37 protein-coding genes are annotated in these 45820 nt (G+C 72.7%); 20 read left to right on the forward strand and 17 right to left on the reverse strand.

The window, feature by feature from the left end; translation table 11 throughout:
* Positions 1 to 528: 528 nt before the first annotated feature.
* The gene (locus ABT127_RS36885) at positions 529 to 978 is read left to right on the forward strand and encodes a PTS sugar transporter subunit IIA (protein WP_111665561.1); all 450 of its coding nucleotides are present in this window, start codon (positions 529 to 531) and stop codon (positions 976 to 978) included.
* Positions 979 to 1053: 75 nt separating this feature from the next.
* Complete coding sequence (ptsP, locus tag ABT127_RS36890; RefSeq protein ID WP_351460164.1) at positions 1054 to 2724, forward strand: phosphoenolpyruvate--protein phosphotransferase; 1671 nt, start codon at positions 1054 to 1056, stop codon at positions 2722 to 2724.
* A gap of 81 nt (positions 2725 to 2805) precedes the next feature.
* On the opposite strand, the gene ABT127_RS36895 is transcribed toward ptsP, so the two are convergent.
* Positions 2806 to 3705: a DUF8829 domain-containing protein gene (locus ABT127_RS36895; RefSeq protein ID WP_351460167.1), complete on the reverse strand. Its 900-nt coding sequence runs from the start codon at positions 3703 to 3705 to the stop codon at positions 2806 to 2808.
* Positions 3706 to 3783: 78 nt separating this feature from the next.
* Entirely contained in the window at positions 3784 to 5757 is a 1974-nt protein-coding gene (locus ABT127_RS36900) for an acetoacetate--CoA ligase (RefSeq protein WP_351460170.1), read from the reverse strand.
* 214 nt (positions 5758 to 5971) lie between these two features.
* Between ABT127_RS36900 and ABT127_RS36905 the strand changes: the two genes are divergently transcribed.
* Positions 5972 to 8338, forward strand: coding sequence for a glycoside hydrolase family 31 protein (locus tag ABT127_RS36905; RefSeq protein ID WP_351460172.1), 2367 nt, complete (start codon positions 5972 to 5974; stop codon positions 8336 to 8338).
* A 13-nt stretch (positions 8339 to 8351) separates the two neighbouring features.
* On the opposite strand, the gene ABT127_RS36910 is transcribed toward ABT127_RS36905, so the two are convergent.
* Positions 8352 to 8888, reverse strand: a complete 537-nt coding sequence (locus tag ABT127_RS36910) for an NUDIX domain-containing protein (protein ID WP_351460174.1) — start codon at positions 8886 to 8888, stop codon at positions 8352 to 8354.
* A gap of 71 nt (positions 8889 to 8959) precedes the next feature.
* Here ABT127_RS36910 and ABT127_RS36915 point away from each other — a divergent pair, with 71 nt between their 5' ends.
* The 6 genes from ABT127_RS36915 to glpK all read left to right on the forward strand — a co-directional run bounded on the left by ABT127_RS36915 (position 8960) and on the right by glpK (position 16004).
* A complete protein-coding gene (locus tag ABT127_RS36915; RefSeq protein ID WP_351460177.1) occupies positions 8960 to 9769 on the forward strand; it encodes a M15 family metallopeptidase in 810 nt (269 codons plus the stop codon).
* Positions 9770 to 9859: 90 nt separating this feature from the next.
* Positions 9860 to 10318 carry a Zn-ribbon domain-containing OB-fold protein gene (locus ABT127_RS36920; protein ID WP_351460180.1) on the forward strand — a complete coding sequence of 153 codons (459 nt, stop codon included), beginning with the start codon at positions 9860 to 9862 and terminating at the stop codon, positions 10316 to 10318.
* Positions 10315 to 11505, forward strand: coding sequence for a lipid-transfer protein (locus tag ABT127_RS36925; RefSeq protein WP_351460183.1), 1191 nt, complete (start codon positions 10315 to 10317; stop codon positions 11503 to 11505). The genes ABT127_RS36920 and ABT127_RS36925 overlap by 4 nt, the downstream gene beginning before the upstream one ends.
* Positions 11506 to 11639: 134 nt before the next feature.
* On the forward strand, positions 11640 to 13274 hold the full coding sequence (locus ABT127_RS36930) for an EAL domain-containing protein (RefSeq protein ID WP_351460185.1): 1635 nt from the start codon (positions 11640 to 11642) through the stop codon (positions 13272 to 13274).
* Between the two features lie 372 nt (positions 13275 to 13646).
* Entirely contained in the window at positions 13647 to 14399 is a 753-nt protein-coding gene (locus ABT127_RS36935; RefSeq protein WP_351460187.1) for an MIP/aquaporin family protein, read from the forward strand.
* Positions 14400 to 14486: 87 nt separating this feature from the next.
* Positions 14487 to 16004: a glycerol kinase GlpK gene (glpK, locus tag ABT127_RS36940; RefSeq protein WP_351460190.1), complete on the forward strand. Its 1518-nt coding sequence runs from the start codon at positions 14487 to 14489 to the stop codon at positions 16002 to 16004.
* A gap of 92 nt (positions 16005 to 16096) precedes the next feature.
* Here the strand turns inward: glpK and ABT127_RS36945 are convergent, their stop codons facing one another.
* Genes ABT127_RS36945 through ABT127_RS36960 form a run of 4 tightly spaced genes read right to left on the reverse strand, consistent with a single transcriptional unit; the run spans position 16097 to position 20478 of the window.
* Entirely contained in the window at positions 16097 to 16702 is a 606-nt protein-coding gene (locus ABT127_RS36945) for a GTP-binding protein (protein ID WP_351460193.1), read from the reverse strand.
* A 36-nt stretch (positions 16703 to 16738) separates the two neighbouring features.
* The gene (locus tag ABT127_RS36950) at positions 16739 to 17143 is read right to left on the reverse strand and encodes a DUF742 domain-containing protein (RefSeq protein WP_351460196.1); all 405 of its coding nucleotides are present in this window, start codon (positions 17141 to 17143) and stop codon (positions 16739 to 16741) included.
* 9 nt (positions 17144 to 17152) lie between these two features.
* Positions 17153 to 17590, reverse strand: coding sequence for a roadblock/LC7 domain-containing protein (locus ABT127_RS36955; RefSeq protein WP_351460199.1), 438 nt, complete (start codon positions 17588 to 17590; stop codon positions 17153 to 17155).
* The gene (locus tag ABT127_RS36960) at positions 17587 to 20478 is read right to left on the reverse strand and encodes a nitrate- and nitrite sensing domain-containing protein (protein WP_351460201.1); all 2892 of its coding nucleotides are present in this window, start codon (positions 20476 to 20478) and stop codon (positions 17587 to 17589) included. The genes ABT127_RS36955 and ABT127_RS36960 overlap by 4 nt, the downstream gene beginning before the upstream one ends.
* A 365-nt stretch (positions 20479 to 20843) precedes the next feature.
* Between ABT127_RS36960 and ABT127_RS36965 the strand changes: the two genes are divergently transcribed.
* Positions 20844 to 21299, forward strand: coding sequence for a hypothetical protein (locus ABT127_RS36965; protein WP_502971841.1), 456 nt, complete (start codon positions 20844 to 20846; stop codon positions 21297 to 21299).
* A gap of 18 nt (positions 21300 to 21317) precedes the next feature.
* Here the strand turns inward: ABT127_RS36965 and ABT127_RS36970 are convergent, their stop codons facing one another.
* The 4 genes from ABT127_RS36970 to ABT127_RS36985 form a co-directional block, all read right to left on the reverse strand.
* Entirely contained in the window at positions 21318 to 25925 is a 4608-nt protein-coding gene (locus tag ABT127_RS36970) for a coiled-coil domain-containing protein (RefSeq protein WP_351460206.1), read from the reverse strand.
* A gap of 52 nt (positions 25926 to 25977) precedes the next feature.
* Entirely contained in the window at positions 25978 to 26871 is an 894-nt protein-coding gene (locus ABT127_RS36975) for a hypothetical protein (RefSeq protein WP_351460208.1), read from the reverse strand.
* A 64-nt stretch (positions 26872 to 26935) separates the two neighbouring features.
* A complete protein-coding gene (locus ABT127_RS36980) occupies positions 26936 to 28462 on the reverse strand; it encodes a hypothetical protein (RefSeq protein ID WP_351460211.1) in 1527 nt (508 codons plus the stop codon).
* Between the two features lie 69 nt (positions 28463 to 28531).
* Positions 28532 to 29230, reverse strand: coding sequence for a GntR family transcriptional regulator (locus ABT127_RS36985; protein ID WP_351460214.1), 699 nt, complete (start codon positions 29228 to 29230; stop codon positions 28532 to 28534).
* Positions 29231 to 29399: 169 nt separating this feature from the next.
* Between ABT127_RS36985 and ABT127_RS36990 the strand changes: the two genes are divergently transcribed.
* The 4 genes from ABT127_RS36990 to ABT127_RS37005 all read left to right on the forward strand — a co-directional run bounded on the left by ABT127_RS36990 (position 29400) and on the right by ABT127_RS37005 (position 33012).
* Complete coding sequence (locus ABT127_RS36990) at positions 29400 to 30716, forward strand: MFS transporter (RefSeq protein ID WP_351460217.1); 1317 nt, start codon at positions 29400 to 29402, stop codon at positions 30714 to 30716.
* Positions 30713 to 31531 (forward strand): putative hydro-lyase, encoded by an 819-nt coding sequence (locus tag ABT127_RS36995; protein ID WP_351460220.1) that lies wholly within the window; start codon positions 30713 to 30715, stop codon positions 31529 to 31531. Before ABT127_RS36990 ends, ABT127_RS36995 begins: the two co-directional genes overlap by 4 nt.
* A 75-nt stretch (positions 31532 to 31606) precedes the next feature.
* On the forward strand, positions 31607 to 32044 hold the full coding sequence (locus ABT127_RS37000; RefSeq protein WP_351460222.1) for a MerR family transcriptional regulator: 438 nt from the start codon (positions 31607 to 31609) through the stop codon (positions 32042 to 32044).
* A complete protein-coding gene (locus ABT127_RS37005; RefSeq protein WP_351460225.1) occupies positions 32041 to 33012 on the forward strand; it encodes an NAD-dependent epimerase/dehydratase family protein in 972 nt (323 codons plus the stop codon). The genes ABT127_RS37000 and ABT127_RS37005 overlap by 4 nt, the downstream gene beginning before the upstream one ends.
* Here ABT127_RS37005 and ABT127_RS37010 read toward each other — a convergent pair.
* The 5 genes from ABT127_RS37010 to ABT127_RS37030 form a co-directional block, all read right to left on the reverse strand.
* The gene (locus ABT127_RS37010) at positions 32980 to 33888 is read right to left on the reverse strand and encodes an SGNH/GDSL hydrolase family protein (RefSeq protein ID WP_351460228.1); all 909 of its coding nucleotides are present in this window, start codon (positions 33886 to 33888) and stop codon (positions 32980 to 32982) included. The genes ABT127_RS37005 and ABT127_RS37010 overlap by 33 nt on opposite strands.
* Entirely contained in the window at positions 33885 to 35048 is a 1164-nt protein-coding gene (locus ABT127_RS37015; RefSeq protein WP_351460231.1) for a glycosyltransferase, read from the reverse strand. The genes ABT127_RS37010 and ABT127_RS37015 overlap by 4 nt, the downstream gene beginning before the upstream one ends.
* Positions 35045 to 36181, reverse strand: coding sequence for a glycosyltransferase family 4 protein (locus tag ABT127_RS37020; protein WP_351460234.1), 1137 nt, complete (start codon positions 36179 to 36181; stop codon positions 35045 to 35047). The genes ABT127_RS37015 and ABT127_RS37020 overlap by 4 nt, the downstream gene beginning before the upstream one ends.
* A 151-nt stretch (positions 36182 to 36332) precedes the next feature.
* Complete coding sequence (locus tag ABT127_RS37025; protein ID WP_351460236.1) at positions 36333 to 37745, reverse strand: HEAT repeat domain-containing protein; 1413 nt, start codon at positions 37743 to 37745, stop codon at positions 36333 to 36335.
* Positions 37746 to 38024: 279 nt separating this feature from the next.
* The gene (locus ABT127_RS37030; protein ID WP_351460238.1) at positions 38025 to 38417 is read right to left on the reverse strand and encodes an ankyrin repeat domain-containing protein; all 393 of its coding nucleotides are present in this window, start codon (positions 38415 to 38417) and stop codon (positions 38025 to 38027) included.
* 289 nt (positions 38418 to 38706) lie between these two features.
* On the opposite strand from ABT127_RS37030, the gene ABT127_RS37035 reads away from it, so the two are divergent.
* Entirely contained in the window at positions 38707 to 38901 is a 195-nt protein-coding gene (locus ABT127_RS37035) for a hypothetical protein (RefSeq protein WP_018534760.1), read from the forward strand.
* 112 nt (positions 38902 to 39013) lie between these two features.
* Complete coding sequence (locus tag ABT127_RS37040) at positions 39014 to 40540, forward strand: hypothetical protein (protein WP_351460242.1); 1527 nt, start codon at positions 39014 to 39016, stop codon at positions 40538 to 40540.
* Between the two features lie 7 nt (positions 40541 to 40547).
* On the opposite strand, the gene ABT127_RS37045 is transcribed toward ABT127_RS37040, so the two are convergent.
* The gene (locus ABT127_RS37045) at positions 40548 to 42047 is read right to left on the reverse strand and encodes an SCO1417 family PLP biosynthesis transcription factor (protein WP_351460245.1); all 1500 of its coding nucleotides are present in this window, start codon (positions 42045 to 42047) and stop codon (positions 40548 to 40550) included.
* 219 nt (positions 42048 to 42266) lie between these two features.
* Between ABT127_RS37045 and yczE the strand changes: the two genes are divergently transcribed.
* The 4 genes from yczE to ABT127_RS37065 all read left to right on the forward strand — a co-directional run bounded on the left by yczE (position 42267) and on the right by ABT127_RS37065 (position 45683).
* Positions 42267 to 42875: a membrane protein YczE gene (gene yczE / locus ABT127_RS37050; protein WP_502971842.1), complete on the forward strand. Its 609-nt coding sequence runs from the start codon at positions 42267 to 42269 to the stop codon at positions 42873 to 42875.
* Positions 42872 to 43639, forward strand: a complete 768-nt coding sequence (locus tag ABT127_RS37055; protein WP_351460250.1) for a glycerophosphodiester phosphodiesterase family protein — start codon at positions 42872 to 42874, stop codon at positions 43637 to 43639. Before yczE ends, ABT127_RS37055 begins: the two co-directional genes overlap by 4 nt.
* A gap of 51 nt (positions 43640 to 43690) precedes the next feature.
* Complete coding sequence (locus ABT127_RS37060) at positions 43691 to 45052, forward strand: MFS transporter (RefSeq protein WP_351460252.1); 1362 nt, start codon at positions 43691 to 43693, stop codon at positions 45050 to 45052.
* Between the two features lie 256 nt (positions 45053 to 45308).
* The gene (locus ABT127_RS37065) at positions 45309 to 45683 is read left to right on the forward strand and encodes an RNA polymerase-binding protein RbpA (RefSeq protein ID WP_003977404.1); all 375 of its coding nucleotides are present in this window, start codon (positions 45309 to 45311) and stop codon (positions 45681 to 45683) included.
* Positions 45684 to 45820 lie beyond the last annotated feature (137 nt).

Consider the following 45820-nt stretch of genomic DNA (forward strand, 5'->3'; position numbering starts at 1 on the left):
CGGGGTATCAACATATCTGGCGTTGATTTTTGGCACGCTGTTGAGTTCTCAAGGAACGGACGCTTCCTTTGTACTCACCCTCTCGGGCTTTCCTCTGGGCGCTTCCCTTCGGTATTTTGCGTTTCCGACTCTATCAGACCGTTTCACCGGCCGATTTCCTCGGGGTCTTGCTTCGCTTTCCAGGAATTCGCTTTCGCGCTTTCCCTTCCGGCGGCCGTAACTCTAGCAGTCTTTTTTCGCCCCTCGGACCACACCCATGCACGCACAGGTCTAGACCACATGTAGGGTTCGACTCTTAGAGGCCGCAGGAGTCGGGTACTCGTTGGCACCTCGTGCTCCCAGGCGGAGGTACGACAGTACATGGGGCGCCGCGCGCGGTGCAAATCGTTTGCGGGGTGCCTCTACATCAGCCAACCGGTACCTCTCGTGCGGAACCGGGACTTTTTATGACTTACGCTTCGAAACGGTACGTCGTCCAGGACAGGCAGTGACGGCGACCATCGATCTCCACCCCCTGGGAGGCTTGCCATGACCGATGTGACGTCCCCGCTTGCAGGACGCGCCATTGGGCTCTCCGCCGTTCCTGACCCGGTCTTCTCCGGTGCGATGGTCGGACCCGGCACCGCCATCGACCCCGTGCGCGAGCCCTCCGAGGCCGTCGCTCCCGTCAACGGCATCGTCGTGTCCCTGCACCCGCACGCCTTCGTCGTCGTGGACGAAGAGGGGCACGGCGTGCTGACGCACCTGGGCATCGACACCGTGCAGCTCAACGGCGAGGGCTTCGAGCTGCTCGTCAACAAGGGGGACACCGTGACGCGCGGCCAGGCCGTGGTGCGCTGGGACCCCGCCGCCGTCGAGGCCGCGGGCAAGTCGCCGGTCTGCCCCGTCGTCGCGCTCGAGGCCACCGCCGAGTCGCTCTCCGACGTCGTCGAGTCCGGCGACCTCACGGCGGGCGCAGCACTGTTCGGCTGGAAGTAACAGTGCGCCGTCACTGACGGCCGGCAGGACAACCATCGCGGCGGCACGGCCGCCGCACTATCGGAGACGGGTGAGATGGAGACAACGCTGCGAGGCGTCGGCGTGAGCCACGGTGTGGCGATCGGCGAGGTTCGGCACATGGGGACGGCGGTGCTCGAACCGCCGGCCAAGCAGATTGCGGCGGACGAGGCGGAGCGCGAGCAGGGGCGCGCCCGCCAGGCCGTCGAAGCTGTCGCGGCCGACCTGATTGCGCGCGGCAATCTGGCCGGCGGCGAGGCACAGGCCGTGCTCGAGGCCCAGGCCATGATCGCTCAGGACCCCGAGCTGATCGCCGACGTCGACCGTCGTATCGCGGTCGGCAGCACGGCCGAGCGCGGGATCTACGACGCCTTCTCGCACTATCGCGAGCTGCTGGCCGGTGCCGGTGAGTACATGGCCGGTCGTGTGGCCGACCTCGACGACGTGCGGAACCGCATCGTCGCGCGGCTGCTCGGTGTGCCGATGCCGGGCGTCCCGGACAGCGACAAGCCGTACGTCCTCATCGCCCGGGACCTGGCGCCTGCGGACACCGCGCTGCTGGACCCCGCGCTCGTGCTCGGCTTCGTCACGGAGGAGGGCGGACCGACCAGCCACAGCGCCATCCTCGCGCGTGCGCTCGGAGTGCCCGCCATCGTCGCGCTGCCCGGTGCCGGTGAGCTTGCCGAAGGCACCGTCGTCGCCGTGGACGGAAGCACGGGCGAGATCTTCGTCGACCCGAGCGCCGAGAAGCGGGCCTCCCTCGAGGCCGCGGCCGCCGAGCGCAAGGCGGCGCTGGCGGCTTCGAGCGGTCCGGGTGCCACCTCGGACGGTCACAAGGTGCCGCTGCTCGCGAACATCGGCGGACCGGCGGACGTGCCGGCGGCCCTTGAAGCGGGTGCCGAAGGTGTCGGTCTCTTCCGCACCGAGTTCCTGTTCCTCGACGACAGCACGCACGCTCCGTCCGAGGAGAAGCAGGTCGAGGCGTACCGCAAGGTCCTCGAGGCGTTCCCCGAGGGCCGTGTCGTGGTGCGGGTGCTGGACGCCGGTGCCGACAAGCCGTTGGACTTCCTGACGCCCTCCGACGAGCCCAACCCGGCGCTGGGCGTGCGCGGTCTTCGGACGCTGCTCGACCACCCCGAGGTGCTGCGCACGCAGCTGACCGCGCTGGCGAAGGCCTCCGAGGGGCTGCCGGTCTACCTCGAGGTCATGGCGCCGATGGTGGCCGACCGTGCCGACGCCAAGGCGTTCGCCGACGCCTGCCGCGAGGCCGGGCTGCGGGCCAAGTTCGGCGCGATGGTGGAGATCCCGTCCGCCGCGCTCCGGGCCCGTTCGGTGCTGCAGGAGGTCGAGTTCCTGTCGCTGGGCACCAACGACCTCGCGCAGTACACGTTCGCCGCCGACCGTCAGGTCGGTGCCGTGTCGCGACTGCAGGACCCGTGGCAGCCCGCGCTGCTCGACCTGGTCGCGCTCTCCGCCGAGGCCGCCAAGGCCGAGGGCAAGAGCTGTGGCGTGTGCGGTGAGGCCGCGTCCGATCCGCTGCTGGCCTGTGTGCTGACCGGTCTCGGTGTCACCTCCCTGTCCATGGGTGCCGCGTCGATTCCTTACGTGCGTGCGACGCTCGGCAAGTACACGCTGGCCCAGTGCGAGCGTGCGGCGGCCGCGGCGCGTGCCGCGGACTCCGCCGACGAGGCCCGCAACGCCGCTCAGGCCGTGCTCTCCGGCGAGTAGGCGAGGAGGCAGGCGTCGGTCTGTCTCTTCTCGAAGGGCGCTCCACCTGTGGTGGGGCGCCCTTCGCGCTGTCCTGCCCGGTCAGTGCAGGTGCCTGCCCTCGGGGCCGGTGGTTGCCACCTCCGGCGCGGAGCAGTAGTCGACGTCGGGCTCGGGTGCCAGCACGTCTCCCGAGTAGGCGTCGATGCAGTAGGCGTCGAAGACCTGTGCCGCCGTGAGGGTGCGCAGGCTCTCCTCCTTCACCTGCCAGCCGTACACCTGGTCCCGCTCCCCCGTCCTGCTGGTGCGCAGGACGAGGGCGCAGGCGCTGCCGGTGGCGAGGGCGAGGGCGAGCACGGTGGTCAGCTCCATGGCCGCGGTCTCGTCCAGCTTGATGGTGTCGGAAGTGTCGGCATCCACGTGGAGCACCGCTTGGAGCGGCTCTCGGCCCGTGGAGGCGCTGCACACCAGGTGGTGGATGCCCTCGCCGATCGTGTCGAGCACGCGGGCGACCAGGTAGGAGGCCCGGGCGAAGGCGATCCTGCCGATGTCCTGGTGACAGACCGCGCAGGGGCCCAGGCGGGCGAGGACGGAGGAGGCGTAGGTCCACGTCGCCTGGCGGACCGCCGCCTCGACGAGGTCGGGGACGAGATCGGCCAGTGGCTGTCCCTCGTACGGGAGGGCCGGCCCGATCGAGGCGAGCTCCGCGGTGAATCGGCCGCGGCTCGTGGCGGTGTCCGGTTCCAGGCCGGTCTCCGCGCAGAACTCCGCGTACTCGTCGGGGTCGAAGAGCGCGACGCTGGTGTGGCTGCCGGACGCGGCAAGGGATTTGAGCAGTCCTTCCACCTGCCGCAGATATGTCCGGTGGTCCTCGAAGGTGAAGCTGCGGTAGCGCCGCATCGCCGTGAAGTCCTGCTCGTCCGCCAGCAGACCGATGGTTCCGGCCACCTCGCGGCGCAGGATGTGCCGCGAAGCGGTGGTCGGGCCGTGTGTGTGCGCCATGATTCCCCCTGAGCGTGCTCGATCAATGCTCACTCAGAGTAATCGTGGCCACTGACAACGGCCCGGGCCCGGCGGTGCTCAGGCGCGCTTGCGGGCGATGTCCTCGTAGAACGTGAGCAGGTCGAGGTTGTCGATGGAGCCCGGGTTCACCGCCTTGTCCAGGGGGGTGCCCTGGAGGAGGCGCTTGACCGGTACCTCGATGCGCTTGCCGGTGAGGGTGTGGGGGACGCCGGGTGCTTCGATGATCTCGTCGGGGACGTGGCGGGGCGAGAGCTGTTCGCGGATGGCCTGCTTGATGCGGGAGCGGAGGTCGTCGTCGAGGACCGCGCCGGGCACGAGGTGCACGAAGAGGGGCATCCAGTAGCCGCCGTCGGGTTGTTCCAGGCCGATGACGAGGGACTCGCGGATCTCGGGGAGCCGCTCCACGACCTCGTAGATGTCGGCCGATCCCATTCGGACGCCCTGCCGGTTGAGGGTGGAGTCGGAGCGTCCGTGGATGACGACGGAGCCGCGTGAGGTGAGGGTGATCCAGTCTCCGTGGCGCCAGACGCCGGGATAGGTGTCGAAGTAGCTGTCGTGGTAGCGGCTGCCGTCGGGGTCGTTCCAGAAGCGGATCGGCATGGACGGCATGGGGTTGGTGACGACGAGCTCGCCGACCTCGTCGATGAGGGGGTTGCCCTGGGGGTCCCATGCCTGGAGGTCCGTGCCGAGGGCGGGGGCCTGGAGTTCGCCGATGTGGACGGGGAGGGTGGCGACGGCTCCGGCGAAGCAGGAGCAGACATCGGTTCCGCCGCTGACCGACGCGATCCAGAGGTCGTCGCGGACCTCGTCGTGGAGCCAGCGGAAGCCGTCCGGCGGGAGGGGCGAGCCGGTGGTCGCCACGCAGGTGACGCGGGACAGGTCGTGGTCGCGCGCAGGGTGTACGCCGGCTTTGCGGCAGGCCATGACGTAGGCGGCGGAGGTGCCGAAGAGGGTCGCTCCGGTGCGTTCCGCGATCGCCCACTGGGCGTCCGTCGCGGGGTGACCGGGGCTGCCGTCGTAGGTGACGATCGTGGTGCCGGTGAGCAGTCCGGACACGAGGAAGTTCCACATCATCCAGCCCGTGGACGTGTACCAGAAGAACCGGTCGTCGGGGCCGAGGTCGCAGTGGAGTCCGAGCTGCTTGAGGTGCTCGACGAGGATGCCGCCCTGCGACTGGACGATGGCCTTCGGCAGGCCGGTCGTGCCCGAGGAGTACAGCACCCACAGGGGATGGTCGAACGGGACGGAGGTGAAGACGGGTGCCACGTCGCCGGAGGTGAGGGCGGCCCATTCGAGAGCGTCCTCGGGGGCCTCGGTGCCGAGCAGGGGGATGTGCACCACCGCGCGCAGGGAGGGCAGTTCCGAGCGGAGTTCGGCGACGGTGTCGCGCCGGTCGTGTTCCTTGCCGCCGTAGCGGTAGCCGTCGACGGTGAACAGGACGACGGGTTCGACCTGCTGGAAGCGGTCCAGGACGCTGCGGGCGCCGAAGTCGGGCGCGCAGGAGGTCCAGACGGCGCCGACGGCCGCGGTGGCGAGCAGGGCGACCACCGCCTCGGGGATGTTGGGGAGGTAGCCGCTGACGCGGTCGCCGGGGCGGACGCCGAGGGTGCGGAGTTCCGCTGCCAGCGAGCCGACCTGGCGGCGCAGCTCCGTCCAGGTGACGGGGCGGGGTTCCTGCGTCTCGTCGACGTGGAGGATGGCGGGGGTGTCCGCACGGGCGGGGTCCTCCGCCGCGCGCAGGGCGTGTTCGGCGTAGTTGAGGGTGGCGCCGGGGAACCATTCGGCGCCCGGCATGGAGCGGTTGCCGAGCACGCGCGCGTAGGGGTGGGTGAAGCGCACGTCGAACCAGTCGGTGACGGCTTTCCAGAATGTTTCGAGTTCGGTCACCGACCAGCGGTGCAGTGCCTCGTAGCCGCCGTCGGCGGGGGCTCCGTACCGGTCGGCCGCCCAGGCCTGGAATCGGGTGATCTGCGCGTCGGCGATCTGTTCCCGATCGGGCTGCCAGAGCGGCGTGGGGTTCGCAGTGTCCATGGGGCGGCTCCCGGAAGTACGCGGCGTGAGCGTTCTTGGCGCGCACGGGCTGGGGTGTGCGCGTGACGCGGCTGACAGGGACGATGCCACGTGATCGACTTCGGCACCAGGGCGTCCCCCACATAGTCCGCGTCGCGAAGATGTGTCTGCACCACCGGTGAACGGAAGTTGAACGCGGCACCCGCGCGTGGCGGGCAGTGGCAGGGTGAGCAGCATGAACGGTCGTGACCTGGTGCGCTCGGTGAAGGCGGTCTCTCAGGTGGGTGCCGCCCAGGGGCTTCGGGCGGTGCGGGCCTCGTGGCGGCATCGCAGAGCGGACTCGGCGGGGCTGCCGCAGCAGGGGCCCGCGCGGGCTCGGGTACCGGGGAGCCTGGCCGGGGTGGACCCGGCCCCCGGTGGCGGCCGGGTGCGTTTCGCCCGCTCCGAGCTGCGGATCCTGGTGACGGTGAACGGTGCGGTCTTCTGGGGGTGGGACGGCGCCGATCCGGAGCCCTCGTACGCGCTGGCGGGGGTGTGTCCGGAGCCGGACGCCCGGGTGACGCTGGAGCCGGACAAGGACGGCGGTTGGCGGGTGGTCGCCGAGCGGGCGACCGTGACGGTGTCCCGGCATGGCACGATCGAGCTGTGCACGCCGGGCGGCGTGCTGCTGCGCCGGGAGCTGCCGCCGCGCTGGTGGGAGCCGGAGGGTGGTGGCGAGGCGCGCTGGGCGCAGCGGGCGGAGGTCGCCGCGGACGCGCGGTTCTTCGGTCTCGGCGGCCGTCCTTCGGGGCCGCGGCTGCGGGAGGGCACGTACCGGATGTGGAACACCGCTCCGCCCGGTGCGTTCGGGGCGGCGGACGATCCGCTGTCCATCACCATGCCGGTGCAGATGGTGGTCGCCGACGCGGGCACGCACCTGGTGTTCCACGACACGACGTGGGACGGCACGGTCGCCCTTCGCGAGGGGCGCGAGGGTGACGGGTCGGGGCACGACAGCGTCGGGTCCTGCGAGCTGCGGATGCGGGGCGGTCCGCTGCGGTGCTGGGCCCTGGTGGGCACGCCGTCGCGTGTGGTGCGGGGGTGGACGCAGCTGACCGGCGGCGCGGTGGTACCGCCGTCCTGGGCGCTGGGCCATCAGCACGCCGTCCGCGGCTCCGGTGACGGGGCCGGGACCGAGCGGGAGGTGCGCCGTGTGGTGGCCGGATACCAGGAGCGCGGGTTGCCCCTGGACGCGGTGCATCTGGACGTCGATCACCACAGGGCGCGGCGGGGTCCTGGGCTTCCCGGTGACCCGCCCGGTTCTTTGCGTCGGCTGGCGGACGCGTTGCGCGCCGACGGGGTGCGTCTGGTGTCCGTCGTCGAACCCGGCGTCGGTCCGGAGCGCGGCGACGCGGTCTACGACGGGGGGCGTGCGATCGACGCCTTCGTGCGCGACCCGGCGGGCAGAGCGGTGCGGGGGGTCGTTCACGGCGGTGAATCGGTGTACCCGGATTTCACCGCGGAGCGGGTGCGGAAGTGGTGGGGCGGGCTGTACGAGGCGCGTCTCGCCCAGGGTTCCTCGGGGTTCATGCACGACGTGAGCGAGCCGCTGTCGTTCGCCGGGCTCGGCGACCGTTCGCTGCCGCTGTCGGCCCGGCACGATCTCGACGGCCGCGGGGCCGACCATCGCGAGGTGCACAACGTGTACGGGTTGTGCATGGCGCGGGCGGGCTACGAAGGGCTGCGTGAACTGCAGCCGCAGGAGCGGCCCTTCCTGTGCTCGCGTTCGGGCTGGGCCGGGATGCAGCGCTACGGAGGAAGCTGGTCCGGTGGTGTCGCGACCGGCTGGCCCGGTCTGCGGGCCTCGCTGTCGCTGGTGGTGGGGCTCGGTCTGTGCGGGGTGCCTTACGCGGGAGCGGATGTGGGCGGATCGGAGGGTGAGCCGTCGCCCGAGCTGTTCCTGCGCTGGTTCCAGCTCGGCGCCTATCTGCCGCTCTTCCGCACCCATTCGGCGCTGCGCGGGGGCCGGCGCGAACCGTGGAGGTTCGGCGACGACGTGCTCGGCCACGCGCGCGTGGCCCTGGACGAGCGTCGGCGCCTGCTGCCCTACTTCATGACGCTCGCTCACTTCGCCCGGCGTACGGGTACGCCGTATGTGCGTCCTTTGTGGTGGGCGGCGCCCGAGGACCGGGCGTTGCGCGACTGTGAGGACGCCTTCCTGTTGGGTGACTCCCTGCTGGTCGCTCCGGTGTGGGAGCCCGGGGTCAGGAGCAGGGAGGTGCTTCTGCCGCGGGGGCGGTGGTACGACACGGTGACCGGCGAGGCGTTCGAGGGGCCGGGGCGGGTGACGGTGAGTGCCCCGCTCGCGCGGATTCCTGTTCTCGCGCGCGCGGGCGCTGTGGTTCCGGTGCGTGCCGGGGACGGGGGCATCGCGCTGGATGTCTGGGCTCCTGCGCCGGGGCGCACGGGCGGTGGTTACGTCGCCGTGGAGGCCGGGGACGGCCCGGAGGAGCCGGAGATCGAGCGCTACCGGGTGCACCGCAGCGGGGACCGGGTCGTCGTCGAGGCCGACGGCGAGGACGGTGGGCGGCCCCCGCATCCGGTGCGGGTGCGGGGCCTGTGACGCGCTGTGCGGGTTACATGTAGCGGCCTTCGAACCAGGCACGGACCGCCACCGTGTGCAGGGGGAAGGCGAGTTCGGCGGGGCGGCGCAGCAGGTGCCAGCCGTCGGTCTCGTCGGTGGGGGCGCTCGTCGGCAGCTGGGCCGCGGGGCGTTCCGGCAGCACGCCGAAGAGGAGGAGGTGGCCGTCCGGGGCGCTCATGGCGTCCGCGAGTCGTACGTCGCGGGTCGCCGTGTCGATGCCGGTCTCTTCCCTCAGTTCCCGGACGACGGCCTGGCGCCAGTCCTCCCGGTCGTCGACGAAGCCGCCGGGCAGCGCGACCTCGCCGCGCGCGGGCGCGATGGTGCGGGTGATCACGACGAGGGCGGTGCCCGTCGTGTCGTACACGGGCTGCAGGGCGATCGCCACGGGCAGCGGGTTGCGATAGGCGACGGAGTGGCAGGCGGGGCAGGTGCGCGGCCAGCCGCGTACGTCGGTCCCGTAGGCGGCCCCGCAGCTCGAACAGTGCGAATTCGGGACGGGGTTGGCCGTGGAGTGGGTTGATGCGGACACGGCGCGGACTGTATCCGATCTTCGGGGTCCGGTCTTCCCCCGCGGGCCCCTCGCCTGATAGACGCAGGGCCATGACTCGAACTGCCGCCGCTCTGCGGAGACTCGCTGTCCTCACGGCCGCCGCGCTGCTCGGTACGGCCGCCGCCCCGTCGGCCGCCCGGGCGACTCCCGATCCCAAGGCGCCCGAGGAGTTCGTGGCGCTCGCCGACGTCGATCCCACGATCGTCCAGGAGATCCGCTACTTCACTGCGCACAACTTCGTGGGTGAGCCGGTCGACGGCTACAAGAAGCCGATGTGCATCCTGACGAGACCGGCCGCCAAGGCGCTCCACAAGGCGCAGACCGGGCTGCTGAAGCAGGGCTACTCCCTGAAGGTCTACGACTGCTACCGGCCGCAGCGGGCCGTCGATCACTTCGTGCGGTGGGCCAAGGACCTCGACGACCAGAAGATGAAGGCGGAGTTCTACCCGCAGGTGGACAAGACGCGGCTGTTCGCCGACGGGTACATCGCCGAGAAGTCCGGCCACAGTCGCGGCTCCACGGTCGATCTGACGGTCGTGAGGCTGCCGGTGCGACCCACACGTCCATATCTGCCGGGTGAGCCGCTCAAGGCCTGTTACGGGCCGCAGAAGGAGCGCTTCCCCGACAACTCCGTGGACATGGGGACGGGGTTCGACTGCTTCGACACCCTGGCCCACACCGACGATCCCCGCGTCCAGGGTGTTCAGCGGACCCATCGGGACCTGCTGCGCGGCGCGCTCTCGGACCAGGGGTTCGTCAACCTGCCGGAGGAGTGGTGGCACTTCACCTACAAGCCCGAGCTGTTCCCGGACACGTACTTCGACTTCCCCGTCTCACGGAGGTCCCTGACCGGGCACTGAGGCGCACGCGGTTCCGCGGGACCCCTGACGGCGGGCGGTTGCCCGTGGCACACTTCTGACGTTCCGTCAGATTCGGTGTCGGGAGGGTTCGTGACGCGTACGCGCACACCGGTCGTGGCCGGTTGGTTCACCGGTGAGGGTGAGGACTTCCGCCTGTTGGGGACGCGCTGCTCGGCCTGCGCGTCCGTGTTCTTCCCGCGGGAGGACGGGGCCTGCCGCAATCCCGGCTGCACGGGCGGCGATCTGGTCGAGGTACCGCTGTCCCGGCGCGGGCGGATCTGGTCGTACACCGACGCGCGCTACCGGCCCCCGGAGCCGTACGTCTCGGACCGGGAACTTCCCTGGGAGCCCTACACGTTGATCGCTGTGGAGCTGGCCGCTGAGCGATTGGTGGTGCTCGGGCAGGGGGTTCCCGGGGTGTCCGTGGCCGATCTGGAGATCGGCATGGAGGTGGAGGTCGTTCCGGGGCTGCTCAGCGAGGACGGGAACGAGGCGAGCGGTACGGCCTGGACGACATGGCACTGGCGGCCGACGGGGGTGACGGCATGACGGGGGACGTGGCGGTGCTCGGCGCGGGCATGCACCCGTGGGGCAAATGGGGACGCAGTTTCGTCGAGTACGGGACGGCCGCGGCCCGGTCCGCGCTCGCGGACGCGGGGGTCGGCTGGCGGGACGTGCAGTCGGTGGTCGGCGCCGACACCGTGCGCGGCGGGTATCCCGGGTATGTGGCGGGAGCGACGTTCGCGAAGGCCCTGGGCTGGCAGGGCGCCCGCGTGACCAGTGTCTACGCGGCGTGCGCTTCGGGGGCGCAGGCCATCGCCACGGCGCGGGCGCAGATCCTCGCGGGGCTCGCGGACGTCGTGCTCGTCGTCGGCGCCGATGCCGCGCCCAAGGGCTTCTTCCGGCCTGCCGGAGGCGATCGACCGGACGATCCCGACTGGCTGCGGTTCCGCGTGCTCGGCGCCACCAATCCGACGTACTTCGGTCTGTACGCGCGCCGGCGGATGGCCGAGCACGGGGACACCCTGGAGGACTTCGCCCAGGTCAAGGTGAAGAACGCGGCCTGCGGAGCGCTCAATCCGCACGCCCGCTACCGCAAGACGGTGTCGGCCGAGGAGGTGGCCGCCTCCGCCGTCGTCGCCGATCCGCTGCGGCTCCTGGACATCTGCGCCACGTCGGACGGCGGCGCGTCGCTGGTGCTGTCCAGCATGGAGTTCGCGCGACGGCACGGAGCCACCGACCCCGTGCGGATCCGAGCGGTGTCGACGGTGACACCCACGTATCCGAACACGGTGCTCGATCTGCCGGACATCGCCACGGACTCGGCCGCGGGAGCCGAGCCCGACGGCTCCTCCTTCCGGTCCTCCATAGCCCACGCGGCCTACGAGGAGGCCGGAGTCGGCCCCGATGAGCTGTCGCTCGCCGAGGTCTACGACCTGTCCACCGCCCTGGAGTTGCAGTGGTACGAGGACCTGGGGCTGTGCGCCGAAGGAGCGGCGGCGAAGCTGCTGCGCGAGGGGGCGACGGCGCCCGGCGGACGCATACCCGTGAACGTCAGCGGGGGGCTCGCGTCCTTCGGTGAGGCGGTCCCGGCTCAGGCCATCGCCCAGGTGTGCGAGCTGACCTGGCAGTTGCGGGGCACGGCCGGGGCCCGGCAGGTGGCCGGAGCCCGGGTCGGCATCACGGCCAACCAAGGGCTCTTCGGGCACGGTTCGTCGGTCGTCGCGGTGCGTTGACCGACAGGTCCGGCCAGCAGCCTTGATCGCTGCCTTGATCAGCGGGTTCGCACGCTGTGTGATCGCCTCGGAATGCTGCGTGAACAGCGTGTGAACTGGGCCTGGAGGTGCACCGGGGGCACCATCATGCTGCCGTGCGCTCCTGGACGGACAGTCTTCGCTTCGCCTTCCAGCCCGTGGTCAATCTGGCCACGGGGACCGTGGCAGCGCTGGAGATACTGGCACGTCCGGAGCACGGCGACGTGCTGGCCCGGGCCCGGCGCGAGCCCGAACTCGACGGCCGGCTCGCCGCGTTGGCGGTCGGCGACGCCGCCCGCAAGGAGACGCTGCTGCCGCTGCACGTGAACGTGTTCGCGGGCACGCTCGCCGACCTCGGCGGGCTCTCGGCGCTGCGGGACACGGTGCGGGCGGTGGGGCGGCTGCCGTGGGAGGTCACCGTCGACGTGGGGCCGCCGTTCACGCACGTACCGCACCGGGCGCTTCTGGAGGGGGTCGCCGCGCTGCGGGACGACGGGTTCCGGATCTGTGCGGACGGGGTCGGTGACGGCGATCTGCCGTTGCGGCTGCTCGACGACCTGGCGCCCGATCTGGTCAAGCTGGACGCCTCGCTGCTGACGCGTACGGCGTCGGTGCGGGCGATGCGGACCCTGTGCGAGGAGTCGGGGGCACTGCTCGCCGTCGAGGGAGTGGAGTCGCAGGCGCAGTGCGTCGCGGCCCGGGACGCCGGGGCGCAGCTCGCGCAGGGGGATCTGTTCGCGCCGCCGTCACGGCTGCCGACATCGGATGTCCATCTGCCCGGGCTGCCGTCCGCGACCGGGGTGCCGAGACCGGCCGGGCCGTCGGTGCGGGAGTTCGTACGGCCCGCCGCGCTGCTGCCGCAGGGCGCCTCGGCGGAGCAGGTGCGCACGCTGCTGACCGGGGCACCGGAGGTCTCGGGCGTGCTGCTCGTGGACTCGGCCGGGGTGCCCGTGCGGTCGGTGCAGCGGGACCGGTTCCTGCTGTCGCTGTCCGCGCGCTACGGGCACGCCCTCTACGCGGACCGGCCCGCGGCGCGTCTCGGTGACCCGCCGCGCACCGTGGGCATCGCGGCGACCGCCTGGGAGGTGCTGGACGTCGTCGCGGACGGCGAGCGCAGCCGCACCGCCGACGATGTCGCCGTGGTCGACGGCGAAGGGCGGTGCGTGGGCGTCGTGCGCCTCGCCGACCTCGTACGGGCCCTCGCGGAGAGCCGGGTGGAGGAGGCTGCCGGTCTCAATCCGCTCACCCGGCTGCCCGGTTCGGACGCGGTCACCGGCGAGGTCGACCGCCGGCTCGCGCAGGGCCGGGGCTTCGCCCTGACCTGGCTGGACATCGACGGGTTCAAACAGGTCAATGACGGGGCGGGGTTCGCCGCGGGGGACGAGCTGATCCGCGCGGTGGGCCGGGCGCTGGCGCGTACCGAGTCGGAGGCCGTGCGCGTCGGACACATCGGAGGCGACGACTTCCTGGTCCTGGCCGATCCGGAGCGGCTGGACCCGCTCGCCGCCGCGCTGCTCGACGCGCCGTGGTCGGCGGGTGGCCGCGCGGTGACGCTGTCGCTCGCCACGCTGGTGTGCCCGCCCGGCAGCGTGCCCGACCACCGCGGGGCGGCGGCCTCGCTGGCACCGCTCAAGCGGGCCGCCAAGGCGCTGCGCGGGGCGAGTTGGGTGTGCGGGCAGGCGGGCCGTGCGGGCTACGTGGTGCGGCGCGGGAGAGCGGCGGACGGAAACGCCGTGGTGCCGTCGCTCTAGGGCGGCGTACCGGCGCGAGGCCCTTCGCGCACGTCATGGCCGTGCCGCCGAACGCCGTTCGGCAGCAGGCGTTCGCGGAGTGTCCGGCCCCGGTCAACCGGTGCGGTCGGCGACCTTGACGCTCCAGTACGGCCGGTGAACACTTCCGGGTGTCAGTCGGCATCGCCGCATGACGGCCCACCTCCGATCGTGGCAGGTCAGGGCCGCTCCCCCACGCGCGGTTCCGGCTGTGCGGGCACGCTCGTCACGGACGCCGGGCAGGGCACGGGATCTCCCCTGGACTCGGCGGAAGTAGCCAGAACCAGCCAGGGGAAACGCCCCCTGCGCGGAGGACCGGGGCGCTCCGCCCCGGGCGAGGGGCTAGGAGCCGCTATGCACAGCAACGGAGACATCTTCGTCGGTGAGGTCATCGGCACCGCCATTCTGATCCTGTTCGGCGCGGGCGTCTGCGCCGCCGTCACCCTGAAACACTCCAAGGCCAGAGCCTCGGGCTGGATCGTCATCGCGTTCGGCTGGGGGTTCGGCGTGCTGGCCGGCGCGTACACGGCCGCGCCCCTGTCCGGCGGTCATCTCAATCCCGCCGTCACCCTCGGCATCGCCGTCGACACCGGCGACTGGGACCAGGTCTGGGTCTATCTGTGCGGCCAGATGGTCGGCGCGATGCTGGGCGCCGTCCTCGCGTACCTGGTGTATCTCGCGCAGTTCAACGCCAACGCGGGTTCCGCCGCCGAGGGCGCGGCGGCCGACGACGGTCCGCTGCCGACGCTCGGCATCTTCTCGACGATCCCCGAGATCCGCAATCCGGTCGCGAACCTGCTCACCGAGGTCATCGCGACGATCGCGCTGGTGCTGCCCATCCTGGCGTTCGGGCTCAGCAAGGGCCTGGGCGAGTCGGGGACGACGGTGCTGATCGTCTCGCTGCTGGTCGTCGGCATCGGCCTGTCGCTGGGCGGGCCGACGGGCTACGCCATCAACCCCGCACGTGACCTGGGTCCGCGGATCGTGCACCAGTTGCTGCCGATCCCCAACAAGGGCACGTCCGACTGGGGTTACGCCCTCGTCCCGGTCGTCGGTCCGCTGATCGGCGGCGCGCTGGCCGGGGTCATCTACAACGCAGCGTTCTGAAACGCGGCCGCGGAATCGTTCCGGCCAGGTTCCACGGCGTTCCGACTCCCGACCCACGTACGACCGTCTTCTCACGAAGGGGTAGCCATGCCCGACACTTCCGTGAAGTACGTAGCCGCGATCGATCAGGGCACCACGTCGAGCCGTTGCATCATCTTCAACCAGGACGGCGAGATCGTCGCCGTCGACCAGCGCGAGCACCGTCAGATCTTCCCGAAGCCCGGCTGGGTGGAGCACGACGCCACCGAGATCTGGTCCAAGGTCCAGGCTGTCGTGGCCGGCGCGCTCGCCAAGGCGGGTCTGCGCGCCGACCGGCTCAGCGCCCTCGGCATCACCAACCAGCGTGAGACCACGGTTCTTTGGGACCGCGCGACCGGGAAGCCGGTGCACAACGCCATCGTGTGGCAGGACACCCGGACCTCGGCGCTCTGCAACGAACTGGGCGGCTCCGACGGGCAGGACCGGTTCCGCGAGCAGACCGGTCTGCCGCTGGCGAGCTACTTCTCCGGGCCCAAGGCGGCCTGGCTGCTCGACAACGTGCCGGGGCTGCGGGCGCGCGCGGAACGCGGTGACATCGCCTTCGGGACGATCGACTCCTGGCTGATCTGGAACCTGACCGGCGGCACCGACGGCGGTGTGCACGTCACCGACGTGACCAATGCCGGACGCACCATGCTGATGAACCTGGAGACCCTGCAGTGGGACGCCTCGATCCTCTCCGCGATGCGGGTGCCCGAGGCGGTCCTTCCGGAGATCCGTTCGTCGGCCGAGGTGTACGGCACGGCGGTCGGGCAGCTGTCCGGGGTACCCGTCGCGTCCGCGCTCGGTGACCAGCAGGCCGCCGTGTTCGGACAGGCCTGCTACGACACCGGCACGGCGAAGAACACGTACGGCACGGGCAGCTTCCTGCTGCTCAACACCGGCAACCGGCCGGTCCCCTCGAAGAACGGGCTGCTCACCACCATGGGGTACAAGATCGGCTCCGAGGCGCCGGTGTACTGCCTCGAAGGGTCGATCGCGATCACCGGGGCGCTCGTCCAGTGGTTCCGCGACCAGCTCGGCATCATCAAGTCGGCCGACGAGATCGAGACGCTGGCCGCAAGCGTCGACGACAACGGCGGGGCGTACATCGTGCCCGCGTTCTCCGGTCTGTTCGCGCCGTACTGGCGTTCCGACGCGCGCGGTGTGGTCACGGGACTGACCAGGTACGTCACCAAGGGGCATCTCGCGCGGGCCGTCCTGGAGGCGACGAGCTGGCAGACCCGTGAGGTCGTCGACGCCATGTACCAGGACTCCGGGGTGCGGATCACGACCCTGAAGGTCGACGGCGGCATGACGAAGAACAATCTGCTGATGCAGCACCAGGCGGACGTGCTCGACGTGCCCGTGATCCGCCCCAAGGTGTCGGAGACGACGTGCCTGGGCGCCGCCTACGCGGCCGGGCTCGCGACGGGTGTCTGGAACGACCTGGACGAGCTGAAGGCGCACTGGCAGCGCGACGTCGAATGGACGCCGTCGATGGACGCGCAGACCAGGGACCGCGAGTACCACAACTGGCACAAGGCGGTGGAGAAGAGCCTCGGCTGGCACGAGGACGGCGTGTAGGGCCCCCGATCACGGGGTGAGCGGCACGCGCGCGCAGAGGCGAAAAACGCTTCTCCGCGCGCGTGCTGCCGCGTGACGGCTCAGGCGACGGCTCAGGTGACGGCCGGCTCGCGGCGCCGGGCGGAGACGGCCGCGGCGTGCTCGACCACCCCGATGAGCACGTTCTTCACGGAGTCCTTCTCGCGCGCGTCGCACAGCACCACGGGGACGGCCGGGTCGAGGTCCAGCGCCTCGCGCACCGTGTCGACCGGGTAACGGGCCGCGCCCTCGAAGCAGTTGACGCCGACGACGAACGGGATGTCACGCCGCTCGAAGTAGTCGATGGCGGCGAAGCAGTCCTCCAGCCGCCGGGTGTCGGCGAGGACGACGGCGCCCAGCGCGCCCGTCGCGAGCTCGTCCCACAGGAACCAGAAGCGGTCCTGGCCCGGTGTGCCGAAGAGGTACAGGACCAGGTTCTCGCGGACGGTGATCCTGCCGAAGTCCATGGCCACGGTGGTGGTGTGCTTGCCCTCGACGCCCTCGGTGTCGTCGAGCGGGCGGCCCGCTTCGCTGAGCAGCTCCTCCGTGCGCAGCGGCCGGATCTCGCTGACCGCGCCGACGAGGGTCGTCTTGCCCACGCCGAACCCGCCGGCCACCAGGATCTTGAGCGTGACGGGCTCGACGGGGGCCCTGCCGCGCTCGGAACGCCCGAAGATCATGGGTTGTCTCTCCTGACTCACTGGATGTGCTGTCGATCAGAGGGCTCTGAGGCCGTCGATCACATCGCGCAGGATGCTCTCGTCGGGCAGTTCGGCCGGTGGGACCGGCCGGGTCACATGGACCAGATCATCGTCGACGAGGTCGCCTATCAGGACGCGGACGACGCCGACGGGCAGGTCGAGCTCGGCGGCGAGCTCCGCCACCGACTGCGGGCTGTCCCGGCACAGTTCGACGATGTCCACGTGTTCGGGCGACAGCGTCTGGTCGGCGACCGGGTCGCCGCCGCGGTGCTGCGCGACGACGACCGCGATCAGGTCGAGACGGTGCTGCCCCGCACTCGCGGTACGGCCGCGCGTCATGGCGTACGGGCGCACGACGGGCCCGGCGTCGTCGTCGAACCAGTGGTGCGTCCCTTGCGTCCCCTGACCGTCTGCGCTCATGCCAACCCACTACCCTCCGGCGGGTGGATCCGTGCGCGGTGCCGTCGCCAGATGCGCGCCGACCCGCTTGACCAACAAGGTCATCTCGTAGGCCACGAGACCGACATCGGAGTCCGCGTCCGACAGGACGGCGAGACAGCTGCCGTCGCCCGCCGCGGTGACGAACAGGAAGGCGTCGTCGAGCTCGACCACCGTCTGCCGGACACCGCCCGCGTCGAAGTGCCGGCCCACTCCCTTGGCGAGGCTGTGGAAGCCGGAGGCGACGGCGGCGAGGTGCTCGCTGTCCTCGCGGGTGAGGTCCTGGGAGACCCCGGTCGGCAGTCCGTCCCCGGACAGTACGAGCGCCTTGCGGATGCTGGCCACGCGTTCCACCAGATCGTCCAGAAGCCAGTTCAGCTCACCCGAACCCCCCGGGGTGGTGTGCGCGCTGGCCTTCGGTGCGGTCATCGACCGTCCCCCTCAGATGTCGTTCCCTGTGCTGTGCCGTCGGCGCTCTCGTCGCTTGTGGCGCGCTCGTCGCCCACGGCGTTCTGGTCACTCGTGGCGGTTCCGTCCTGGGTGGCGGTTCCGTCGTGCGGGGCTGTTCCCTCGTGCGGTGCTGATCCGTCGTTCGCGGCGGTTCCGTCGTCCAAGGCGTTCTCCTCGCGGCCGCGTCGCCAGCCGCTCTGCAGCGAGGCCATCCGGCTGCGCACCTCCTCGGCGTCCCGCTCGGCGGGTTCCGCGGTGGGCGCCTCGGCCGTGCTCGCGGTCCGGTCTCCGCGCCGGTCCGGGCCGTCCTTCAGCTGCGGCGCCAGGCTCGCCTGCCGTACGCGGCGGGGCAGGCCTCCGGGGTCGGCGGAGGCGCCCGGCTGCCCGGGGTCGGCGGGCGGCGGTGTGAGGGCGGCGGGCCCGGTGGCGCGGACGCGGCGCCTGGGCAGGTCGGCCGGCGTCGCGGGCGCCACGGCGTTCCGCGCCCGGTCCGCGCCGTCCCGGTCGTGCCGTTCGCCGGCTCCCGTGTCCGTACGGTCGTCCGACCCCGGCCGGGTGTGCGTGACGGGCCTGCCGTGCGAGCTGACCAGCTTGGGCGTACGTCGGCGGGGCAGCGGCACCAGACCGCCGCCCGGGGGCCTGTCGTGGTCTGCGTCGCCGGCGCGGCGGCGGCCGAAGACGCCACCGCGCTCGGCCTCGTCGGCCTGCTGGTGCTGTTCGCCGGGGCTGCCGGCCACGGGGCGGCGGGGCCGGAAGAGGTCGCCGCGCTCGCTGTCGTCGTCGCCGAGGGCTCCGGGGAACGGCGCCAGGTCGGAGGTGGCCAGCGGCGCCTCCAGCTCCACCGGCCCGTCGAGGAGGGACGGCGGCAGTCCCGGCAGGCCGTCGGAGGCGGTCAGGCTCCGGCCGCGTCCGGCGGCCGGTGTGCGACGGACCGCCTCGGGCCGGTCCAGGCGGAACCCGGCGCCCTCGGTCTCCGTCGCCTCCGTGAGGAGGGAGTCCGGGATGAAGACGACCGCGGTGGTGCCGCCGTACGGCGACGGCTGGAGCGAGACGCGGACGTTCTGCCGCTGGGCGAGCCGGCTGACCACGAACAGGCCGAGCCGGTCGGTGTCGGAGAGTTCGAACTCGGGGGTCTCGGCCAGCCTCAGGTTGGCGTCGAGCAGCGCGTCGGCGGCCATGCCGAGGCCGCGGTCGTGGATCTCCAGGGTGAAGCCGTTGGCGACGCTCTCGCCGAGCACCTGCACGGCGGTGTGCGGCGGCGAGAACACCGTGGCGTTCTCCAGGAGTTCGGCCACCAGGTGGGTGAGGTCGGCGACGGCGGGCCCGGTCACCGCGATCCGCGGCAGCCTGCGCACCTCGATCCGCTCGTAGTCCTCCACCTCGGCGACGGCGGCGCGCACGATGTCCATCAGCTGGACCGGCTTGCGCCACTGCCGGGACGGGGCGGCGCCGGAGAGGATCACCAGGCCTTCGGCGTGCCGGCGCATGCGGGTGGTCAGGTGGTCGAGGCGGAAGAGATCGGCGAGTTCGTCGGTGTCCTCGGTCCTGCGCTCCATGGCGTCGAGGAGGGTGAGCTGCTTGTGCAGCAGTACCTGGCTGCGGCGGGCGAGGTTGACGAAGACCTCGGAGACACCGCGGCGCAGTTCGGCCTGTTTCACGGCCGCTTCGACGGCGGACCGCTGCAGCGTGTTGAGGGCCTGACCGACCTGGCCGATCTCGTCCTTGTCGTACGACAGGCGCGGTGCCTCGGTCTCCACGTCGACCGTCTCCCCCGCCGCGAGACGGCGCATCACGCTCGGAAGGCGCACACCGGACGCCTCGTGCGCCTCCAGGCGCAGGCGGCGCAGGTCACGGACGAGCCCGTGGCCGATGCGGAGCGACAGGAAGACGGAGAAGAGCAGCGCGACCAGGCCCAGTACACCGGCGATCCCGGCCCGGACGAAGACCTGGACGGCGACGGGACGGGCCCCGTCCTCGTAGTGCTCGGCGGCCTGGGTGTTGCGGCCCTTCAGGTCGTGCAGCACCTGGCCGGACGCCCTGTCCCAGCTCTCGACGGTGACGCCCTTCGGCGTGCCGGGCTCGCCTTTCACGACGGCTTCCTCGGCGTTGCGCAGCGGAGCGGTGTCGGCGCTTCGCAGGTACCGCTGGAAGCGGGAGCGTTCGTCTTCGGGAAGGAGGGCGAGGTTGGTCTCGTACAGGAGGTCGCGCTGGGCGATCAGGTCGGAGACCTGGCGGAGTTCGGCCTGGGTGAGCCGGCGGGCGACGAGCCCGGAGCCGACCAACGCGTCCTCCCGCGCGAGCAGTTCACGGGCCTGGACCACGCCGACGACCGCGCGTCCCTCGCGTTCCACACTGGCGTCGTCGAAGGAGACGATTCCCAGCAGGAAGTCGTGCGTCGGTTCGATGAGGCGGTTGTAGAACGTGAGGGCCTGGCCGCGGGTGACGGTTCCCTCGTCGACGTTGCGGCGCAGTGACTCGATGCCGTCGAAGCCCTCCACGGCGGCGTCCAGGCTCGCGCGCGCGTCGCCGTCCATCTCGCCGCGGAGATCGGCGTCGCGGGCCTTCTCCTTGATCTCGCTCATGGCCTCGTCGGAGGCGCTGCGCTTGGCCCGCAGGGCGGACTGGGCGTCCGAGGCACGGGGATCCGCGAGGTAGACGAGCGTCTGGCGGCGCTCCTCCTGGAGGACCCGCCCGGTCTCGGCCAGGGGGTAGCCGATGCCGTCGACGACCTTGCCCGCCGCGAACATCTCCAGGGCGGCGCGTCCCGTGATCACCGAGGCGAAGGCCCAGATGGCCGTCAGGGACAGCAGCGGCACCAGCAGCAGCGCCACGATCTTCCGGCGGATGGACTTCCCGCGAAAGCGCATGGCCTCCCCCAGATCGGCCCCGTGCGGTCGGTCAGGGGCACACATGTGCGTCAACAAGCGGCGCGAGCCTACTACTGACACAGGAACAACTCGAAGACCTGTCCGGATGCTGTGCGACACGTCTTTGGTGCGGTCGTCCTGAGTTGTCCGGTCATTGCATGAGATTGCGGTGCGAAATTCAATCAATCTTCACCGATCGCAATCAGCCACGCCTCAAGCGGAGTTGGCCGGAAAGGTGCACGGGAATCTTCTGCGCCTTTCAAACGTCGTACATCACAGGGCGGTACGGGGGCATGCGCAGAGAGCCGGAGACACGGCACTGGCGGCATAAAGGTGATCAAACCGGGCAGTCACTGTGCAGGCCGATGCGGGGGCATCAGGACCGGGGCCCGGGAGCGGCGGGGAGTGATGCAGTGATGAGCACGGCGGGGCAGCGTGAACTGTGGGTCGAGGAGCCGGCGAAGCGGCGCCGGATGCCGGATCCCGTGCGGACGGCGGCGGTGCGGGCGGTGCTCATCGCCTCCCTCACCCTGATCCAGGCGATGGTCGCGACGCTGTGCACGCTGGCGGATTCCTGGCTGGCCTTCCCCATGGTGCTCAGCAGCGTGGCCAGCACGGTGGTGGCGACGTGGGGTGTCCTGGACGTCTGGGTGACGCGCCAGGTGTGGAACCAGCGGCACGGAGTCGTCTCCGTCCCGGCCAGCACGGCCCGGCAGCTGCGCAGGGAGCGCCGCCAGGCCCGCCGGGCGGCACGCTCCCGCGGCCGGGGCGCGGAGACCATACGGACGCAGGGCGGGGCCGGGCAGTTGACGCACACCTGACGCCCGCCCCGCACCTCGTCAGCTCGGCTGCGGCTCCGACTGCGGTCGCTTGAACATCCGGGTGGCCGTGATCTCGCCGTGCACCGTCTCCCCTTCCGGATCCTGCTGCGGCAGGCCCGGGCGCAGGTGCTCCTCCACGCTGATGTACTTCAGTCCGGCCCTGAGGTCCGCGTCGTTGCGCAGCCGGATCACGAGGGGGAACTCGGCGAGCGCCGTCGTGTCGAACAGGCCGGTGGTGTAGAGGAGTTGCACACCCAGCGCGTCGGAGACGGCGCGCTGGAGCTCCAGGAGGTACGTGGCGTTGGCGCGGCCGATCGGATTGTCGAGGAACAGCGTGCCCGCGTGGCGGTGCTTGTCGCGGCCCCGGTCGTTCGAGCGCAGCGCGGCCATCGTGCAGTACAGGGCGATGGCGGCGGTGAGCAGCTGGCCGCCGGAGAACACGTCGCCCATCTGCCCCACGGGGACCCGCTCGGCGCGCAGTACGGCGTCCGGCTTGAGGATCTCGACGGCCACGCCCTTGGGCTGAAGCGCGGCGCTGACTCCGCGCAGCAGCAGGGACATGCCGTCGCGCCGCAGGTCGGAGTTCTTCTTGACGGCGGCCCGGGTCGCCTCGTCGATGACCTCGCCGAGCCGCTCGGTGAGCGTGGCCTGGTCGGGCTCCTCGAAGCGGATCCGCAGGAACTCCTGCCCGGACCACTCGCCGAGTCCTTCCGGCAGCCGGGACAGGCGCTGGGCGGAGCGCAGGGTGGCGAGCGACGACTCGACCAGTCCGCGCAGCCGGTCGACGATCGAGTCGCGGTTCCGCTCCAGCTGCGCCAGCTCGTCGGTCAGCACCCGCAGCCGGGGGGCGAAGGCGTCGGCCCACTTCTGCGCGTGCTCCGGCAGCGTGGCGGCCGGCAGTTCCCGGATCTGCTGCCGGGCGGGGGTGCGCACGGCCTCGTACCGTGTCGCGTTCGCATGCCGTACGAGGATGTCGCTCGCCTCGCGGACCGCGGCCTCGGCGCCGGACAGGTCGGCGGCGCAGCCGCGCAGGGAGCGCCGGGTCTCGCCGGCGGCGGTGCGGGCCTCCTCCAGGCCGCCCGGGTACGGCTCGGGCTCTTCCTGTTCGTCGGCGTCGGCGGTGTGGTCGCGCAGCAGGTCGCGCAGGAGCGCGGCCGTCTCGTCGAAGCCGCCTGCCCCGTCCTCGGCGGCCCGGTGCGCGTCGAGGAGTTCGGCGTGGGCGGCGCGGGCGGTCGCCAGCGCGTCGGTGCGCACGGCCAGTTCGGTCGTGGCGGTGCGCAGCAGCGACTGGGCCTGCTCGGTGCCGGAGGGGACCAGCTCGTCGGGCAGCTCGGTGTGCGCGGTGCCGTCCTCGGGCGCGTGCCGCTCGGCCTCGCCGCGCAGCCGTCCCAGTTGCTCGCTCGCGGTGGAGGCGCGGGTCTCCAGGAGCTGCACGTGCTCGTCGGCGCGGGCCGCGGCGGCCTGCCGGGACGGGCCGTCGGCGCCCTCGGGTGATTCGAGGAGGGTGGCGGCGCGGGTGCGCACCTTGTTGGTGAGCCGGTTCAGCTCGGCGAGCGCGGCGCTCTCGTCGCTCTCGGCACGCGCCTGCTCGGCCCGCAGGTCGGCGCCGACGCCCACCTTCTCGTACACCTGCGACGCTGCCCGGTACGCCTCGCGGAGAGCGGGCAGCGACGCCTTGGGGGCCTCTCCCTCGGGTACGTCGTCGGGAGCGCCGGCGATCTCGGCGCGCTCGGCGCGCAGCGTGCGGGCGGTGCGGTGGGCGTCGTCGGCGGAGCGCTGGGCGGCCCGCCGGTCCTCGTCGGCGGCGCGGGCCCCCTCCAGGCAGGTCTGGGCGCGGGCCTCGAACTCGACGGCCTCGTCGGCGAGTTCGCGGACCTTCGCCTGCCAGGCAGCGCGCTCGCGCAGTCGGTAGGCGAGTCCGGCGAGCGCGTCGGCGGCGCGGCGGGCCTTCTGCGCGGCTTCCTGCCGCTCGTCGCGGACCCGGGTGGCCTCGGCGGCGATCTCGTCGGCCTCGGCGCGCGCGGTGCGGGCCTCGGCGAGTTCGGCCTCGGTCTCCTCGGCGAACGCCCGGGCCTCCCGTGCGACGTCGGCCAGTTCGGTGAGGTAGCCGGCCGGGCAGCCGGAGCGCCAGGAGCCGAGCCGGGCGGCCAGCTCGCGGTCCTTGCCGAGGCGTCCGGCGAGCGTGCGGATGTCCTCGTCGCGGCGGGCGGCGCGCTCGCGCAGTGCCTGACGCTCCTCGTCGGCGGCGTGTTCGTCGTGCATCGCCGGGTTCGGCGGGACCAGGAAGACGCCCTCGTCGGAGGCGTTCTCCGCCGGGGTCGGGGCGAGGAGCGCGGCGGCGGTACCGACGGCGACGGCGGACCGCGGCAGCAGCGCGGCGCCCGCGAGCGCGTCCCTGGCCCGGACGTGGGAGTCGGGGTCGGTGATGATGACGCCGTCGACCAGCTCGGGCCGGGCGGCGAGCACGCGCGCGTGGTCGGCCGGGTCGACGGACTGGGCGAGGTAGCGCCAGCCGGGCAGCGCCGGGATGCCGTGCTCGCCGAGGAACTCGACGGTGGCGAGGACGTCGGGGCCCGGCGGCAGCAGACCGCCGTCGCCGAGGGCGCCCAGGATGCGGGAGTCGTCGGCCGCGGCGGTGCGCAGGTCGAACAGCTGCCGCTCCGCGGAGGCCACGGAGTCGTCGAGGAGGGTCTTGAGGTCGTCGGCGGCGCGGTCAAGGTCGTCGGTGGTGAGGGGCGCGTCGGCCGCCCCGGGCGATGCCTGCCCGTCCTCTCGCAACGGCCCGGTCAGCCCCAGCAGTTCGGCCAGGCGCTCCTCGGCGGCGAGGGATGCGGCGGCCCGGTCCTCGGCCCGGTGGGCGCTCTCGGCGGCGGCCGCGGCGTCGGCGGCGCGGGCCGCGGTCAGCTCGGCGCGGGCCTCGGTGGAGGCGGTCTCGCGGGCGTGCTCCGAAGCGCGGCGGGCGGCCTCGCGCGCGGTGTCCCAGGCGGCGACGGTGGTCTTCTCCGCGTCGGCGGCGGCCAGCGCGGCGCGGGCCGGGTCGGCGTCGGGCGCGCTGTCGTCGAGCCAGCCGGCCCGGACGGCCTCGGCGGTCTCCTGCTCGACCTCGCTGAGCCGCTGGCGCAGGTGGCCGAGTTCGCTGCGGGCGCGCTGGGCGTCGGTGGCGGCGGCGGTCGCGTCGCGGTGCGCGGTCTCGCCGGCCTCCTGGAGGACGGCGGAGCGCTCCTCCTCCTCGTTCGCGTGGGTCTCGGCGCGCTCGGCGGCGCCGTGCAGGGCCCGGACGAGGTCGTGGGCGGCCTTGGCGCGGGCGGCGAGCGCGGGGGCCGCGTCCCGCTCGGCCTCGCGGATGGCGACGGCGACGCGCGCGGAGCGGTCGGCCGCGGCACGGTGGCGCAGGACGGCCTCGGCGGCCTGCCAGGCGGAGTGCAGCGTACGGGCGTCGGCCAGCTCGCGCTTCTGCGCGGCGGCGGCCTTCTCGGCCCCGGTGAGCGCCAGCGAGGCGTGCCGGTAGGCGAGTTCGGCGGCGATCAGGGCGCTGCGCTCGCGTGCGGACTCCGCCTCGGTCACGGTGTGCGCGGCGGCGGTGACCTGCTGGACGAGATCACCGGCGCGGCCGCGCTCGACGGCGGCGCGGGTGGACAGGCGCCGGGCCAGGGTGCGGGTACGGCGCTCGGCCGCGGTGTGGATGTCGCGCGCGCGGGCCCGGGTGTCGGCGGCTTCCACGATCCGGGTGAGCAGGTCGACGGAGCCGGCGGTGAAGTCCCGCTCGGCCATCAGCTCGGAGCGCCGGCCCAGCTTGTTGCCGAAGCCGCTCACCAGGTCGGCGAGGCCGTCGGTGTCCCGGGTGTCGGTGACGGCGCGCAGCAGCAGGTCGGTGAAGTCGGAGTCCTTCTTGACGGCGAAGAGGCCGGCGGCCTCGCCCTCGTCCGCGTTCATCTCGCGCTGGTAGCGGAAGAGTTCGGGGTCGAGGCCCAGGTCGCCCAGGTGCTCGTTCCACCGGTCGTGGATCTCTTCCCAGTGCACTTCGAGGTGCGGGTAGGCCTTGCCGGCCTCGACGAGCGCGTCGCGGAAGCCCTTCATGGTGCGGCGGCGGCCCTGTGCGTGGGAGGCGCCCTCGACGATGGGCCGTACCGCGTTGGACTCCGCCACCGGCAGTGCGTCCAGGCTCATTCCGGGGCCGGGCCGGAAGGAGTACCAGGCCTCGGCGAACTTCCGCGGGTCGTTGGAGACCTGGCGGCCGCGCCACTCGCTGACCTTGCCGACGACGACGCACTCGCCGGTGAGGGTGTGCTGCCACTCCAGGGCGACGTGTCCGCAGTCGTCGGCGAGCAGGAACTTGCGCAGCACGCCGGAGCTGGCGCCGCCGAGGGTGTTGCGGTGGCCCGGCAGCATCACCGAGAAGATCAGCTTGAGCAGGACCGACTTGCCGCCGCCGTTCTCCAGGAAGAGCACGCCGGCCGGCGCGGGGCGGCGCGGCGGGCCGACGGGCTCGTCCTCGAAGAACTCCGCCTGGGTGGGCGCGGGGTCGGGCACGGGCGCTCCGACGCCCCGCAGGTCGAGCACGGTGTCGGCGTAGCGTGCGCCGGCAGGCCCGATGGAGTAGAGGCGAATCCGGGACAGCTCGTACATGGCGGACTCTCGTGGTAGGTGCGGAAGTTCAGAGGATGCGGCAGGTTCGCGATCAGGAGTGGAACGGCAGGCCCGCGTCGGCGACGAGGTCGCCGGCGTCCTCGTCCATCGGCGGCACGAGGCTCGCGGACCCGTCGGTGACGGCGACGACGCCCAGGTCGAGCAGTTCGGCCATGGCGGCGGTGCCCGCCATGTCGCGGACCTGGAGCTGGTAGCGGGCCGTGGTGCGGTAGGTGCCGCCGCCGTCGTCGCCCGTTCTCTGCAGGAATCCGGAGTCGGTGAGGAAGGCGACCGCCTTGGCGACGATGCCGGTGGTGGAGTTGGCCAGGCGGCGGGTGTCCTTGGTGGCGCCGGTGGAGCTGCGCCGGGCCCAGATCCGCCAGGCGGCCTCCAGGCCGGGGGTGTCGGTCGCCGGGTCGGTGTTCTCGCCCTGCTCCTCGGCGCGCTCCTCCAGCTTGTGGCAGGCCTGGCGGACGAACGCGTCCACGCCGTTGACACTCACGCGCCCGATGTAGCCGTCGTCGGAGAGGTCCTCGGGGCGCGGGAAGGCGAGCGCGGCGACGGCGAGATGGGCCAGGCCGTGCAGGAAGCGGTCGGTGGAGTCGGCGGCGGTCCGGCGGGCGTAGTCGCCCATCCGGACCGCGAACACGGAGTCCTCGGCGGCGGTCACGGCCATGCCCGCGCGCGGGGACACCTCCAGGACGACGAGCCCGAGCCCGGAGGCGACGGCGTCGGCGAGGCGGGCGAAGGCCGGGTCCTCGCGATAGCGGCGCAGCAGCTCCTGGTACTCCTGGTCACGGGAGGGCTGGAGCTTGGGCTGCAGGCCGAAGGCGACGAGCCGCGCCGCGTCGGCGGCGTCGGCCGGGGTGATCGGGGCCGCGCCCCTGGCCGGGCCCGACGCCTCGGGCTCGCCCCATTCGGCGTGCTCTTCGGGGTGCTCGGTCACGGGCGGTGCTCCTTGATCGTTCCTACGTACATCCGGTGCCCGGGAATCCGGCGCGGTCCGTGGCTCACGCGGCCTCCGTCCGGTCCGCGGCCATGCCTGCCGCGTCGAGCAGCGCGGTGCCCACGATGAGGTCGGCGCCGCCGAACTCGTCGTCGTCGAGCTCGGTGCCGTCGTCCACGGCGAACAGCAGCTTCTCCTCGCCCTGCCGGTAGGCGGTGCCGACAGCCGGGCTGGCGGCGTGCACCGCCAAGAGGGCGACCAGGTAGGGCAGTTCGGGGTCGCGGCGGCGGGCTTCGGCGAGCAGTCCGGACAGGCGGCGCGGCGCGTCGGCCGGCAGGTCGAGGAGCTGCTTGGCGCTCGCGAGCTGCGCCTCGCTGAACCGGCTGTCGTCCGGGGTCTCGATCAGGTCCGGCTCGGGCATCTCCGCGCCGAGGTGCTCCCGCTCCAGGGGCGGGGTCAGCAGTATGTCGACGAGGTCCCCGACGCGTACGGAGACGGGGGTGCGCAGTCCCGTGCCGCGCGCGAAGAAGGCGTCCGTCACCTTGCGCGCGTCCTGCACCGGGAGCGGCAGCAGCGGCGCGACGAGCTGCCCGTACAGGTCGAGGCCCGCGCGCGCGGAGGGGGCGGCGAAGGCCTGCCGGTCCTGCTCGGCGCGGAACAGCGGTCCGGCCTCCAGGAGCCGGGACTGGAGCTGGGTGTGGCGGCGGATGCAGTCCTTGACGATGTCGACGAGTTCGGCGGCGCGGCGCTTCTGCTCGGGGTCCTCGGACTCGTCGCGCGCCTTGCGGATGTTCGTCAGGATCGCGTTCTCGTGGCGGTAGCGGTCCGCCACGTGGTCCAGGGCCTCGGCGATCATGTCGGGGACGGCCCGCAGCCAGTCGACGGCGCGCACATTGCGGCGGGTGGCGTCGAGTGCCTTGCGCAGGGTCTCCGAGTACTGCACGGTCCGGTAGCGGGCCTGCTCGGCGGCGAGCTGGGCGTCGGCGAGGCGGCCGCGGCTGATCAGGACGTCGAGCTTCACCTCGGCGGCGATCTGGGCGCTGGTGACATCGGTGTCGAGGGCTCCGACGAGGACGTTCACCGCCTCGTCCGTCGTGCGGAGGTAGACGCTGCCGCCGTAGCCGGGGACTTCCTCGATCAGCTTGAAGTCGTAGTCGCGCCGTACGTAGGAGCCGTCCGTCGCGAACGTCCCGTAGACCGCGCGGAAGCCCCGGTCCACGCTGCCGACGTTGATCAGGTTCTCCAGGACCCAGCGCGCCACCCGCTCGTGCTCGACGGCCGGGCGCTGCGGGGCCTGGGCGGCGATGCGGGGCATCAGACGAGCCACTATCTGCTCGTGGTCGGCGCCCGTGTCGAAGTCCATGTTCAGGGTGACGAGGTCGATCGCGGAGAGGGCGACCTCGGCCATGCCGTACGTCGAGTACTCGCCCGCGAGGTTCGCCTTGCGCACGTCCAGGTCGTGCAGGGGCGCGGTGCAGGCGAGCGCGCGCAGCCGCCGCGCGAGCCCTTCGTCGGCGGCCGGGCCCGGTGCGGGGCGCGGCCCCGCGCTGAGCTGGGGCGGAACGGATTCCGTGGTGGCAGGCGAAGTCACGGAGCACAGACTAGGCGCTGGGTCCGACAACGGTCGAAACGACGCAGATGCCTCGGTCCCGCGAGGCCGTCACGCCTCTTCGGCCACGCGCTGTCCGTACGCCTCGACGAGCCCGTCGCGGGAGTCGTCGAGATAGTCGGCGAGCAGTGTCTCGGCCTCGTCGCGGTGCCCGTCGGAGAGGGTCCTGACGATCCGGGCGTTGCGGGCGAGGTAGGGCTCGTGGAGGCGGCGCGGGTCGTCCACGACGTGGAAGGCGAGCCGGAGTTCGGCGAGGACGCTGCGCATCAGTTCGTCGGTGCGCTCGCTGCCGGCGAGGGCGACGAGTTCGCGGTGGAAGTGGATGTTGGCCGTGGAGACGCCCTTCCAGTCCCGCGCCGCCGCGGCGCGCCGGCCGTCCTCGACGGCCGCGGCCACCCGGTCCAGGGCGAAGGGGGGTTCGCCGAGCGAGCGCACGACGGAGCACTCGATCATGCGCCGGGTCCGGTAGATGTCCTCGACGTCGTCGATGCTCAGGACCCGTACGAAGACGCCCTTGTTCAGCCGGTGTTCGAGCAGGCGCTCGTGCGTGAGCAGCCGGAACGCCTCGCGCAGGGTGTTGCGGGAGACGCCGAGCGCACCGCCGATGCTGTCCTCCGACAGGCGGGTGCCGGGCGGGAAGAAGCCCTCCGCGATCCGGGTCCTGAGGATGTCCGCGACGCGCTCGGCGGTGCTGGTGCGGCCCAGCAGCGCGCGGTCGTCGGCGAGTGCGTTCAGCTCTTCCGTGGCCACGGCCGAATTCAAGCGCAGATACAAGAACGAGACAACGTGGGTATTGAGGGATCGTTCAACGATCCTCTACCTTGGCGGTCAGGCACCGCTCCGCTGCACGCACCACCACGCACGCTCCTCCGCACGCTCATCTCCCCGTGAGTTCCCGAGTTCTCCTGCGAGGTGCTTCATGAGCACGACCCCACCGCCGCCGGGCACCGCCGTCCCCGGGACGACCGCACCGCCCTCACCGCCTGCACCGCTCCCCCACTCCGACGACGGCGCCCTCGGCTGGCTGCGGGCGCTCGGTCCGCGCGGCCGACGCGCGTTCGCGGGGGCCTTCGGCGGCTACGCCCTCGACTCCTACGACTACTTCACGCTGCCGCTGAGCATGGTCGCGCTGGCCGCGTACTTCGGGCTGAACAGCGGCCAGACCGGCCTCATCACCACGGTCACCCTGGTCGTCTCGGCCGTCGGCGGGGCCGCCGCCGGTGTGCTCGCCGACCGGTACGGGCGGGTGCGGGCCCTCATGCTCACGGTGGGCCTGTACGCCGTCTTCACCGTGGCGTGCGGATTCGCGCCCGACTACGAGACGCTGCTCGTCTTCCGCGCCCTCCAGGGCCTCGGTTTCGGCGGCGAGTGGGCGGTCGGCGCGATCCTGGTCGCCGAGTACGCCTCGGCCAGGCACCGGGGCCGCACCCTCGGCGCCGTGCAGAGCGCCTGGGCGGCGGGCTGGGGCCTGGCCGTCGTCGTCTACACCCTGGTGTTCCAGTTCCTCGACGACGATCTGGCCTGGCGCGTCATGTTCTGGACCGGGGCGCTGCCGGCCCTGCTGGTGCTCTGGGTGCGCCGCCGGGTGCAGGACGCCCCGAAAGCGACGGAGAAGCTCGAAGGCAGCGCGCGCAAAGGGTCGTTCACCGAGATCTTCCGGCCGGGCCTGCTGCGCACGACGCTCTTCGCGGTCCTGTTGTCGACCGGCGTGCAGGGCGGCTACTACACGCTCGCCACCTGGGTGCCCACCTACCTGAAGACGGACCGCGGCCTCACGGTGGTGAACACCGGCGGCTATCTGACGTTCCTCATCTCGGGTGCGTTCGTCGGGTACTTGACGGGCGGCTACCTCACCGACCGGCTCGGCCGGAAGCGCAACATCGTCCTGTTCGCGGTCCTGTCCGCGGCGAGCATCCTCGTCTACACGCACATCCCGGACGGCGCCGACACCCTTCTCCTGGTGCTGGGATTCCCGCTCGGCTTCTGCATGTCGGCCATCTTCAGCGGCTTCGGCTCGTACCTCAGCGAGCTGTACCCGACCGCCGTCCGCGGCACGGGACAGGGCTTCACGTACAACACGGGCCGGGCGGTCGGCGCCGTCTTCCCGACCCTGGTCGGCTTCCTCGCGGACAGCTGGGGCGTGGGCGGCGCGCTCGTCTTCGGCGCCATCGGATACGCCCTGGCCGTCGTGGCCCTGCTCGGACTGCCGGAGACCCGCGGGAAGGAACTGCTGTGAACCTCACCAACGACCGCACCGAGACCCTCACCGCCACCTGGACTCCCCAGCGGGCCCGCGCCCACTTCCGCGCGGGCGCGAGCGCCCCCACCGCCGGCTGGGCGCGCGGTCACACCCAGGCCAATCTGATCGCCGTACCGGCCGACTGGGCCTACGACATGCTGCTGTTCTGCCAGCGCAACCCGAAGCCGTGCCCGGTCCTGGACGTCACGGACGCGGGCGGTCGGACCACCGTCCTGGCTCCCGGCGCCGATCTGCGCACGGATCTGCCGCGCTACCGGGTGTGGGAGCACGGTGTGTTGACGGCCGAACCGACCGACGTGGTCGACCACTGGCGCGACGACCTGGTCTCCTTCCTGCTCGGCTGCAGCTTCACCTTCGAGTGGGCGCTGGCGGCGGCCGGGGTGCCGCTGCGCCACGTCGAGCAGGGCAGGAACGTGCCCATGTACGTGACCACGCGCGCGTGCCGCGGCGCGGGCCGGCTTGCCGGTCCGCTGGTCGTGTCGATGCGTCCGGTGCCGCCGCAGGCCCTGGAGGCGACGATCCGGGAGAGCTCCCTGATGCCGGCGGTGCACGGCGGCCCGGTGCACATCGGCGACCCGGGGGTCCTCGGCATCACAGACCTCGACGCACCCGATTTCGGCGACCCGGTGGACCGGGCTCCCGGCGACATCCCGGTCTTCTGGGCCTGCGGAGTGACACCGCAGGCGGCCGTGACGGCGTCCCGGCCGCCGTTCGCGATCACCCACGCGCCGGGGCACATGTTCGTCGCGGACACCCGGGACGAGCAGTACCGGATCGCGCCGCCCTACTGACCGCTGGGAACCCGCGTGAGCGCCACGGTTCGCCGCGCTTGCCTTCAAGCGCTTGAGGTGTGTTCTGCTGCGGACATGTCGAGCTACACGATTCAGGACGTATCGCGGCGCAGTGGACTGAGCGAGCCCACTCTGCGCTACTACGAGGAGGTGGGGCTGATCGGCCCGGTCGGCCGCGACGAGCGCAGCGGGCACCGCCGCTACGCCGAGGAGGACCTCGACCTCCTCCAGGCGCTGGCCTGCCTGCGCGCCGTCGGCATGAGCATCGAGGACATGCGCACCTACCAGGCCAACCGGGCGCGCGGCCGGTCGGCCGCCGCCGAGCAGCGCGATCTGCTGCTGCGCCACGCGGCCCGCGTCGAGGAGGAGATCGCCGCGCAGCGCGCCCGGCTCGGCTACCTGCGCGAGAAGGCCGCCCTGTGGGACGCGCGCGAGCGCGGCGACGGCGCGGCGGAGGCCGTGGCGACGCAGCGGTCCCTCGACGCCGCCCGGCGTCTGGAGGTGCTGCGATGAGCCCCGTTCTGGTGACCGGCGGGTCCGGCTATCTGGGTACGCACCTGATCACGGCCCTGCTGCTCGGCGGGCGCGAGGTGCGGGCCACGGTGCGCTCGACGGCCCGCGAGGCCGAGGTGCGCGCGGCGGTGCGGCGCGGCGGCGCCGACGACGCCGGGCTCCAGGTCGTCGCGGCGGACCTGATGAGCGACGACGGCTGGCCCGCCGCGGTGGCCGGCTGCGAGGAGGTGCACCATGTGGCCTCCCCGATCCCGGCCGTGCAGCCCGACGACCCCGACGAGCTGATCGTCCCGGCGCGCGAGGGCACCCTGCGGGTGCTGCGCGCGGCGCGCGCCGCGGGCGTCCGGCGCACCGTGCTGACCTCGTCGTTCGCGGCGGTCGGCTACACGCCGGGGACCCGCGCCGAGTTCACCGAGGACGACTGGACCGATCCCGACGCCCCGGGGCTCGCGCCCTATCCGCGCTCCAAGGCGATCGCCGAGCGGGCCGCGTGGGACCTGATGGAGCGCTCGGGCGACGGCACCGAACTCGTCGTGGTCAACCCGACGGGCATCTTCGGGCCCACCCTGACGCCCGTGCTCGGCTCCTCCATGCAACTGGTGAAGGCGATGCTCGACGGTGCGATGCCGGTGGCCCCGAGGGCCCGCTTCGGCGTCGTGGACGTCCGTGACGTGGCGGACCTGCACCTGAGGGCGATGGCCGCTCCCGGGGCCGCGGGACGGCGCTTCCTGGCCGTCGCGAACGGCCCGACGCTGAGCTTCGTCGAACTGGCGGCCGTCCTGCGCGAACGGCTCGGACCGCTCGCCGCGCGCGTACCGGCCGAGGAGGCGCCGGGCGCCCCGCTGCCCCGCCCCGTCATCCGCAACGACCGGGCCCGCACCGAGCTCGGCTGGCAGCCGCGCGACCCGGCGACCACGCTCGTGGACTCGGCGACGTCACTGCGCGATCTCGGGCTGCTCGCGGACTGACCGGAGCGGCACGCACCGCTCGGCGGCGACGCGCACCGTCCCGCCGGAGGTCGCGGACAGGGCCGCCGCCACCCCGGCCGACGCACGCAGATCGAGCCGTGCGCCGGTCCCGCGCAGTCCGTGCCGCACCTCCTCCGCGGCCAGGGCGACGAGTTGGGGCAGCAGGTCGGTGCAGCGCCGGGCGACCCAGCCGGTGCCCGCGGTGGCCAGCCACCACCAGGCGGCGGTGCGGGTCGGCGCGGGTCCGTCCGGCTCGGTGCCGGGAGCCGGGCCATGGGCCACGCCCGACGCCTCAAGCAGGGCGTGGAAGCGGGCGGCGAGGAGCCGGTGCCCGCGCTCCCCGGGATGCAGCCGGTCCGCGCTCCACAGCGCGCGGTCGGCCACTCCGTCGCCCTCGGCGGCGTGCAGGTGCACGGCGCCGTGGCGTTCGGACAGGACGTGGACGACGGAGTTCACCGCGCGCTGCCGACGGGCCAGCGGGCGGGCGAGGGCCCCGGGCAGGCCGAGCAGCGCGCCCGGGTCGGGCAGACAGGCGGTGAGCAGCACCGCGCCCTGGGCGCCGAACGCGCCGTAGACCGAGTCGAGGCGTGCGGCCACCGCGTGGATGTCGAAGGTGTGGCGCAGGGTGTCGTTGACGCCGACGACGACGGAGACGACGTCGGGGGCGAAGGCCAGCGCGGCAGGCAACTGCCGGTCCAGGACGTCGCCGGTCTGTGCCCCGCTCACCGCGAAGTTCCGGAACTCCACGGGGACGTGGGCGGGCGCGAGCCCGGTCGCGAGCAGGGCGGCCCAGCCCCGCCACCGGCCGCCGCCGACGGGGTCGCCGATGCCTTCGGTGAGGGAGTCGCCGAGCGCGGCGAACCGGAGCGGCCTCATCGCGGCTCCCGCCCCACGGGGAGCCCGGTCGCAGCCCTCACCGGGGTCGCGTCGTGGGCTGCGAGGAAGGCGTCCACCGCCACGTCCCACCCGAAACACTCCGCACGCGCGCGTGCGGCTTCGCGGCGCTCTCGTCCGGGCCGCGCCAGCACCTCCCGCACCGCGCGGGCGAAGGCCGCTCCGGTGTCGGCGGCCACGGCACCGGCCGCGCCGACCACCTCGGGCAGCGCGGAGGACGCGCTGACGACGACCGGGGTTCCGCAGGCCAGTGCCTCCAGGGCGGCGAGGCCGAACGTCTCGGCGGGGCCGGGCGCCAGGCACACATCGGCGGTGGCCTGGAGCGCGGCGAGTGCCGTCCGGTCGGCGACGTGCCCGAGGAACGTCACCGGCAGCCCCCGCGCCCGCTGCTCCAGCCGGGCCCGCAGCGGCCCGTCCCCGGCGACGACGAGCCGGGCGGGGACGCCCGCCGCACGGAGCGCCGCCAGCGCGGCGAGTCCCGTACCGGGCCGCTTCTCCACGGACAGCCGGGTGCACATGACGAGCAGAATCTCGTCCTCGCGCGCGTATCGCGCCCGGACGTCCGCGTCCCGCGCCCCCGGCCGGCAGCGCACGAGGTCGACGCCGAGCGGGGCGCGCACCACGTTGCGGGCGCCGAGCCGCACGAACTCCCGCTCGGCCCATTCCGTGGTGCACACCACGCGCGTGTAGGCGTGCGCCGTACGGGCGTTGAGCGCGTCGGCGGCCCGTCGTGCCGCCGCATCGGGCAGGCCCCAGGCACGCAGGACGCCGTCGGCCGTCTCGTGGGAGACCATGACGGCGGGCACCCGCGCCCGCCGCGCCCACTCGCCGGTCCAGCGCAGCGTCGTCCGGTCGGAGACCTCCAGGCGGTCGGGGCGCAGTCGCTCCAGCAGCCTTGTCACGCGCTGCCGGTCGGCGAGCACCCGGTATCCGCCGGTGCCCGGCAGCGGCCGTCCCGGCAGTGTGACGACGCGACCCTGGTCGCTCTCCTCGTCGGCCGTCCGCTCTCCCGGCACGATCAGCACGGGCTCGTGTCCGGCCGCCGCGTATCCCGCGCCCAGTTCGCGCAGCGCGGTGCGCAGGCCGCCCGAGGCGGGCGTGACGAAGTTGGCGAGCCGCACGATGCGCAGTGACCGGCTCATGCCGCCACCGCCGTCCGGGCGTGCAGCACCTCGTCGTAGTGGTCGAGGAGCTGATCCCCCACCGCCGACCAGGTCCGTCCGGCCACCGCCGCGCGGCCCGCGGCGCCGAAGGCGGCCCGCAGCCCGGGATCGGCGGCCAGCGTCTCCACCGCGTCGCGTACGGCGCGGGCGTCGCCGGGCGGCACGAGCAGGCCGGTCGAGCCGTGCGCCACGAGGTCGAGCGGGCCGCCGGCCGCGGGGGCGACCACCGGGACGCCGCTCGCCATGGCCTCCTGCACGGTCTGGCAGAAGGTCTCGTACGGGCCGGTGTGCACGAAGACGTCCAGGGAGGCGTAGATCCGGGCGAGGTCGTCGCCGGTGCGCCGCCCGAGGAAGCGGGCGCCGGGGAGCACGCCGCGCAGTGACGTCTCGCTCGGCCCGTCACCGACGATCACGACCCGCACGCCGGGCCGCCCGCACACCTGTGCCAGCAGCTCCACCTGCTTCTCGGGCGCGAGCCGTCCCACGTATCCGACGAGCAGTTCGCCGCCCGGAGCGAGGTCGGCCCGCAGCCGCTCGTCCCGGAGCGCGGGTCGGAACCGTACGGCGTCCACTCCCCGGGGCCACAGCCGCACCCGCGGCACCCCGTGCGCCTCCAGATCGCGCCGGGCCGCCGTGGACGGGGCGAGGGTGCGGTCGGCGGCGCCGTGCACCCCGCGGATCCGCCGCCAGGCGGTGGCCTCCCCGGTCCCCATGTACGTACGGGCGTAGCCGGCGAGGTCGGTCTGGTAGACGGCGACGGCGGGGATCCGCAGCCGGGCGGCGGCCGCCATGCCCCGCACGCCGAGCACGAACGGACTGGCCAGGTGGACGAGTTCGGCGCCGTGCGCGGCCAGGGTCTGGGCGACGCGGCGGCTCGGCAGGGCGACCCGGACCTGCGGGTAACCGGGCAGTGGGAGGGAGGGGACGCGGACCACCGGGCAGGGCGCGGCCGCGTCCGCCTCGGGACCGGCCGCCGTAGCGGGGGCGACGGCGGGTGCGATGACCAGGGGGTCATGACCGCGGGCGGCGAGATGCCGGGCGGTCTGCAGGGCGCAGTGCGCCACTCCGTTGATGTCGGGCGGGAAGGATTCGGTCACGATGACGACACGCATACGGGTGTTCTCGCCGCGTCCGGCGTGCCCACGTCAAAGTGGATCTTTCCCGCCGTGGAACGTCCCATGAGCGTTGCGTCACCCCGCGACACCGGGGAGAACAGCGGGAGGCGGCCCCTCGCCCAGGGGCCGCCTCCCGTCCATCAGGGCGTCACAGGGCCGTCGCGTCCGGCCCGATCCTGCTGCGTACGGCGGTCTGCACCTCGGCCTCCTCGGCCGGATCGGCGGCGAGCCTGCGCAGCTGGTCCACGACGCGGGCGTCACCGGTCTCGGCGTGCCGTGCGGCGATCTCGCGGGTGGACTCCTCGCAGTCCCACAGGCACTCGACGGCGAATCCCGCGGCGAAGGAGGGGTCGGTGGCGGCGAGGGCGCGGGCGGCCTGTCCGCGGCCGTGGGAGGAGGCGGTCTCGCGGTAGATGTGCCGCAGGACGGGGGCCGCGCAGGCGATGCCGAGGCGGCCCGCTCCGTCGACGAGCGGCCAGAGGGTGGGGGCGTCGGGGCCGTCGCCGCGGACGGCCTCCCGGAGGGCGGTCAGGACCAGCTCGCGGTCCTGGATGCCGCCCCGGCACGCGAGCATCCGCCCGGCGGCGGCGCCCAGCACGTCGGGCCGCGGCACCCAGCGGCGGGCGCGCTCCACGGCGGCGACGGACCGCATCCGTTCGAAGCAGTCCACGGCCGCGTCCACCACCAGTCGGGAGGGTGACGCCACGGCGGCCTCGACGAGATCCAGTACGTCGGGATCGTGGGTGTCGGTGAGATAGCGCAGAGCGGTGCAGCGGGCTCCGTCCGAGCCCTCGCGGGCGGCCCGCAGGATCTCGGCACGGTCGGTGGGGCCCGCGACCGCGGTCAGGCAGCGCGCGGCCGGCACGTACAGCGCCGCACCTCGCTCGAAGCCCTGCTGCGCCCAGTCGAAGACCGCCTGCACGCTCCATTCGGGGCGTGGCCCCGAGGGCCGCATCTGCCGCTGCCAGCGGTCGAAGGAGCCGGACTCCTGGGCGGCACGCACGCGTGCGCCCACATGAGGCCGCGGATCCTCGGCCCACAGCCGCCACGGGCGGGGCTCGAAGGCGTCCCGGACGGCCGCGACCAGGTCGGCCTCGGCGTCCAGCGGGAAACGGGCGAGGACCGGCTCGGCGAGGGCGCGCAGTCCGGCGTCGTCGTCGCGCAGGGCCAGCTCGTCGAGCGCCCAGGCCCAGTTCCCGCCGAGGGCGGCGTACCTGCGCAGCAGCTCCAGGGCGTCCCGCCTGCCGTAGGAGGCGAGGTGCCCGAGCACGGACAGGGCGAGCCCCGTACGGCACTCGTCGGTGTCGAGCAGGTCGTCGGGGTCGAAGAGGTGCCGCTCGATCTCCCCGAGCTCGCCGTGGAGATCGAGGTAGAGGCGGGCGTAGTACAGGGAGCGGTTCTCCACCTGCCAGTCGTGGCGGGGGTCGCTCAGCACACAGTGATTCAGAGCCGCGAGCGCCTCGTCCCGCGGTGCCGTCAGCGCGTGCAGCGTGCCGTCACCGCGGCCTCGCTGCAGCAGGCCGAGCAGCGTACCGCTGGGCGCTATGACCGGTTCGAACATGGGAAACAGCCTCACATCAAGCGTCGACGCAACCGGGAATCTGCACTTACCTGGCCACGCGACAACACGTCGGAGCGCCCGCCGTCTCTTGCTTGCTGTAGACCATCTCTCTGCCTCTCGTCCAAGGCCCGATCCGGGCCAGTTACGGCCCGCGTGGCACGTGGGCAGCACCTGCCCCGCCATCGCGTCCGTAAATCACGCCGTCATCATGACCCAGCGGTTCCGCCCGCCGCGACCACATTTCCCGCACCCCCGTCGTGCCTGGCCGGCGCCCGTGTGTCAGGAGGCGCCGAAGAGCTCCAGGAGCTCCGCCTTGCCGAACATCCGGGCCGTGTCGACCGCCGACGGCGTCCCCGCGGCCGGATCGGCCTCGCCCGCGAGCAGCGCCCTGATCACGGCTTCCTCGCCCTTGAAGACGGCGCCCGCGAGCGGGGTCTGTCCCTTGTCGTTGGCACGGTTGGCGTCGGCGCCGCGCTCCAGGAGCGCGGTCACGGTCCGTGCGTGGCCGTGGTACGCGGCCAGCATGACGAGCGTGTCCCCCCGGTCGTTCGTGAGGTTCGCGGGCACGCCCGCGTCCACGTACCCCGTGAGTGCCTCCGTCTCGCCGCGGCGCGCGAGATCGAAGATCTTGGTGGCCAGCTCCACGACCTCCGGGTCGGGGGCTTCGCTCATCGGCCGAACCGCCTTTCACATCCGTGCAGGTACGGCCGTGCGGCCGTACGAGTGAATCGCCAGGGTACTGCCCGCCGGGGCACATGACCCGACCCCCGCGAGGCAAAGATCACGGGCAGTACGGACGTCCGTCCGGCAGCCCGCCCGGGCCTCTCACCAGCCACAACAACGTCTGCCGACCGGGTGAAACATGGGAAAATCCACCCATTTGCACCTTTTGTCGTATAGATACATGCTGTGAGCCTGGAAGAACTCATGGTGACTGTCCCCACCAACCAGGAGAACCCTCATGATCCTGTCCATCTCGGGCGTCGTGCTGCTCGGCATCATCGTCTTCCTCTTCTTCCGCAAGGACGGACTGAAGGCCTCGCACGCACTGGTATGCGCCCTCTTCGGCTTCTACCTGGCGGGCACGGCCATCGCCCCGAGCATCAAGGCGGGCGGCGCGAGCCTCGCCAGCCTGCTCGGCGGGATCAAGTTCTGACGGCCCATCCACCCGCACACACCTTCAGGAGACCGACGTGGTCAGGCGTCCCAACTCCCCGTTGCCCCGGATTCTGAGCACCGGCAGCGCCTCCATCGCCCGGAGCCGGGAAATGGCACGGACGGCCGCCGACGGCGCCACCGACGTCCTCCACCCGCTCATCACGATCACCCGTGGACTGCGTCGTCTGGCTGCCGCCGGACGACGCAAGTGGACGGAGACCCCCAAGGACCGACGCGGACCGCTGCTGTTCCTGGTGGCCGCCGTGGTCCTGGTCGTGGTGTTCATTCCCTACGGGCCGCTGCTCGCGATCATCACGGTCATGGCGGCGGCCGCGTGGAAGGGCCGCGACCCCAAGCAGCCCGAGGAACCGGCGGGACCCGACGAGTCGCAGGTCAAGCGCCTCTCCTCGCTCTACGAGGCGCTCGTCCCCTACTTCTCGGTGGCCGAGGACCCGAACCCGCTCTACGCCCACGGCGGCGAGTGGGAGCAGGCCTTCGAGACGTACGACTTCGACGGCGACGGCCGCTTCGACCGGCTCACGATCAGCTATCCCGCCTACTTCGCCGACGGCGACGCGGAGTCCCGGGCGCGGATCGAGCAGCTGCTCGGCGCCAAGCTGGGCCGCGGCCGTGAGTACCACTTCGCCTGGGACGAGGAGGGCAACCACCTCACCGTGACCGTGCTCGCCCCGCTGCCCACCGACATCGCCGCCCAGCGCTTCGTGACCGCCCCGGCGGAGACGGTGCTCGGCTTCACCGACGAGACCGGGGTGCAGCGCACGCTGCCGGTCATGGACGGCGAGGAACAGCGGGACGTGCCGCCGGTCGTCTGGCGCACCGGCGTCCGCTCCACCGAGCCCCACCTGCTGGCCGTGGGCCAGCCCGGCAGCGGCACGACGTCCCTCGTGCGCTCGATCGCGCTGCAGGCCCTCCAGCACGGCGACGTACTGATCATCGAGGGCAGCGGCACCGGCGACTACGCGTGCCTGGTCGGCCGGGACGGTGTCCTCGCCGTCGAGTGCGGCCTCGCGGGCGCGCTCGCCAGCCTCGAATGGGCGGCGCACGAGACCGAGCGCCGGCTGATCGCGGCGAACCGGGCGCGGCAGGCCGGACACCCGACGCCGGACGACATCAAGCGCCCGCTGTGGATCCTGCTCGACCGGCCCGGCGCGCTGGGCCACCTCGCCGCGGCGGACGGTCGCAAGGATCCGCAGAGCCTGCTCCAGGTGCCGCTGCGGCACGGGCGCGCGGCCGGGGTGACGGTCGTGGTGGCCGAGCAGTTCGACAGCCTCGACGCCCTGATCGAGCCGGTGCGCCAGCACACCCGCGCGCGCGTGGTGCTCGGTCCGGCCACCGCGCAGGAGCTGGAGGACGTCCTCGGCATCCAGCCGCCGACGACTCCCACCTCCGACGTACCGGCCGGCCGCGGCTACGCCCGGCTCGGCACGGGACCGGTCCACCGGCTCCAGGTGCCGGCCACGCCCGACCCGTACGACGACGCGACCAGCGAGGCCCACCGGCAGGCCGTGATGGCCCTGCTGCCGGACCGGATCACGCCCCCGTCCGGAACCGACACCGCCTCGGACACCGCCGTGGAGGCGGTTCCCGACGAGGCGGAGGCGCTCGCGGAGCGCTGACGACGGATCACGCGATCAGGGTGCGCGGCACGTCCCCGCCCGCACCCTGGCCGTCCGTCACCATCCGGGCCGCCGCCGCGAGCCGCACGGCGGCCTCGTCGGCCACGGCGCCGCCCACGGTGAACGGCAGTCGCACATAGCCCTCGAAGGCACCGTCGACGCCGAACCGCGGACCGGACGGCACCCGCACCCCGACCCGCTCCCCCACCGCGGCGAGCCGCGAACCCGAGAGCCCGCCCGCCTTCACCCACAGCGTCAGACCGCCGTCCGGCACGTCGAACTCCCAGTCGGGCAGCTCCCGGCGCAGTGCGGTCACGAGGGCGTCCCGGTTCTCCCGCGCCTGACAGCGGCGCAGCTCCACGGCCTCCTCCCAGCCGCCGGTGTTCAGCAGCCAGTTCACGGCCAGCTGCTCCACGACCGGAGTGCCCAGATCCGCGTAGGCGCGTGCGGCGACCAGGCTGCGGATCACGTCCGGGGCGGCCCGCACCCAGCCGATCCGCATGCCGGCCCAGAACGCCTTGCTGGCCGAGCCCACCGTGACGACCGTCGAACCGGCCGGGTCGAACGCGCAGACGCGGCGCGGCATGCCCCGGTCGCGGTCGAAGTACAGCTCGGTCATGGTCTCGTCGACCACGAGCACGGTGCCCGCCGAGCGGGCCGCGTCGACCAGGGAGCGGCGTTGCTCCTCGTCGGCGAGCGCGCCGGTCGGGTTGTGGAAGTCCGCGACCACATAGGCGAGTCGCGGCGCGGCGTCCCGCAGGACCTGCCGCCAGCGGTCGAGGTCCCAGCCGGCGAGCCGGTCGGCCATGGCGACGGGGACGAGCCGCAGACCGGCCTCCCGCATGAGCTGGAGGATGTTGGCGTAGCTGGGCGACTCGACGGCGACGCGCTCGCCCTGGCCCGCGAAGAGGTGGCAGATCGCGTCGATGGCACCCATGGCGCCGGTCGTCACCATGATCTGCTCGGGCATGGTGGGGATGCCGTGGGCGGTGTACCGCTCGGCGATCATCGTGCGCAGCGCGGGCAGACCGGCCGGGTAGTCGCCGTGGGTGTGGGCGTAGGGCGGCAGTTCGTCGAGGGCGCCCCGCACGGCGCGGGTGAGCCAGGGTTCCGGGGCCGGCAGCGCGGCGGTGCCGAGGTCGATCATCGAGCCCAGGGACTCGGGCGGCAGGGGTTCGAGACCGCGCGCGGGCAGCGGGTTCCCGGCCGGGCCCGCGGTCCAGCTGCCCGCTCCCCTGCGGGACTCCAGGTACCCCTCGCCGCGCAGCGCCTCGTAGGCCGCCGCGACGGTGGTGCGGCTGACCGAGAGCGCCTGGGCGAGTTCGCGCTCGGCGGGCAGCCGGGTGGCCACCGGGACGCGGCCCTCCAGGACGAGCAGCCGGATGCCGTCGGCGAGCGCCCGGTAGGCCGGCGGGCGGCGGGTGCCGGGCCCGGCCGGGCGGTCCTGCTGCGAGGTGAGCAGCCGGGCGAGCTGGGCCGAGCCGATCGCCGAAGTCCACTGAGCCATGCGGTCCAGTCCACCTTCCCGGAATTGGCCATGGTTGGCCTGGGTTTACAGGCCACAGAGTGTCACGAGCCGGTCCACTACCACCACAGGGGGCACCTCTTGTCAGCGCCAGAGCCGTCGTCGCCGGGGACGTCCGTACCAGAGCCGTCGTCCGTACCGGAGCCGTCGTCGGCCGCTCCGCGCGGCGGCCCGCTCGTCCGCCGCCTTCTCCAGCTCTATGTGGGTCTCGCTCTGTACGGCGCCAGTTCGGCGCTCCTGGTGGAGGCGGGGCTCGGCCTGGAGCCGTGGAACGTGCTGCACCAGGGACTCTCCGAGCTGACCGGCGTCTCGATCGGCGTCGTGTCGATCGGCGTGGGCGCGGTCGTGCTGCTCCTGTGGATCCCGCTGCGGCAGCGGCCCGGCCTCGGCACGGTCTCCAACGTCTTCGTGGTGGGCCTCGCCATGGACGGCACGCTCGCCGTGGTGCCCGATGTGCACTCCTACGGGGTGCGCATTCCGCTGATGGTCGTCGCGATCGTGCTCAACGGGGCGGCGACCGGCCTCTACATCGCGGCGAAGTTCGGCCCCGGGCCGCGCGACGGCCTGATGACGGGGCTGCATCTGCGCACGGGCCGCTCGATCCGCCTGATGCGCACCGCCGTCGAGGTCGCCGTCGTGGTGACCGGGTTCCTGCTGGGCGGCACGATCGGCGTGGGCACGGGGCTGTACGCGATCGCGATCGGCCCGCTGGCGCAGTTCTTCCTGCGCGTCTTCGCCGCCCCCGCGCCGTCCGCCGGATCCACCGCGGCTGCCGGGGCGTCACCGCGGCGGGCGATACTGCGACCGTGACCCACCCCGTACGCCACCCCTACCTCGACCATCCCGGGCCGCTCGCCCTCGCCCACCGCGGCGGGGCCGCGGGCGGTCTGGAGAACACGCTCAGCGCGTTCCGGCACGCCGTGGACCTCGGCTACCGCTACATCGAGACGGATGTGCACGCGACGAGCGAGGGCCGCCTCGTCGCGTTCCACGACGCCACCCTCGACCGGGTCACGGACGCGCGGGGCCGGATCGCCGACCTGCCGTGGAGCGAGATCCGCCACGCGCGCGTGGCGGGCACGGAACCCGTCCCCCTCCTCGAGGACCTGCTGGAGGCCTTCCCAGACGTCCGGTGGAACGTGGACGTGAAGGCCGAACCGGCCCTCGTGCCGCTGCTGGACCTGCTGCGCCGCACGCGCGCGTGGGACCGGGTCTGTATCGGTTCCTTCTCGGAGGGCCGGGTCGCGCGGGCGCAGGCCATCGCCGGGCCGCGCCTCGCCACCTCGTACGGCACCAAGGGCGTGCTCGGTCTGCGCCTGAAGTCGTACGGCCTCCCGGCGGCGCTGCGCCGCTCGGCCGTGTGCGCCCAGGTCCCGGTCGCCCACGGGCGGATCCGGGTGGTCGACGAGCGCTTCGTACGGGCCGCTCACGCGCGCGGGCTTCAGGTCCATGTCTGGACGGTCAACGACGAGTCCGAGATGCGGAGACTTCTCGACCTGGGGGTCGATGGCATAGTTTCCGATCACATCGAGACGCTGCGGGACGTCCTGAAGGACCGGGGAAGCTGGGTCTGAGGGCCTGCGCCCGCGACGCGCCGGACGCACGGGGACAACAAGGGGACACGGGTGGGCACCGACACCGCGCACGAGACGGCGACGGGCGCGACCGCCCTCGCCGACCGCAAGCGCGAACAACGCGGCTGGTACTTCTACGACTGGGCGTGCTCCGTCTACTCGACGAGCGTCCTGACCGTGTTCCTGGGCCCGTACCTCACGTCGGTCGCGAAGGCCGCCGCGGACGCGGACGGCTATGTGCACCCGCTGGGCATACCGGTGCGCGCCGGGTCCTTCTTCGCGTACACGGTCTCCCTGTCGGTGATCGTCGCGATCTTCGTGATGCCGGTCGCAGGCGCGGCCGCCGACCGGTCGGGCCGCAAGAAGCCGCTGCTCGCGCTCTCCGCCTACATCGGCGCGACGGCCACGACGGCCCTGTTCTTCCTGGGCGGCGACCGCTATCTGCTCGGCGGACTGCTCCTCGTGGTGGCGAACGCCTCGCTGGCCGTGTCGATGGCTCTCTACAACTCCTTCCTGCCCCAGATCGCCCCGCCCGAGGAGCGCGACGCCGTGTCGTCGCGCGGCTGGGCCTTCGGCTACGCGGCCGGCTCGCTGGTCCTCGTGGTGAACCTGGTGCTCTATCTGGCCCACGACTCCTTCGGCCTCACGGAGTCGGCTGCCGTGCGCATCTGCCTCGCGTCGGCCGGGCTCTGGTGGGGCGCGTTCACCCTCGTCCCGTTGCGCCGTCTGCGTGAACGGCGCACGGTTCCCGCGCAGGGCGGTGCGCGGACGGCGACGGGGCTGCGTCAGCTGGTCGTCACTTTGAAGGACATGCGCCGCCATCCGTTGACGCTCTCCTTCCTGCTGGCCTATCTCGTCTACAACGACGGCGTGCAGACGGTGATCTCCCAGGCGTCCGTGTACGGCTCCGAGGAGCTGCGCCTCGATCAGTCGTCGCTGATCACGGCGGTGCTCCTGGTGCAGGTCCTGGCGGTGGCCGGGGCGCTCGGGATGGGCCGCCTCGCGCGCGCGTACGGCGCGAAGCGCACGATCCTCGGCTCGCTGGTGGCGTGGACGGTGACCATCGGGGCGGGCTATTTCCTGCCGAAGGACTCGCCCGGGTGGTTCTACGCCCTGGCGGTCGGTATCGGGCTCGTCCTGGGCGGCACCCAGGCCCTTTCCCGCTCGCTGTTCTCACACCTCGTCCCGGCGGGCAAGGAGGCCGAGTACTTTTCCGCGTACGAGATGAGCGACCGGGGCATGAGCTGGGTGGGACCGCTTGTCTTCGGGCTCGCGTTCCAGCTGACCGGCAGCTACCGGGACGCGATCGTGTCCCTCGTGGCTTTCTTCGTGATCGGTTTTGTCCTGCTCGCGCGGGTACCCGTGCGTCAGGCGATCCACGACGCGGGGAATCCTGTACCGACCCGGATTTAGCACCTGAAGGCAAAGGCCGGTAGTGTACGCGGTTGGCCTGCCAGGCGTACCGTTACTGCACGTCAAGAATCTGCGACGTTAGGCCACATCTGGTGTCAGATGTGACAAACCGGGCACTGGTGGGTACAACAAGGGGCGGCTACGACGGCGACGCATGACCCGGGGACCGGGAATCTTTACCGCCGACCGGACGTTGACCGGATGACGACGACAGCGACACCTGTCCTGTGGGCGACAAGCCCGGGAGGCACGATTCATGAGTGAGCGAGCTCTTCGCGGCACACGCCTCGTAGTGACCAGCTACGAGACGGACCGCGGCATCGACCTGGCCCCGCGCCAGGCCGTGGAGTACGCATGCGAGAAGGGCCATCGCTTTGAGATGCCCTTCTCCGTGGAGGCCGAGATTCCGCCGGAGTGGGAGTGCAAGGTCTGCGGGGCCCAGGCACTTCTCGTGGACGGTGACGGTCCTGAGGAGAAGAAGGCGAAGCCCGCCCGTACGCATTGGGACATGCTGATGGAGCGGCGCACCCGCGAGGAGCTCGAAGAGGTCCTCGAGGAGCGCCTGGCGGTGCTGCGCTCGGGCGCGATGAACATCGCGGTTCACCCGAGGGACAGCCGCAAGTCCGCGTAATCCCTGCGGGGCTTGGCAAAGACTGCGAACGGCCGGGGGTCGCTCGGTCGAGTGACCGGCGGAGGGGCCGCCGGGACCCGGCCGGAGGACAAGGCGGCGGCCACCTCCTCCGGGACCGGCATCGCCGACGAGCACTC

It is taken from the genome of Streptomyces sp. NPDC001904 (assembly GCF_040297005.1).
Classification (GTDB): Bacteria; Actinomycetota; Actinomycetes; order Streptomycetales; family Streptomycetaceae; genus Streptomyces.

Bases quoted from the DNA above. Each gene is read 5' to 3' on its own strand.
- ptsP (WP_351460164.1), top strand. From the start codon at position 1,054: ATGGAGACAACGCTGCGAGGCGTCGGCGTGAGCCACGGTGTGGCGATC.
- ABT127_RS37040 (WP_351460242.1), top strand. From the start codon at position 39,014: ATGGCACGGACGGCCGCCGACGGCGCCACCGACGTCCTCCACCCGCTC.
- ABT127_RS37045 (WP_351460245.1), bottom strand. From the start codon at position 42,047: ATGGCTCAGTGGACTTCGGCGATCGGCTCGGCCCAGCTCGCCCGGCTG.
- ABT127_RS36915 (WP_351460177.1), top strand. From the start codon at position 8,960: ATGACTCGAACTGCCGCCGCTCTGCGGAGACTCGCTGTCCTCACGGCC.
- ABT127_RS37015 (WP_351460231.1), bottom strand. From the start codon at position 35,048: ATGAGCCGGTCACTGCGCATCGTGCGGCTCGCCAACTTCGTCACGCCC.
- ABT127_RS36900 (WP_351460170.1), bottom strand. From the start codon at position 5,757: ATGGACACTGCGAACCCCACGCCGCTCTGGCAGCCCGATCGGGAACAG.
- ABT127_RS37035 (WP_018534760.1), top strand. From the start codon at position 38,707: ATGATCCTGTCCATCTCGGGCGTCGTGCTGCTCGGCATCATCGTCTTC.
- ABT127_RS36935 (WP_351460187.1), top strand. From the start codon at position 13,647: ATGCACAGCAACGGAGACATCTTCGTCGGTGAGGTCATCGGCACCGCC.
- ABT127_RS37020 (WP_351460234.1), bottom strand. From the start codon at position 36,181: ATGCGTGTCGTCATCGTGACCGAATCCTTCCCGCCCGACATCAACGGA.
- ABT127_RS37010 (WP_351460228.1), bottom strand. From the start codon at position 33,888: ATGAGGCCGCTCCGGTTCGCCGCGCTCGGCGACTCCCTCACCGAAGGC.
- ABT127_RS36990 (WP_351460217.1), top strand. From the start codon at position 29,400: ATGAGCACGACCCCACCGCCGCCGGGCACCGCCGTCCCCGGGACGACC.
- ABT127_RS36905 (WP_351460172.1), top strand. From the start codon at position 5,972: ATGAACGGTCGTGACCTGGTGCGCTCGGTGAAGGCGGTCTCTCAGGTG.
- ABT127_RS36950 (WP_351460196.1), bottom strand. From the start codon at position 17,143: ATGAGCGCAGACGGTCAGGGGACGCAAGGGACGCACCACTGGTTCGAC.
- ABT127_RS37000 (WP_351460222.1), top strand. From the start codon at position 31,607: ATGTCGAGCTACACGATTCAGGACGTATCGCGGCGCAGTGGACTGAGC.
- ABT127_RS36925 (WP_351460183.1), top strand. From the start codon at position 10,315: ATGACGGGGGACGTGGCGGTGCTCGGCGCGGGCATGCACCCGTGGGGC.
- glpK (WP_351460190.1), top strand. From the start codon at position 14,487: ATGCCCGACACTTCCGTGAAGTACGTAGCCGCGATCGATCAGGGCACC.
- ABT127_RS36885 (WP_111665561.1), top strand. From the start codon at position 529: ATGACCGATGTGACGTCCCCGCTTGCAGGACGCGCCATTGGGCTCTCC.
- ABT127_RS37030 (WP_351460238.1), bottom strand. From the start codon at position 38,417: ATGAGCGAAGCCCCCGACCCGGAGGTCGTGGAGCTGGCCACCAAGATC.
- ABT127_RS37065 (WP_003977404.1), top strand. From the start codon at position 45,309: ATGAGTGAGCGAGCTCTTCGCGGCACACGCCTCGTAGTGACCAGCTAC.
- ABT127_RS37025 (WP_351460236.1), bottom strand. From the start codon at position 37,745: ATGTTCGAACCGGTCATAGCGCCCAGCGGTACGCTGCTCGGCCTGCTG.
- ABT127_RS36970 (WP_351460206.1), bottom strand. From the start codon at position 25,925: ATGTACGAGCTGTCCCGGATTCGCCTCTACTCCATCGGGCCTGCCGGC.
- ABT127_RS36945 (WP_351460193.1), bottom strand. From the start codon at position 16,702: ATGATCTTCGGGCGTTCCGAGCGCGGCAGGGCCCCCGTCGAGCCCGTC.
- ABT127_RS36955 (WP_351460199.1), bottom strand. From the start codon at position 17,590: ATGACCGCACCGAAGGCCAGCGCGCACACCACCCCGGGGGGTTCGGGT.
- ABT127_RS36965 (WP_502971841.1), top strand. From the start codon at position 20,844: ATGCGGGGGCATCAGGACCGGGGCCCGGGAGCGGCGGGGAGTGATGCA.
- ABT127_RS36960 (WP_351460201.1), bottom strand. From the start codon at position 20,478: ATGCGCTTTCGCGGGAAGTCCATCCGCCGGAAGATCGTGGCGCTGCTG.
- ABT127_RS36895 (WP_351460167.1), bottom strand. From the start codon at position 3,705: ATGGCGCACACACACGGCCCGACCACCGCTTCGCGGCACATCCTGCGC.
- ABT127_RS37005 (WP_351460225.1), top strand. From the start codon at position 32,041: ATGAGCCCCGTTCTGGTGACCGGCGGGTCCGGCTATCTGGGTACGCAC.